Annotated in this window: 64 protein-coding genes (1 of these 64 running past the window's edge); 53 read left to right on the forward strand and 11 right to left on the reverse strand. The window is 68.8% G+C overall.

Annotated elements, in window-relative coordinates:
* Positions 1-70 precede the first annotated feature (70 nt).
* A complete protein-coding gene (locus tag UK23_RS02155; protein ID WP_045309637.1) occupies positions 71-628 on the forward strand; it encodes a YbaK/EbsC family protein in 558 nt (185 codons plus the stop codon).
* Here UK23_RS02155 and UK23_RS02160 read toward each other — a convergent pair.
* Entirely contained in the window at positions 605-1672 is a 1068-nt protein-coding gene (locus UK23_RS02160) for an LOG family protein (RefSeq protein WP_045309638.1), read from the reverse strand. The genes UK23_RS02155 and UK23_RS02160 overlap by 24 nt on opposite strands.
* 129 nt (positions 1673-1801) lie before the next feature.
* On the opposite strand from UK23_RS02160, the gene UK23_RS02165 reads away from it, so the two are divergent.
* From UK23_RS02165 to UK23_RS02200, 8 genes are all read left to right on the forward strand, one after another.
* Positions 1802-2776 carry an aminotransferase class III-fold pyridoxal phosphate-dependent enzyme gene (locus UK23_RS02165; RefSeq protein WP_045309639.1) on the forward strand — a complete coding sequence of 325 codons (975 nt, stop codon included), beginning with the start codon at positions 1802-1804 and terminating at the stop codon, positions 2774-2776.
* 55 nt (positions 2777-2831) lie between these two features.
* Positions 2832-3263, forward strand: coding sequence for a hypothetical protein (locus tag UK23_RS02170; protein WP_156212674.1), 432 nt, complete (start codon positions 2832-2834; stop codon positions 3261-3263).
* The gene (locus UK23_RS02175; protein WP_156212676.1) at positions 3260-3667 is read left to right on the forward strand and encodes a hypothetical protein; all 408 of its coding nucleotides are present in this window, start codon (positions 3260-3262) and stop codon (positions 3665-3667) included. The genes UK23_RS02170 and UK23_RS02175 overlap by 4 nt, the downstream gene beginning before the upstream one ends.
* Before the next feature lie 85 nt (positions 3668-3752).
* Positions 3753-4271 (forward strand): putative T7SS-secreted protein, encoded by a 519-nt coding sequence (locus UK23_RS02180; protein ID WP_052684298.1) that lies wholly within the window; start codon positions 3753-3755, stop codon positions 4269-4271.
* Positions 4268-5065: a hypothetical protein gene (locus tag UK23_RS02185; protein ID WP_052684299.1), complete on the forward strand. Its 798-nt coding sequence runs from the start codon at positions 4268-4270 to the stop codon at positions 5063-5065. Before UK23_RS02180 ends, UK23_RS02185 begins: the two co-directional genes overlap by 4 nt.
* Positions 5062-6414: a lipase family protein gene (locus tag UK23_RS02190; protein WP_045309643.1), complete on the forward strand. Its 1353-nt coding sequence runs from the start codon at positions 5062-5064 to the stop codon at positions 6412-6414. Before UK23_RS02185 ends, UK23_RS02190 begins: the two co-directional genes overlap by 4 nt.
* A complete protein-coding gene (locus UK23_RS02195) occupies positions 6411-6872 on the forward strand; it encodes a hypothetical protein (RefSeq protein WP_045309644.1) in 462 nt (153 codons plus the stop codon). Before UK23_RS02190 ends, UK23_RS02195 begins: the two co-directional genes overlap by 4 nt.
* 8 nt (positions 6873-6880) lie before the next feature.
* The gene (locus UK23_RS02200) at positions 6881-7282 is read left to right on the forward strand and encodes a YbaB/EbfC family nucleoid-associated protein (RefSeq protein WP_196777585.1); all 402 of its coding nucleotides are present in this window, start codon (positions 6881-6883) and stop codon (positions 7280-7282) included.
* A 1-nt stretch (position 7283) separates the two neighbouring features.
* Here the strand turns inward: UK23_RS02200 and purU are convergent, their stop codons facing one another.
* The 4 genes from purU to UK23_RS02220 are packed head-to-tail and all read right to left on the reverse strand — an operon-like array spanning position 7284 to position 10181.
* Positions 7284-8135 carry a formyltetrahydrofolate deformylase gene (gene purU / locus UK23_RS02205; protein ID WP_330769809.1) on the reverse strand — a complete coding sequence of 284 codons (852 nt, stop codon included), beginning with the start codon at positions 8133-8135 and terminating at the stop codon, positions 7284-7286.
* A gap of 36 nt (positions 8136-8171) precedes the next feature.
* Complete coding sequence (locus UK23_RS02210) at positions 8172-8897, reverse strand: maleylpyruvate isomerase N-terminal domain-containing protein (RefSeq protein ID WP_231114345.1); 726 nt, start codon at positions 8895-8897, stop codon at positions 8172-8174.
* A 10-nt stretch (positions 8898-8907) separates the two neighbouring features.
* Entirely contained in the window at positions 8908-9714 is an 807-nt protein-coding gene (locus UK23_RS02215) for a hypothetical protein (protein ID WP_045309646.1), read from the reverse strand.
* On the reverse strand, positions 9693-10181 hold the full coding sequence (locus UK23_RS02220) for a DUF2505 domain-containing protein (protein ID WP_045309647.1): 489 nt from the start codon (positions 10179-10181) through the stop codon (positions 9693-9695). The genes UK23_RS02215 and UK23_RS02220 overlap by 22 nt, the downstream gene beginning before the upstream one ends.
* Here UK23_RS02220 and UK23_RS02225 point away from each other — a divergent pair.
* Together UK23_RS02225 and UK23_RS02230 are read left to right on the forward strand one after the other, a co-directional pair.
* A complete protein-coding gene (locus UK23_RS02225) occupies positions 10180-11280 on the forward strand; it encodes a UDP-N-acetylmuramate dehydrogenase (RefSeq protein WP_045309648.1) in 1101 nt (366 codons plus the stop codon). The genes UK23_RS02220 and UK23_RS02225 overlap by 2 nt on opposite strands.
* Positions 11281-11358: 78 nt before the next feature.
* A complete protein-coding gene (locus tag UK23_RS02230) occupies positions 11359-12372 on the forward strand; it encodes a hypothetical protein (protein ID WP_045309649.1) in 1014 nt (337 codons plus the stop codon).
* Here UK23_RS02230 and UK23_RS02235 read toward each other — a convergent pair.
* Entirely contained in the window at positions 12326-13057 is a 732-nt protein-coding gene (locus tag UK23_RS02235; RefSeq protein ID WP_045309650.1) for an SDR family NAD(P)-dependent oxidoreductase, read from the reverse strand. The two genes, UK23_RS02230 and UK23_RS02235, sit on opposite strands and share 47 nt — an antisense overlap.
* A gap of 93 nt (positions 13058-13150) precedes the next feature.
* On the opposite strand from UK23_RS02235, the gene UK23_RS02240 reads away from it, so the two are divergent.
* The 20 genes from UK23_RS02240 to UK23_RS02330 all read left to right on the forward strand — a co-directional run bounded on the left by UK23_RS02240 (position 13151) and on the right by UK23_RS02330 (position 31339).
* Positions 13151-14290, forward strand: a complete 1140-nt coding sequence (locus UK23_RS02240) for a L,D-transpeptidase (protein ID WP_045309651.1) — start codon at positions 13151-13153, stop codon at positions 14288-14290.
* A gap of 43 nt (positions 14291-14333) precedes the next feature.
* A complete protein-coding gene (locus tag UK23_RS02245; RefSeq protein ID WP_045309652.1) occupies positions 14334-15098 on the forward strand; it encodes an alpha/beta fold hydrolase in 765 nt (254 codons plus the stop codon).
* Positions 15095-16342, forward strand: a complete 1248-nt coding sequence (mshA, locus tag UK23_RS02250; protein ID WP_082114352.1) for a D-inositol-3-phosphate glycosyltransferase — start codon at positions 15095-15097, stop codon at positions 16340-16342. The genes UK23_RS02245 and mshA overlap by 4 nt, the downstream gene beginning before the upstream one ends.
* Positions 16339-16818 carry a YbjN domain-containing protein gene (locus tag UK23_RS02255; RefSeq protein ID WP_045309654.1) on the forward strand — a complete coding sequence of 160 codons (480 nt, stop codon included), beginning with the start codon at positions 16339-16341 and terminating at the stop codon, positions 16816-16818. Before mshA ends, UK23_RS02255 begins: the two co-directional genes overlap by 4 nt.
* Positions 16819-16867: 49 nt before the next feature.
* Positions 16868-17731, forward strand: a complete 864-nt coding sequence (locus UK23_RS02260) for a DUF4349 domain-containing protein (protein WP_045309655.1) — start codon at positions 16868-16870, stop codon at positions 17729-17731.
* Between the two features lie 399 nt (positions 17732-18130).
* A complete protein-coding gene (locus UK23_RS02265) occupies positions 18131-19696 on the forward strand; it encodes a 4-coumarate--CoA ligase family protein (protein ID WP_045309656.1) in 1566 nt (521 codons plus the stop codon).
* Positions 19697-19900: 204 nt separating this feature from the next.
* Entirely contained in the window at positions 19901-20047 is a 147-nt protein-coding gene (locus tag UK23_RS51200) for a hypothetical protein (RefSeq protein WP_156212678.1), read from the forward strand.
* A gap of 5 nt (positions 20048-20052) precedes the next feature.
* A complete protein-coding gene (locus UK23_RS02275; RefSeq protein WP_045309658.1) occupies positions 20053-20799 on the forward strand; it encodes a phosphoglyceromutase in 747 nt (248 codons plus the stop codon).
* A gap of 186 nt (positions 20800-20985) precedes the next feature.
* Positions 20986-22155, forward strand: a complete 1170-nt coding sequence (locus UK23_RS02280) for a sensor histidine kinase (protein ID WP_045309659.1) — start codon at positions 20986-20988, stop codon at positions 22153-22155.
* Positions 22152-22832 carry a response regulator transcription factor gene (locus tag UK23_RS02285; RefSeq protein ID WP_030477953.1) on the forward strand — a complete coding sequence of 227 codons (681 nt, stop codon included), beginning with the start codon at positions 22152-22154 and terminating at the stop codon, positions 22830-22832. Before UK23_RS02280 ends, UK23_RS02285 begins: the two co-directional genes overlap by 4 nt.
* A gap of 27 nt (positions 22833-22859) precedes the next feature.
* On the forward strand, positions 22860-23840 hold the full coding sequence (locus UK23_RS02290) for a Ppx/GppA phosphatase family protein (protein ID WP_045309660.1): 981 nt from the start codon (positions 22860-22862) through the stop codon (positions 23838-23840).
* Complete coding sequence (locus UK23_RS53550; RefSeq protein WP_052684302.1) at positions 23840-25138, forward strand: hypothetical protein; 1299 nt, start codon at positions 23840-23842, stop codon at positions 25136-25138. Before UK23_RS02290 ends, UK23_RS53550 begins: the two co-directional genes overlap by 1 nt.
* Positions 25135-25980 (forward strand): sugar phosphate isomerase/epimerase family protein, encoded by an 846-nt coding sequence (locus tag UK23_RS02300; RefSeq protein ID WP_045309661.1) that lies wholly within the window; start codon positions 25135-25137, stop codon positions 25978-25980. Before UK23_RS53550 ends, UK23_RS02300 begins: the two co-directional genes overlap by 4 nt.
* A gap of 21 nt (positions 25981-26001) precedes the next feature.
* Entirely contained in the window at positions 26002-26898 is an 897-nt protein-coding gene (locus UK23_RS02305; RefSeq protein WP_045309662.1) for a proline dehydrogenase family protein, read from the forward strand.
* On the forward strand, positions 26895-27677 hold the full coding sequence (locus UK23_RS02310) for a thioesterase family protein (RefSeq protein ID WP_045309663.1): 783 nt from the start codon (positions 26895-26897) through the stop codon (positions 27675-27677). Before UK23_RS02305 ends, UK23_RS02310 begins: the two co-directional genes overlap by 4 nt.
* Positions 27678-27687: 10 nt before the next feature.
* Positions 27688-28497, forward strand: coding sequence for a pyrroline-5-carboxylate reductase (proC, locus tag UK23_RS02315; protein ID WP_045309664.1), 810 nt, complete (start codon positions 27688-27690; stop codon positions 28495-28497).
* Positions 28498-28626: 129 nt separating this feature from the next.
* The gene (locus UK23_RS02320) at positions 28627-28839 is read left to right on the forward strand and encodes a helix-turn-helix domain-containing protein (RefSeq protein WP_030477960.1); all 213 of its coding nucleotides are present in this window, start codon (positions 28627-28629) and stop codon (positions 28837-28839) included.
* Between the two features lie 130 nt (positions 28840-28969).
* Entirely contained in the window at positions 28970-29071 is a 102-nt protein-coding gene (locus UK23_RS49930) for a 30S ribosomal protein bS22 (protein ID WP_015105422.1), read from the forward strand.
* A gap of 253 nt (positions 29072-29324) precedes the next feature.
* A complete protein-coding gene (locus UK23_RS02325; RefSeq protein WP_045309665.1) occupies positions 29325-30362 on the forward strand; it encodes an NAD-dependent epimerase/dehydratase family protein in 1038 nt (345 codons plus the stop codon).
* A gap of 17 nt (positions 30363-30379) precedes the next feature.
* On the forward strand, positions 30380-31339 hold the full coding sequence (locus tag UK23_RS02330; RefSeq protein WP_045309666.1) for a lysophospholipid acyltransferase family protein: 960 nt from the start codon (positions 30380-30382) through the stop codon (positions 31337-31339).
* Here the strand turns inward: UK23_RS02330 and UK23_RS02335 are convergent.
* Positions 31308-32573, reverse strand: coding sequence for an isocitrate lyase/PEP mutase family protein (locus UK23_RS02335; protein WP_045309667.1), 1266 nt, complete (start codon positions 32571-32573; stop codon positions 31308-31310). The genes UK23_RS02330 and UK23_RS02335 overlap by 32 nt on opposite strands.
* A 66-nt stretch (positions 32574-32639) precedes the next feature.
* Between UK23_RS02335 and UK23_RS02340 the strand changes: the two genes are divergently transcribed.
* Positions 32640-33293, forward strand: a complete 654-nt coding sequence (locus UK23_RS02340) for an ArsR/SmtB family transcription factor (protein WP_045309777.1) — start codon at positions 32640-32642, stop codon at positions 33291-33293.
* Here the strand turns inward: UK23_RS02340 and UK23_RS02345 are convergent.
* The 3 genes from UK23_RS02345 to UK23_RS02355 form a co-directional block, all read right to left on the reverse strand.
* Entirely contained in the window at positions 33290-33784 is a 495-nt protein-coding gene (locus UK23_RS02345) for a DUF4232 domain-containing protein (RefSeq protein ID WP_082114353.1), read from the reverse strand. The two genes, UK23_RS02340 and UK23_RS02345, sit on opposite strands and share 4 nt — an antisense overlap.
* A gap of 87 nt (positions 33785-33871) precedes the next feature.
* The gene (locus UK23_RS02350) at positions 33872-34108 is read right to left on the reverse strand and encodes a glutaredoxin family protein (protein WP_045309668.1); all 237 of its coding nucleotides are present in this window, start codon (positions 34106-34108) and stop codon (positions 33872-33874) included.
* A complete protein-coding gene (locus UK23_RS02355) occupies positions 34108-35583 on the reverse strand; it encodes an AMP-binding protein (protein WP_045309669.1) in 1476 nt (491 codons plus the stop codon). Before UK23_RS02355 ends, UK23_RS02350 begins: the two co-directional genes overlap by 1 nt.
* A 166-nt stretch (positions 35584-35749) precedes the next feature.
* On the opposite strand from UK23_RS02355, the gene UK23_RS02360 reads away from it, so the two are divergent.
* The 18 genes from UK23_RS02360 (at position 35750) to UK23_RS02445 (ending at position 51097) form a co-directional block, all read left to right on the forward strand.
* Positions 35750-36370, forward strand: coding sequence for a sigma-70 family RNA polymerase sigma factor (locus UK23_RS02360; protein WP_045309670.1), 621 nt, complete (start codon positions 35750-35752; stop codon positions 36368-36370).
* Between the two features lie 54 nt (positions 36371-36424).
* On the forward strand, positions 36425-37504 hold the full coding sequence (locus tag UK23_RS02365) for a DUF5667 domain-containing protein (protein WP_045309671.1): 1080 nt from the start codon (positions 36425-36427) through the stop codon (positions 37502-37504).
* A 41-nt stretch (positions 37505-37545) separates the two neighbouring features.
* Positions 37546-38439, forward strand: a complete 894-nt coding sequence (locus UK23_RS02370) for an HAD family hydrolase (protein ID WP_045309672.1) — start codon at positions 37546-37548, stop codon at positions 38437-38439.
* Positions 38440-38539: 100 nt separating this feature from the next.
* Entirely contained in the window at positions 38540-40009 is a 1470-nt protein-coding gene (locus tag UK23_RS02375) for a molybdopterin-dependent oxidoreductase (protein ID WP_045309673.1), read from the forward strand.
* A gap of 204 nt (positions 40010-40213) precedes the next feature.
* Positions 40214-40969 carry a redox-sensing transcriptional repressor Rex gene (locus UK23_RS02380; RefSeq protein WP_045309674.1) on the forward strand — a complete coding sequence of 252 codons (756 nt, stop codon included), beginning with the start codon at positions 40214-40216 and terminating at the stop codon, positions 40967-40969.
* Positions 40970-41006: 37 nt separating this feature from the next.
* A complete protein-coding gene (locus UK23_RS02385) occupies positions 41007-42323 on the forward strand; it encodes a glutamyl-tRNA reductase (RefSeq protein ID WP_045309675.1) in 1317 nt (438 codons plus the stop codon).
* A complete protein-coding gene (gene hemC, locus UK23_RS02390; protein WP_045309676.1) occupies positions 42320-43255 on the forward strand; it encodes a hydroxymethylbilane synthase in 936 nt (311 codons plus the stop codon). The genes UK23_RS02385 and hemC overlap by 4 nt, the downstream gene beginning before the upstream one ends.
* 18 nt (positions 43256-43273) lie before the next feature.
* Complete coding sequence (locus UK23_RS02395; protein WP_045309677.1) at positions 43274-44806, forward strand: uroporphyrinogen-III synthase; 1533 nt, start codon at positions 43274-43276, stop codon at positions 44804-44806.
* Between the two features lie 74 nt (positions 44807-44880).
* Positions 44881-45855, forward strand: coding sequence for a porphobilinogen synthase (gene hemB / locus UK23_RS02400; RefSeq protein ID WP_045309678.1), 975 nt, complete (start codon positions 44881-44883; stop codon positions 45853-45855).
* On the forward strand, positions 45840-46352 hold the full coding sequence (locus UK23_RS02405; protein WP_052684305.1) for a hypothetical protein: 513 nt from the start codon (positions 45840-45842) through the stop codon (positions 46350-46352). The genes hemB and UK23_RS02405 overlap by 16 nt, the downstream gene beginning before the upstream one ends.
* A gap of 9 nt (positions 46353-46361) precedes the next feature.
* A complete protein-coding gene (locus UK23_RS02410) occupies positions 46362-46805 on the forward strand; it encodes a hypothetical protein (protein WP_045309679.1) in 444 nt (147 codons plus the stop codon).
* The gene (locus UK23_RS02415) at positions 46802-47200 is read left to right on the forward strand and encodes a hypothetical protein (protein WP_045309680.1); all 399 of its coding nucleotides are present in this window, start codon (positions 46802-46804) and stop codon (positions 47198-47200) included. Before UK23_RS02410 ends, UK23_RS02415 begins: the two co-directional genes overlap by 4 nt.
* Complete coding sequence (locus UK23_RS02420; protein WP_045309681.1) at positions 47197-47835, forward strand: hypothetical protein; 639 nt, start codon at positions 47197-47199, stop codon at positions 47833-47835. Before UK23_RS02415 ends, UK23_RS02420 begins: the two co-directional genes overlap by 4 nt.
* Positions 47835-48257 carry a DUF3093 family protein gene (locus UK23_RS02425; RefSeq protein WP_045309682.1) on the forward strand — a complete coding sequence of 141 codons (423 nt, stop codon included), beginning with the start codon at positions 47835-47837 and terminating at the stop codon, positions 48255-48257. Before UK23_RS02420 ends, UK23_RS02425 begins: the two co-directional genes overlap by 1 nt.
* Before the next feature lie 5 nt (positions 48258-48262).
* On the forward strand, positions 48263-48610 hold the full coding sequence (locus UK23_RS02430) for a hypothetical protein (protein WP_156212680.1): 348 nt from the start codon (positions 48263-48265) through the stop codon (positions 48608-48610).
* A gap of 11 nt (positions 48611-48621) precedes the next feature.
* Positions 48622-49917 carry a glutamate-1-semialdehyde 2,1-aminomutase gene (gene hemL, locus UK23_RS02435; RefSeq protein WP_045309683.1) on the forward strand — a complete coding sequence of 432 codons (1296 nt, stop codon included), beginning with the start codon at positions 48622-48624 and terminating at the stop codon, positions 49915-49917.
* The gene (locus UK23_RS02440) at positions 49914-50543 is read left to right on the forward strand and encodes a histidine phosphatase family protein (RefSeq protein WP_045309684.1); all 630 of its coding nucleotides are present in this window, start codon (positions 49914-49916) and stop codon (positions 50541-50543) included. The genes hemL and UK23_RS02440 overlap by 4 nt, the downstream gene beginning before the upstream one ends.
* Positions 50540-51097, forward strand: a complete 558-nt coding sequence (locus tag UK23_RS02445; RefSeq protein WP_045309685.1) for a TlpA family protein disulfide reductase — start codon at positions 50540-50542, stop codon at positions 51095-51097. The genes UK23_RS02440 and UK23_RS02445 overlap by 4 nt, the downstream gene beginning before the upstream one ends.
* A 46-nt stretch (positions 51098-51143) precedes the next feature.
* Here UK23_RS02445 and UK23_RS02450 read toward each other — a convergent pair whose 3' ends face one another.
* Positions 51144-52124, reverse strand: a complete 981-nt coding sequence (locus UK23_RS02450; RefSeq protein WP_052684307.1) for a M64 family metallopeptidase — start codon at positions 52122-52124, stop codon at positions 51144-51146.
* Positions 52125-52253: 129 nt separating this feature from the next.
* On the opposite strand from UK23_RS02450, the gene UK23_RS02455 reads away from it, so the two are divergent.
* The 3 genes in view from UK23_RS02455 to ccsB are tightly spaced (at most 41 nt apart) and all read left to right on the forward strand, a layout consistent with a single transcriptional unit that may run on beyond the window.
* Positions 52254-53030 carry a cytochrome c biogenesis CcdA family protein gene (locus UK23_RS02455; RefSeq protein WP_045309686.1) on the forward strand — a complete coding sequence of 259 codons (777 nt, stop codon included), beginning with the start codon at positions 52254-52256 and terminating at the stop codon, positions 53028-53030.
* Positions 53031-53071: 41 nt separating this feature from the next.
* Complete coding sequence (resB, locus tag UK23_RS02460; protein WP_052684315.1) at positions 53072-54547, forward strand: cytochrome c biogenesis protein ResB; 1476 nt, start codon at positions 53072-53074, stop codon at positions 54545-54547.
* Positions 54547-55004: the beginning of a c-type cytochrome biogenesis protein CcsB gene (gene ccsB, locus UK23_RS02465; protein ID WP_045309688.1), read on the forward strand. The gene runs 478 nt beyond the window's last position; the window shows 458 of its 936 coding nt (coding positions 1-458); the start codon lies at positions 54547-54549; its stop codon lies off the right edge, out of view. Before resB ends, ccsB begins: the two co-directional genes overlap by 1 nt.

Raw genomic sequence — 55004 nt, forward strand, 5'->3', positions numbered from 1 at the left:
TCCGTACTCTCCTGGCGTACGCAAGCGCCCCGCGTGCGGCCGAGCGAGGCGGGGTGGCGCGGCTGGCAGGATGGTCGGTGTGTGGACCATTGCTGGATCGTTGGAACCTTTTCCTGTGCTCTCGCGCCTCGACCTGGTGCCGGCACCGGTTGAGGCCGCGTTGAAGAACTTGGACGGCGCGGACCGTGTCGCCGTCTCGCCGATCGACGCTTCGTTGGCGGACACGGCCGAGTTCTGCGCGCACTACGGTTCGCCGCTGGAAGCATCGGCGAACTGCGTGGTCGTCGCGGGCAAACGGGGCAGCGAGATCCGTTATGCGGCCTGCATGGTGCTGGCGACCATGCGCGCGGACGTGAACGGCGTGATCCGCAAGCGCCTCAACGCGCGCAAGGCGTCGTTCGCGCCGATGGACGAGGCCGTGGCGTTGACGGGCATGGAGTACGGCGGCATCACGCCCATCGGCGTGCCCGCGGACTGGCCGATCCTGGTGTCGCCGGAGGTGGCCGCCGCCCCCGAACTGGTCGTGGGCAGCGGCATCAGGGCAAGCAAGATCCTCATCCCCGGCGACGTGCTGATGAAGCTGCCCGGCGCCGAGGTCCTGGACCTAGCTCGCGTACTTGACCAGTAGCTCGATCGCCTCGTCGACGTCGTCGGTCACGAGGATCCACTGTTCGGCTTCGCGGCCCTGCGCGAGCTTCTGCACGAGCGGCGCGGCCGGCACCTCGTCGGTCCAGAAGGCCTTGCCCAGGAACACCATGGGCGCGGCCGGGCCGACGCTGCCGTAGTAGTTCTGCGTGAAGTCCTGGAAGACCTCCTGGACGGTGCCCGCCTTGCCCGGCGTGTAGATGATTCCGCCGGTCGCGACGGTCAGCAGGCCCTCCTCGCGCACCGAGTTCGCGAAGTACTTGGCGTGCAGCTCGCAGGCCGGGTTGGGCGGCTCGTGGCCGTAGAACCAGGTCGGGATGCCGATCGTGCGCGGCGTCTCGAAGCTCGGAACCTCGGGGAACGCCGCGAGCCACCTGCCGATCGACTCGTCGTCGTGGCCGAACGACGGCGCTTGGGCGAGTGTGTTGAGCACGTCTTTGTCGGCTTCGCCGAGGCGGACACCCAGCGGCACGGCCTCCATCGCGCCCGGACCACCGCCGGTGAGCACGGTGAAGCCCGATCTGCCCAGCGCGGCACCGAGTTCGACGGCGTTGCGGTAGCCGTCCGAGCCGCGGGCCAGCGCGTGGCCGCCCATGACCGCGATCGGCGAGCCCGTCAGCGTCTCGTCGAGGGCCTCGGTGATCGAGTGGTCGTGCAGCCGTTCGGCCAGCGCGTGCAACGGGTCCGGGTGGTGGCCCTGCTGCTTGCTGTGCTTGTAGATCACCGCGTCCGGGGTGTCGGCGTACGACTTCGGGTTCGCCGGGTCGAAGCCCGCGAAGAGCTCCCGCGGCGTGTAGAGCTTCGACCGGTACACCTCGTAGGGCAAGTCCGGGATGACCGGGAAGATCAACGCTCCCGCCGCGTCGGCCCGTCGCTGCATCGTCTCGCTCAGCGTGCAGCCGAGCAGCAGTGCCCCGTCGATCGGCACCCGCACGTCCTCGCGAGTCAGGTCCAGCCCGATGATGACGGCTTTGCGCAGGTCAGGCTCTGCCCGCAGCTGCTCGAGGTCGGTGATTTCGATCCGCACGAGAAAAAGCCTATGCCTCGGGCGAACCAACGTGCCGTGGAATCCGAATGAGTAGTGGGAACTACAGGTCCGCTCGCCACCCCCGACGAGCGGCCTCGGGCCGCGCTGCCCAGGAAAGGTTCCCCCGCAATGGCTACCGAACTGCTGACCGGCTGCGCCGCCCGTGGTGCCCGAGTGGTGGATCCCCACCGCGTCGAGTACCTGGACTGCGGCGGCTACGGAGTTCCCCTGCTCGGCCACGCCCACCCGGCCGTGGTGCAGGCGGTGGTCGGCCAGGTGCGCCGGCCGTCACTGCTGGACCGCCTCATGCTCGACCTGGTCACCCCCAACGGCCTCGACCACATTCACACCTTCCCGTCAGCTTCCGAAGCCGCCCAGTTCGCCGTGGCTCTCGCACAGGCCAACGGCCGCCCGCGAGTGTTGACGACAGGTGAAGTCCCGTACGGCGGCATCGACTCGTTGCGCGCCGTCCTGGCCTCCGGACCTCCAGCGTGCGTGCTCGTCGAACCCGTCCGCGGCGTGTCCTTCCCGCCGGACGGCTACCTGCGCGCGATCTCCGAAGTCTGCCGCGAGCAGAACGCTTTGATGATCCTCGACGAAACGCGCACGGGCCTCGGGCGCCTCGGCGTCTGGTGGGGCTGTGACATCGATGGCGTGACCCCGGACATCCTGCTGGTCGGCGAAGGCCTGTCCGGCGGCGTGCTCCCGATCGCTGCCGTCGTGGCCACGGCCGACGTCGAGGTGCCGTTGTGGCGCGGCCCGGAAGAGGTCTCACCGCTTGCCTCGGCCGCCGTCAACGCCTGCCTGCGCGTCACCGCCTCCGAAGGCCTGGTCGAACGCGCTTCGTTGCTGGGCGACGAACTGCTGTACGGCTTCCGGGCAGTCGTGGCGGGCAAGGCGCACGCAACCGGACGCGGTCTGCTGCTCGGCGTCGAACTGCCGGACAAGCGCGCGGCCGACATCTTCACCGGCGAGCTGCTGCGTTCCCGTGTGCTGGCCGACTTCCGGGGCCGGACGGTGAGCTTCACGCCTCCTGCCGTCATGTCGGCCGCGGACGCCGGGTGGCTGGTCGAGGCCGTGGGCAGGGCCGCGGCCAAGATCTGACGTTCGCCCGGCACGCGCCGCGGCCTCCTGCCAAGATTCACGCAGGGGGTGCGCGGTGCGTCTTGTCGTCCTAGTCCTGGCAGTGCTGCTGATGTCTGGCTGCAACCTGTTCGAGGCCTACGACCCGGCGATCAACGCGACCGGCAAGCAGGTCGTCGCCGAGTGGAAGCAGCGTCCGGAGGTCGCCGCGGCGCAGTTCGAGTACAGGCACGGCCTCGACGCCGGTGGCCATCTTCGTCTCGAGGTCATGCTGAAGGCGGAAGCGATCACCGACGCGGTCCTCGACGAGATCGTGGAGATCGCCCGCAAGGACTGCTGGCTCGGCACCCCGTACGACTGCTATGCGACCTACGTCATTTACACGACCGATGACCCGCCCTACGCGGACAAGCCGGGAACCGGCAAATGGGTGCGTCAGGGCGAGGTCGAGCTGACGGCCGACATGGAGGCCAGCTACGGCCCGCGCCCGGCGAGGCCGACCAAATGAGGCGCCTCGCGGTGGTCCTGCTCGCGTTCGTCCTGGCCGGCTGCGGGACGAGCGACGACACGGTCGAGGACCTGGGCGATCGCATCGAGTCCGATCTGCAGGCCGAGGACGGCGTCTCCGCCGTGGTGGTGGAGTACAGGTCCGATCTGGACTACCGCCAGCACCTGAGCGTGACCGCCACCGCCCGAGACCAGGACGTGGTGTCCAGGGCGCTGGAGATCGTGAAGCGCGACTACTGGACCGGAACCGGCCGCCGGGTCGAGTTCACCATCGACTTCACCTCCCGGAGCGCTGGTGGCTCGGTGCGCAAGAACGAGATCAGGTTCGAGCTCGGGGACGTCGTGGAGATGGAGCGCAAGTACGGGCCGCGTTCGGAAGCCGGTGAGCTCGAACCGGGCCGCTGAGTAGTTCCGCTCATCTTGTCCGGTTCGCTGTGCGGGCCGTCTCCCCGTCGTGGTTTGCTCTTGCGCGACTGAACGGGGGCTGAGGGTGTACGGGAATCCGGACGAGCTGGACCGCATCGCGGGCGAGATCGAGAAGCGCGCCGAGTCGGTCCGCACGCACGGCACGGACATGAACGACCGCGCGCGTGCCATGCAGTGGAAGTCGGTGGCGGCGGACCGCTGTCGCGACACCGTCGACGGAGACAAGCGCAAGCTGTTCGAGGCCGCGGAAGGCCTGGACACAGCCGCGGCCGTGCTGCGGCAGCACGCGCAGCAGGTCCGCGAGATGATCGCGGCGATCAAGCGGATCGCGGAGGCCGTCGTTGGCTGGTTCAACAGTGCGATCGACACCTTCAACCGCGCTGTCGACGCGTTCAACAACGCCGTGAAGGACATCGCGAACGGCGTCGCCGACGCGCTCGGTTTCGGTGGTGGAAACCCGCCGCAGCCGCCCCAGCCACCGTGGAACGGCTGGAAGTGGGGGCCGGACAACCTGCCTCCACACGGCGACAAGGCGTGGCTCGAGGTCGGCGACTACCTGCGCGGCCAGGGAGTGCCCGCGTGACCCCGGCACCGCACCGGCTGATCCTGTCCGCCGGAGAATTCGCTTACCTGGTCGAGAAAACGGGCGTCGACCTGCCGCCGGACTGGATGCCCGCGGACGACGTCCAGATCGGACCCGCCGAGGCGGGCCTCACCAAGAAGCGGGTCGTGACCGGCGTGGGTGACGAGGCCGAGGTCCACCCGTCGGTCGAGCGCAACCTCCAGATCCTTGCCGGGCCAACGGTTCTGCTCGACACCATCGCGTCCATCGGTGACAAGAGCTCGCACAGCGTCCACGCCGTCAACGGCCCGTTGGGCGCTTCGCTGTTCGCGTTGGGCGAAGGTGCGGTCGAACTGTCCATGTTCGCCTCCGTCGACCTGGGCAAGGAACTGATCCGCGCCGTCCCTGCCGCAGACCCCGCCGGCGCAAGCCTGGAGTCGCGGCTCGGTGGAGGCTCGGCGCAGCCGCTCGAAGGCCGTTTGCCACTGGAGGCATTGCAGGAGATGGGCGCGGCCAGGCTGTTCCGCGCCGCCGACCCGGAAGCCCCGGCAGCCGTGGTCGACGCGCTGAAGCTCACCGGCGACGAGGCAGCGCTGGCGCGCGACGTCGCCGAGCAGGCCGACGGCGCCCTGCGCTGCCTGGTCATCTGGGCCAGCGGAACGTCCCAGGTCAACTGGCTGCACACGGCGGGAGGCTGGAGCGGCCTCGACCCGGACCCGGACGGCTCCGACCGTCGCATGGTGCGCGTCGAACCGGCCGCACGTGAAGATCTGGGCACCTGGGTGGCGCCCGCAGTGGCGGGAGCACTCGGATGACGGTCAAGAACATCGAGGTCTCGGGCGGTGCCGGCGGCTTCGACGCCAAGTACGAGGACCTCGCCAAGATGGGCGACCTCACCGCCGACGTCGCCGGCGACACCCTCAAGACCGCCGCCGCGGGCCACAAGTTCCTGGTCGAACCGGACGTGCTGGCCTCCTCACTGCTCAACCCCGGTGGCGTGGTGAAGTTCGAGGCGGCCATGGCGGTCGCGCTCGACGGCCCGAACGGCCTCAGCGCCACCTCGGCCGGCATCGGGCTGCGCGGCGAAGCTTTGAAAGCCACCCGCATCGCCTACGAGATGGCCGACGAGCTGGCCGCGAAGGGCCTGGACGCGGGCCGGTGGTTCGCGGGCCTCGCGGTGGCCACGAACCCGCTGGGTGCCGCTGTGATCGGCGGTGGGGCGATCGCGACCGACGTCTACCTGAACTACGACGGCGACTGGGAGAAGTGGCTGGTCAATCACCCGGGCATGGTGGACAACCTGGTCGGCATGACGCCAGGGATGCTCAGCGCGCTGGGTATCCCGATGGACCTCGCCACCAGCTTGGACCTCCTGGCGGCAACGTACCCGGACAGCGACGCCAAGGTGAGTGACTCGCGGATCTCGAACCCGGACGAACCGAAGAACCTGGGTGACCTCCTGGACGGCTTGGCCAGGCGCAACGACTCCAAGGCGCATGAAAGTGGCCAGGACCCCGATCCGGCCAACCTCGACGTCCAGATCATCCGGGACGCGAACGGCAAGGTGACCGGTTACGTGGTCGACGTCCCCGGCACCAAAGAGTGGAACGCGCCGTTCACGACGAACGGTGCGAATGACCTCGGTACCAACGTCGACGCGATGGCGGGTAACAACACCGTGCTGCAGAAGGGCATCGAGGAAGCGCTGCGCAGAGCAGGGGCGCAGGACACCGGTGCGCCAGTCATGCTCGTCGGCCACAGCCAGGGAGGCATCGTCGCCGCACAGTCGACTACTGACCTCGTCGCTCATGGATACAACGTGACGCACGTGCTCACCGCTGGATCTCCGGTCGGCCGGATCGACGTCCCCGGCAACGTGCAGGTGCTGTCGCTGGAAAACCGCAACGACATCGTTCCGCGCCTCGACGCGTCCGAGAACCCCGACACCCCGAACCGCACCACGGTTCAGTTCGACAACCAGCAGAACTCGGTCGCTGGAAACCACAAGATCGAGGGCAACTACGCGGGCGTCGCTCACGAGCTCGACAACGGTGGAAACCCGTCGGTTCAGCGGTACAAGGACGGTCTGGGTGCCTTCACGGGTGGCAGCTCGTCCGAGATGCACACCTATCGCGTTGATCGTGAAGGCGAGACGAAGAAATGACCCGGTTGCGCGCAGTGGTCGCGTTGTACGCGCTCGTCCTGCTGGCGGGATGCCAGAGGGGGCCAACCGAGACGGAAAAGCTCGACAGCACCAACAACGAGCTGGGCAAGAAGATCGTCGCGGACTGGCAGGCGGTGTCGGGGGTTGCTGCCGCCAAGTACGACTACCACCGCACGGTCAGCACCATGGGCCTTGGTTTTGATGCAGCGTTGAAGCCGGAGTCGGCGTCGGACACGCTGGTTCAGGAACTCGTCGAGATCGCCAAACGCGATTACTGGCAAAGCACTGCGGACATCCCACTCGCAGCGGCGATTTTCCGTTCCGGCGAGCTTCCTGAAACTCCGGTCAAAGATAAGTCGATCATCATGTTCGACGGTCCGATCAAGATTGACATGTACGACAAGGCGCAGGTGGCCGAGATGAACGCGAAGTACGGTCCGAAGCCGGAGAAGAAATGAGCAGCTCGATGACCCCCGACGAATGGCTCGCCGACTTCGAGGCCAAGACGGCCGAGCTCCAGCGCAACGCCGCCAAGTTCCGCCGCAACCTCGAGTCCGCGGGCACGACCGTGACGAGCGAGGACAAGGCCGTCACCGTCACGGTCGCCTCGAACGGCGCGCTGCTCGACCTGAAGATCGAGGGCAACACCGAGCTGTCCGCGAAGATCATGGAGCTCACCAGGACCGCGCGCGAGCAGGCCGCGTCGAACGTGCTCGGCGAGTTCCGCCAGGTCGTCGGCAGCCACGCGAACGAGCTGGACGCGGACGTGTCGGTGCCCGCACCACCCGCACCCGAGCAGCAGAAGAAGGCCGTGCAGCCGGAAGAGGACTTCAGCGAGACGGCTGTCTACCGCAAGGACGGCTGGTAGCTCAGAAGATCACCGTCTGGTTGCCGTGCACGAGCACGCGGTCCTCCAGGTGCCACCGCAGACCGCGTGCGAGCACCACCTTCTCGATGTCCCGGCCCTTGCGCACCATGTCCGCCACCGAGTCGCCGTGGTGCACGCGCAGCACGTCCTGCTCGATGATCGGGCCCGCGTCGAGGTCGGCCGTCACGTAGTGGCACGTGGCGCCGACGAGCTTCACGCCGCGCCGGTGCGCCTGGTGGTACGGGCGGGCGCCGATGAACGACGGCAGGAAGCTGTGGTGGATGTTGATCGTGCGGCCGGACCACGCGGCGCACAGCTCCGGCGGCAGGATCTGCATGAAGCGCGCCAGCACCACGGCGTGCGGGTCGTGCTTGTCGACCAGCTGACGCAACTGGGCGAACGCGGCCTGCTTGCCCTCCGGGTCGTTCACCGGGAACGGCACGTGGTGGAACGGGATGCCGTGGGCGCGCGTGATGTCGCCGAGCTCCGGATGGTTCGCGATCACGGCCGACACCTCGACGTCCAGTTCGCCCGTCGAGACGCGGGCGAGCAGGTCGTAGAGGCAGTGGCCCTCACGAGACGCCAGGATCACCACGCGCTTGCGGACGCCCGTGTCGGTCACCGTCCACGTCGACTGCGCGCCCAGACCTGAAGCGACCTCCGCGAACTGCGTGCGCAGCTCGTCCACACCGAACGGCAGGGAGTCCGCGCGGACTTCCTGGCGCGTGAAGAACCAGCCCGTCTCCGGGTCGGTGTGGTAGGCGGCCTCGACGATCCAGCCGCCGTTGTCCGCGAGGAACGAGGAGATCCTCGCGATGATGCCGGTGCGGTCCGGGCAGCCGAAGGTGATCACATAGCGACGCTCAGGCGATGACACCGGCTGAAGTATTCACGGCCTGGGCAGCGCCGCCAACAGGGACTCGTCCCCTGAGACGATCGCGTGGTTCGGACGCGCGTAGACGGCTCGGTAGACCGCGTCCGCCCCGCCCGCGAGTGTGGCGTCGGCGTCGAATGCCGAGTCGTGCACGTCGGTGACGACCAGCGGCTTGCCCTCGGCCAGCGTGACGTCCCACGCGCGGCCCGCGTCGGCGGCGTGCACCAGGATCCGCCCGGTTGCCGAGACTGGAGCACCCAGCTCGATCCGGCGCGCCACCAGCACGGTCAGGTACTCGTCGATGCCGTCCGCCGCGAACTCGGGGTCGAACACCAGTGCCGGCAGCTCGTGACCGATCGCGAGCTCGGCGTCCAGGCGGTGGATCGACGTCTCGTGCGCCTGCCTGCGTGACCAGAAGGCGGCGCGGGAGGAGTGGTCGAACGTCCACGCGGGACGATCGGCAGGAGTCTCGCGCAACCGCTCCAGCAGCAACGAAAGGCCGGTGTCCCACCAGGAAAGGGCCTCGTCGAAGTCACGTGGGGCCTTCACCCACTCCGGCCGGCCGGCCTCGGGCGCGGTGACGACGGCCTGCGCCGCCCACGTGTGCACCTCGGCCATGTGCCGCACCAGCTTCAGCACTGTCCACTCAGGACAGGAAGGAACCGGTGCGTCCGCGCCTGCCTTGAGGGCGGCCGAACGCATCAACGAAGCCTGGGTCTCGATCTGCGCGACGTAGTCCACAGACTCAACACTAGGGCGCGACGGCCGCCCATTCGAGCGAGATTTCACCGAGCCGCCAACGACGACGGTCGTCCACGACCGGCCAGCCGCGTTCGGTGAGCAGCCGCGCCGACTCCACCCACCGCGCACGAGGCCCGAACGGGGCGAACGGCGCCGCGGTGGCCCAGCACGCGTCCAGCTCTGCCAGCAGTGCGTGCACCCGTTCGCCCGGCACGTTCTTGTGGATCAACGCCTTGGGCAGCCTCTCCGCGAGATCGGAAGGCACCTCGATCCCGGACGGCTTGCACGCCAGCGTGAACGTCTGCGGCCCGTCCGAGTTCAACGTGACCCACGTGCATCGACGGCCGATCTCGTCACACGTGCCCTCGATCACGAGCCCGCCGGGAGCCATCCGCGAGAGCATCGTGTCCCACGCCTCGAACGACTGCTCCTCGGTGTACTGCCGCAGCACGTTGAAGGCGCGCAACAACACCGGCCGCGCACCGGCCAGTTCGAACCCACCGCGCCGGAAGTCCAGCCAGGGCGGATCGGCGACCGCCTTGCCCGCGTCGACCCGCTCCTGATCGATCTCCAGCCCGAGCACGCGCACATCAGGCCGCACGGCACGCAGCCGCGCGGCCATCTCGACGGTGGTGATCGGCGTGGCCCCGTACCCGAGGTCGACCACGAGCGGGTCGGCCGCGTCCAGCAGGAACGACGACAGCGTTCCGGTCATCCACCGGTCGACCCGGCGCAGGCGGTTCGGGTTGGTCGTGCCGCGCGTCGGCAGGCCGAGCGCGCGGGCCCGGCCGGCCGCTAGCCGCGGTTTGCGAGCCATTCCGACGTGAACTCGCTCTCCTTGTTCAGCAGCACCACGACCTGCTCGGCGATCAGCTTCTCGAGCTTGCCGCCCATGAGCGGGATGCTGACCTTGACCTCCCCCACGAGGGTGGTCTTGGAGCCGGCGCCGTTGTCCGTGATGGTGAACGAACCGTCCAGCCGGCCGGGCACGCCGTTGATCGTCACCTCGACCGTGCCGGCGCCCGCCGCCCAGTTCTCGACCCGCTGGATCACCAGGTCGCCGCCGAGCAGCGACTTGGCGATCGACGGCAGGTGCTCCGCTGGCACGCCCTGCTTGAGCTGGTACGACGTCTTGCCGTTCGCGCTGGAGAACGTCATGAGCTCGGCGTCGTTGCCCCCGATCGAGGCCAGCCGGTCGCGCAGATAGGTCTCGTCGACCAACGCGCCGAAGACCTTCTCCGCCGAATGGGGTGACGTGGTGTGGTGCTCGATGCGGCGTGCCATGTCGCGGAGGCTACCGTTGACGCCTGTGACCACCACGCAGTCCGTACCTCTGGCCGAGCGCACCACGCTCCGACTCGGTGGCCCGGCCGCGCGGTTCGTCCACGCCACGACCGCCGCTGAGCTGGTCGAAGCCGTGCGAACAGCCGACGCCGCCGCCGACGAGAAGGTCCTCGTGCTCGGCGGCGGGTCGAACCTCGTGATCTCCGACGGCGGCTTCGACGGCACCGTCGTGCAGGTCGGCACCAAGGGTTTCCGGCTCGACCCGCTGGGCGGCGGGATCGTCCAGTTCACCGTCGAGGCAGGCGAGGAGTGGGACGCGGTCGTCGCCGAGGCGGTCGCGCAGGGCCTCGGCGGGCTCGAGTGCCTGTCCGGCATCCCCGGCCTCAACGGCGCCACGCCGGTGCAGAACGTCGGCGCGTACGGCGTCGAGATCTCCCAGGTGCTGCAGTCGGTGGATCTTCTGGACCGGCGCAGCGGCAAGGTGCACCAGGTGCCCGCAGCCAAGCTGGGCCTCGACTACCGCACCTCCGTGCTCAAGGGCACGGACAGCGCGGTCGTGCTGCGCACCAGGTTCTCGCTGACCGCCGGCGGCATGTCCGCGCCGATCCGCTACGCCGAGCTGGCACGTGTTCTCGGTGTGCAGCAAGGTGATCGCGTTCCTGCCGACGAGGCCCGCAAGGCCGTGCTGGAGCTGCGCCGCGGTAAGGGCATGGTGCTCGACGCCACGGACCACGACACGTGGAGCGCCGGCTCGTTCTTCACCAACCCGATCATCGACGACGCGACGTTCACGAGCGTGCTGATCCGCATCGCCGAACGCCTCGGCCACGACGTGAACGTGCCGACCTACCCCGCGGGCAACGGCCAGAAGAAGCTCTCCGCCGCCTGGCTGATCGAACGGGCAGGCTTCCACAAGGGCCATCAGGGGCCCGGTGGCCGGGTGTCGTTGTCCAGCAAGCACACCCTGGCCCTGACGAACCGCGGCGGCGCCTCCACCGAGGACCTGCTCGACCTGGCGCGCGAGGTGCGCGACGGCGTAAGGGCGGCCTTCGGAGTCGAACTGCACCCGGAACCGGTCTTCGTAGGCGTTCAGCTGTAGGTCTGTCCGGGTGACTCCATGTGACGAACCGTGACGCGGCGTGTTTCATGGATGTATAGGGGCGGAACGGAGGTCGCCATGAGCTACCTCGACGAAGCCGCGCTGGCGGTCATCAGGCCGATCAAGCGCATGGTCGAAGACGAGTTCCTCACCCGGCCGGGCGTGATCGGCGTCGACATCGGCGAGAAGTACACCGCCGGACGCCCGACCGGTAAGGCCGCGATCGTGGTCTACGTGTGCGCCAAGGGGCCGCAGCACCCGCAGCAGATCCCCGCGGAGGTCGGCGGCGTCCCGACCGACGTCGTCGCCGAGTCGATCGTGCTGCACCGCGCACGGATCACCCGCGCGTCGGACGAGCAACCCGTTGTGGCGGAACGGCATCCGATCCTGCGCGGCGGCATCGGCATCGGCCCGGCGCGGTCGTTCCGGGTCGTGCCGCCCGAGGTCGAGAAGGCGGGCGAGTACGTGATCGCCGGCACGCTCGGCGCGTTCGTGATCACCAGGACCGACCCCCGCAAAGTGCTGGGGCTCACCACTTTCCACGTCGGCTGCGTCGACGACTCGTGGGCGGTGGGCGACGAGTTCGTGCATCCGTCCAGAGTGGACGGTGGTGTGCCGGGCGCCGACGAGATCGCGGTCCTGGACCGCGCGGCACTCGCCGGATCGGTCAGTGCGGCCGGCCTGAAGATGGGCGCGAGGCCGTTCCGCGCGGAGGTCGTGGACGTCGGTGCGATCACCGGCGCCGCGCAGGCCACCATCGGCTCGACAGTGCGCAAGCGCGGCCGCACCACCGGGCTCACCTACGGCGTGATCGTCTCGACGGACGCGACGCTGCGACTCGACTTCGGCGACGGGATCGGAGTGCGGACGTTGCGCGACCAGATCCGCGTGCACTCGTCGGAACGCTTCGGCGACCACGGGGACAGCGGCGCGGTGCTCGTCGACGCCGACAACCGCGTCGTGGGCCTGTACGTCGCCGGATCGGGCTCAACGGGATTCGCGAACCCCATCGAGCCCGTCCTGCGTCAGCTGGACGTGGAGCTGCTCACCCGCGGTGTGCCCGAGTCGCGGAGGCCTGAGCCCGCGGCTTGAGCACGATCGTGTCCAGGTTCACGTGCGACGGCCGGGTGACCGCGAACGCGATCACGTCCGCCACGTCGTCGGCGACCAACGGCGTGATGTTCTCGTAGACCTTGGCCGCGCGCTCGGTGTCGCCGCCGAACCGGTTGGCGGAGAAGTCCGTCTCGACCATGCCCGGCTGGATCTCGGTGATCCGCACCGGCTGACCCAGCAGCTCGCCCCTCAGCGTGCGGTGGAGCGCCGACTGGGCGTGCTTGGCGCTCGTGTACCCGGAGCCGTTGTCGTAGGCCTCGTACGCGGCGATGGACGTCACGGAGACGATGTGCCCGTCGCCGGACGCGATCAGCTTCGGGATGAACGCCTTGGTCACCAGCAGGGTGCCGAGGACGTTCGCCTCCCACATCCAGCGCCACTCGGCCGGATCACCCTCGGCCACGGTCGACAGCCCGCGCGCACCGCCCGCGTTGTTCACGAGGACGTGAGCTTCGGGTACCCCGTCCGCGAACGCCGCGACGGAGGCCTCGTCGGTGACGTCCAACTCCAGGGCCGTCCCGTCGATCTCCTTCGCGATAACGTGGAGACGGTCCAGGCGACGTGCGCCGAGCACGACGTGGAACCCCTCGGAGGCGAGTCTCCGGGCGGTGGCCTCGCCGATGCCCGCGCTGGCTCCGGTCACTACTGCGACAGGTCGATTCACGACCCTGATCGTAGGCGGCCGAATCGGGTGTGACCGACGTCACTCGCACCCGAGGGTCCTGCTGCACGTCCACCATGGTGGGAGGTCGAAACCGTGAAGAGAACACTTGTCGCGCTGGTCGCCGGACTGACGCTGCTGACCGGATGCTCGAGTGTCGAGGCGGGGTCACCGAAGGCGGACAGCTCGCTGCCGTCCGCGAAGGTCACCCTGACCCCGGTTGATGGCACCAAGGACGTGCAGGTCACGACGCAGGCCCAGGTGGCCGTGGTGGACGGCAAGATCGAGTCCGTCGCGCTGAAGTCGCCAGAGGGCAAGGACGTCAAGGGCACGCTCACCGAGGACAAGTCGGGCTGGACCAGTGCCGAGCCGCTGGGTTACGGCAAGACGTACACGTACTCCGGCAAGGCGATCGGCACCGACGGCAAGCCGGTCGAGCTCAAGGGCTCGTTCACCACGGTCGCGCCCGGTTCGCAGACCCGCGCGACGCTCTGGCCGGGCGACGGCCAGACGGTCGGCGTCGCGGCGCCGATCATGGTCAAGTTCGAGGCTCCGGTCGAGGACAAGGCCACCGTCGAGAAGGCCCTCAAGGTCACCAACTCGGCGAACATCACCGGCACGTGGGCCTGGCTCAACGCCCAGGAAGTGCACTACCGGCCGGAGAAGTACTGGCCCGCGAACACCACGATCAAGGTCGAGGCCAAGCTCTACGGCGTGAACTACGGCGGCGGCGCGTTCGGCAAGGCCGACGTGACCAGCGATTTCACCATCGGCCGCAACCAGGTCGTGAAGATCGACAACCCGACGCACCAGCTCGTGGTCATGCGTGACGGCCAGCAGGTCGCCTCGTACCCGGCGTCGTTCGGCCTGGACAACGACGCGGAGCGCACCACGCCCAACGGCACGTTCGTGGTCATGTCGAAGAACGACACGTTCTCGTTCGACAACCCCCGCTACGGCTACACCAACGTCGTGAAGAAGTGGGCCGTCCGGTTCTCGAACCACGGCGAGTTCATCCACGAGAACAACGACAACGCGGGCAACATCGGCAAGAACAACACCTCGCACGGCTGCGCGAACCTGCTGGAAGCCGACGCCAAGGCCTACTACGACTCGGCGATGATCGGTGACCCGGTCGAGGTGACCGGCTCCATCACGACGCTGCCGGCGCAGTACGACTGGTACGACTGGCAGATCCCGTGGGACCAGTGGAAGAGCAAGTCCGCGGCGAAGTAGGACCAACGGGAATTCGTCCCCCGACCAGGTCGTTTGCACGTGTGTGCACTTGACACACGTGACGGCGGCCGGCGGGGGACGACTGGCCGTCCGTGAGGCAGGACCGCCAGACGCGCCGCCGGTGGTGCTCATCCACGGCTGGGCGCAGACGGGTGCGGTCTGGGACCTGCCCGGTTTCCGGACTTACGCCGTCGACCTGCGAGGACACGGCGAGTCCGACGACTTCGGCGACTACCGCGATTCCGCCGGCTGGGCCGCGGACCTCGACGCCGTTCTTGATCACACCGGGCCCGCGACCGTCGTCGGATGGTCCTACGGCGGGCTCGTCATCGCCGACCACCTCCGCTTCCACGGCACCGCGAAGATCAACGCGCTGGTGTTCGTGAGCGCGATCACCGAGATCGGCCGCGGCCGCCCGGGAGGCGCCACCGGCCCCGTGATGCGCGCCGCACTGCCCGCCGCCATCTCCGACGACGAGGCGATGGCCGACTTCTGCCGGGCCATGGCACCCGCTCTACCTGCTGAGACGGTCGCCGAACTCACAGCCTCTGCGACGTCCGTGAGCCATAAAGTGCGAGGTGAGCTGTTCCGCAGGGATGTGGGCAGCGCTGACGTGTTGACCGCTGTCGACGTGCCGACCCTCGTAGTGCACGGAACTCAAGACGAGGTGGTGGCCCCTGCCGCCGCCGAGTACTCCGCCGCCCTGATCCCCGGAGCCGAGTTGAGCCTGTACCCCGACACCGCGCACGCGCCCTTCCTGGAGCGGCCCGCGCAGTTCCTCTCCGACCTGAAGCGGGTGGTCCGGTGAAGCGAGTAGCGGTGCTCTCGGTCCACACCTCGCCGCTGGAGCAGCCGGGGACCGGGGACGCGGGCGGCATGAACGTCTACATCGTGCAGACGGCCACGCGGATGGCTCAGCGGGGCGTCGAGGTGGAGATCTTCACCCGTGCCACGTCGTCGGAGCTGCCGCCGGTCGCCGAGCTGGCGCCGGGCGTGCGCGTCCGGCACATCGCGGCCGGGCCGTTCGAGGGCCTGGGCAAGGAGGAGCTGCCCGGTCAGCTCTGCGCGTTCACGGCGGGTGTCTTACGCGCCGAGGCACGCCACGAGCCCGGCTACTACGACGCGATCCACTCGCACTACTGGCTGTCCGGGCAGGTGGGCTGGCTCGCGCGGGAACGCTGGGGCGTGCCGTTGGTGCACACCGCGCACACGCTGGCCAAGGTCAAGAACCTGGCGCTGGCCGAGGGGGACGCGCCGGAGCCGCGGATGCGCGTGATCGGCGAGGAGCAGGTGGTCAACGAGTCGGACCGGCTCGTCGCCAACACCGACATCGAGGCCAGCGAGCTGATCAAGCTCTACGACGCTGAACCGTCCAAGGTCGCCGTGGTGCCTCCCGGTGTCGACCTGGACAGGTTCACGCCAGGAGACCGCGCGAAGGCACGGCAGTGGTTCGGGATTCCGCAGGACGCGACCGTGCTGGCGTTCGTCGGCCGGATCCAGCCGCTGAAGGCTCCTGATGTGCTGCTGCGCGCGGCCGCCGAGATGCTGGTGCGCGATCCGGGGCTGCGCTCGAAGCTGGTCGTGCTGATCGTCGGCGGGCCCTCGGGATCCGGCACCGAACGCCCGAAAGCGCTCGAAGAACTGGCCGTGCAGCTGGGGATCACGGACGTGGTCCGGTTCCTGCCGCCGCAGCCGGGACCGACACTGGCCGAGGTCTACCGGGCCGCAGACCTGGTGGCGGTGCCGAGCTACAACGAGTCGTTCGGGCTGGTCGCGCTGGAGGCCCAGGCGTGCGGAACGCCGGTGATCGCGGCAGCCGTCGGCGGGTTGCCGGTGGCGGTCAACGACGGGGTGTCCGGGGTTCTTGTGCACGGGCACGAACCGGACGCGTGGGCTGCTGCGATCGGCTCAGTGGCACTGCCGCAGAGGGAGCACCTGGCGAGCAACGCCGTGGGGCATGCGCGACGCTTCTCGTGGGACCGCACGACTGACGCCCTGCTGGCGGGGTATCAAGAGGCGGCAGAGGTGTTCCGCCGGGAGGTTTTCATTTGAGTCTGGACAGCGTGATCAAGTCCTTTTTGGACGAACGTGAGCTGAAGTACGACCGTCGTGAGCCCGGCAAGTTCTTCGTGACGCTGCCGGGGACCAAGAAGCTGCAGACCAACGTCTGGCTGATGGAGACGGCGCACGCGCTGGTCGTCGAGGCGTTCGTGTGCCGGCGTCCCGACCAGTCGTTCGAGGACGTCTACCGGTTCCTGTTGCGGCGCAACGCCCGGCTCTACGGCGTGCACTACACGATCGACGCCGAGGGTGACATCTACCTGGTCGGACGGGTCGGCAAGCACGCCGTGACCGCGGACGAGCTGGACCGCTTGCTCGGCCAGGTGCTGGAGGCGGCCGACGGCGACTTCAACCCGTTGCTGGAGATCGGGTTCGCGGACGCGATCCGGCGGGAGTGGGCGTGGCGGGTGTCGCGCGGTGAGTCGCTCGCGAACCTGCAGGCCTTCCAACATCTCGTTTCGGACTAGTTCGGATCTCGTCGGCAACCCCTGGTCTGCCCGGAGCCGTCTGATCGGCATGGGCAGACCAGTGCTGTGGGTGGGAGTCGCGTTGCTGGCCCTGGTGACCGCTGGGTGCAGCAACTCGAAGGAATCGAGCGGGTCGGCGGCGTACGACGCCGCCACGCCGCAGGTGGCGAAGGAGAACGTCGCGCCACAGAAGCCGGGGCAGGAGAACGCACCTGCACCGGCGGCCGTGCAGCCGGTGCAGCAGCAGGAACGTCAGCTGGTGCGCACGGCCACCGTCGACCTGGTCAGCGACAACGTGCTGAAGGCCATCGGCGAGGTGAAGGACCGGGCGCAGGCCGTTGGCGGGTTCGCGGGGCAGGAGAACTCGACCGAGCAGCGCGGGTCGGTGACCGTGCGCGTGCCGTCGGCCGACCTGGATCGGATCGTGGGGGACCTCAAGCGCATCGGGAAGGTGACGCGCAGCGAGGTGCGCAGTGAGGACGTCACCGACCAGCTGGTCGACACCGAGGCCCGCATCGCGACGCAGAAGGCCAGCGTGGAGCGGCTGCGGGTGCTGTTCGACCGTGCCGGGACGACGGCGGAGATCGCGCAGATCGAAAGCGAGCTGACCAAGCGGCAGGCCGAGCTCGAGTCGATGCAGCGACGCGCGGAGTCGTTGAAGGGCAAGGTGGCTCTGGCGACACTGACGGTGCAGGTCAGCACCACTCCGATCGCTCCGCCGGAACCGGAGAAGGCCGGATTCGCCGGTGCGTTCCTCGGCGGGTGGGACGCGCTCGTCGAGGTGCTCAGGGGGATCACCGTGGTGATCGGCGCGCTGCTGCCGTTCCTGCTGGTGCTCGCGCTGCCCGTGGCGGGAGTGATCTACGTGCTGCGGCGCCGGAAGCGTGTCACCCGAACGAACGAAGCAGCCTGATCAAGATCTACTCAGAGTGGTCCTTTGTGATGCGCGGAACGGCTCGGGAGAGAGGGGGAGTCGCATCGAGCCGTCCCGCGTCAAAGGTCCCCGCTGCAGTGGATCCGTGGACGGGGGGAGCCTGCGGATCCCAAGCGGGCCACGCGATTCGACGGGGGATGACGAACCGCGCTCGGTGCCTCGCGCTCGTCCAGTAAGCGTGGGAGCCGACTCGCGGAGGCGGTATCAACTTCTCAGATACATCATTGCGTTCACAAGTGCTTGTATTACTCCATTCGAGTGTATTTAGGCGCGCTAAGTAACGTATCTGTAGCGATCGAGCGGTCCTTGACCTGTTCAGTGGGCTGGCTCACGATGAGCCCACAGGCTGGGTGTACAGCGAGTGAATGAGGTCGCCGCATGGTCTTTCGCAGTCCGTTCCCCGACGTCGAGATCCCTGACGTGTCGCTGCACCAGCTGTTGTTCGGCGACATCGCCGACCGTGCGGACCGGGTTGCGCTGATCGACGGCATGTCCGGCGCGTCGCTCACGTACGGGCAGCTCGCCGGGGCCATCGACCGCATGGCCGCCGCACTCGCGGCGCGCGGCATCGGCAAGGGCGACGTGGTCGGCATCCTCAGCCCGAACACGCCGTACTACGCCGTTGTCTTCCACGGCATCCTGCGCGCGGGCGCCACGGCGACCACGATCAACGCGCTCTACACGCCCGACGAGGTCGCGCACCAGTTGCACGACGCGGGCGCGAAGATGCTGTTCACGGTGTCCGTGCTGCTGCCGAACGCCGCCCCGGGCGCCGCGAAGGCCGGCGTCACGGACGTCGTCGTGCTGGACGGCGCCGAGGGTTACCCGTCGCTGGGCGAGCTGCTGGCGAACGACCACCCGGTGCCGGAGGTGTCGATCAATCCGGCCGAGGACATCGCCGTGCTGCCGTACTCGTCCGGCACGACCGCGCTGCCCAAGGGTGTGATGCTGACGCACCGCAACCTCGTCGCGAATCTCGTGCAATGCGGCCCAATTCTTTCGGATGTGGGTCCGCACACGCGAATTCTTGCGGTTCTGCCGTTCTTCCACATTTACGGCATGCAGGTCCTGATGAACAACGGCCTGTACATCGGCGGTGTGGTCGTGACGCTGCCGAAGTTCGAGCTGCCCGAGTTCCTCCGCGTGATCGCCGAGCACAAGACCGACCGCGTCTACATCGCGCCGCCGGTCGCCGTCGCGTTGGCCAAGCACCCGATCGTCGACAAGTACGACCTGTCCGCGATGAAGATGCTCTTCTCCGGCGCGGCGCCGCTGGACGAGGACCTGGCCGACGCCGTGAAGAAGCGCATCGGCTGCAAGATCGCGCAGGGCTACGGCATGACCGAGATGTCGCCGGTCAGCCACGCCATCCCGGACGGCCGCGAGGACATCTCGATCGGCACCGTCGGCGTGATCATCCCCAACCTGGAGTGCCGCCTGGTCGACCCCGCCACGGGCGAGGACGTCGGCGTGGGCGAGCGCGGCGAGCTCTGGTGCAAGGGCCCGAACATCATGAAGGGCTACCTGAACAACGCCGAGGCCACCGCCGCCACCATCGACGACGACGGCTGGCTGCACACCGGCGACGTGGCGGTCATCGACGCCGACGGCGTCGTCTCGATCGTCGACCGCGTCAAGGAACTGATCAAGTACAAGGGCTACCAGGTCCCGCCGGCCGAGCTCGAAGCCGTGCTGCTGACCCACGCCGAGATCGCCGACGCGGCGGTCATCGGCGTGCGCGACGCGGACGGCGAGGAGGTCCCGAAGGCGTTCGTGGTGCGGCAGGCCGACTCGTCCCTGGACGCCGACGCGGTGATGGCGTTCGTGGCCGCGCACGTGGCGCCGCACAAGAAGGTCCGCGTGGTGGAGTTCATCGAGGCGATCCCGAAGTCGGCCGCCGGCAAGATCCTCCGGAAGGACCTCAGGGCACGCGAACAGGCCTGAGCAGCGAAGCTCGGAGTGTGCTGGCCAGCCAGTCGCGACAGCGATCGGCTGGCCAGCCGATCATCTGCAACACGTGCGGCGAGAGCGTGGTCGTTAGCACGTCCGCCACACGGTCGGCGTCGAGCTCCTCACGCACCTCGCTCGTTCCAACCAGTGCCTCCGCGAGCGTCAGGCAGTTGGCGCGCATGGCCTGCTCGCCCTCGGGTGACCGACCTCGACCGCAGCATCGGCTGGCTGCTTGTCCTCAACGACCCGGACGGCATGGAGATCCACGTCTGCGCCGACCAGGAACATGGCGTGGATCACGGTGACCGGCCGGGGTACGGCAGGAGGGTCGGCATGGCAGGCTAGCTGCCATGTCTGTCGGAACCTTGGTGCTGCTCCGCCACGGCGAGAGCACGTGGAACGCGGAGAACCTGTTCACCGGATGGGTGGACGTTCCCCTGTCGGAGAAGGGCGAGCGGGAGGCCCGCCGCGGCGGCCAGCTGCTGCGCGAAGCCGGTGTGCTGCCGGAGATCCTGCACACCAGCCTGATGCGCCGGGCGATCATGACTGCCAACCTGGCGCTCGACGCCGCCGACCGGCACTGGATCCCGGTCCGCCGCGACTGGCGCCTCAACGAGCGTCACTACGGCGCGTTGCAGGGCAAGAACAAGAAGCAGACGCTGGAGGAGTTCGGCGAGGAGCAGTTCATGCTCTGGCGCCGGTCCTACGACACCCCGCCGCCGCCCATCGAGCCCGGCAGCGAGTACTCCCAGGACACCGACCCGCGCTACGCGGACCTCGGCCCCGACCTGCCGCTGACCGAGTGCCTGCTCGACGTCGTGAAGCGCATGCTCCCGTACTGGGACGAGGCGATCGTGCCGGACCTGCGCACCGGCAAGACCGTGCTCGTGGCCGCGCACGGCAACTCGCTGCGCGCGCTCGTGAAGCACCTCGACGGCATCTCGGACGAGGCCATCGCGGGCCTGAACATCCCCACCGGCATCCCGCTGCGCTACGACCTCGACGAGGACCTCAAGCCGCTCAAGCCGGGCGGCGAATACCTCGACCCGGACGCCGCCAAGGACGCCATCGCGGCCGTCGCGAACCAGGGTCGCTGAACGTCACGCGGGGGCCTTTCGTTTGGCTGAAGCAAACGAAAGGCCCCCGCGTGCAATAGAAGCATCACGGTTGGGTGAACAGGGTCTGACCAGGGCGGGAACAACCGTCCACTCAGGTGTCGCGGGCGTCACGGTTCACGCTCACGTACTAGGCCAGGACACCGGAGAGATGCTTACCATTCGCCCGTGACCACAACGGGTTACCTCGCTGTGTCGATCGGCCTCGCGCTCATCGGCGTGATCGCCGCTTTCTTCGTTGGCAGGTTCACCGCTCCCCGCCGCCCGAAGGCCCCCGAGGGGCTGACGGTCGCGGACCTCATGCAGCGGATCGTCCAGGACTCCCACGACGGCATCGTGGTGCTGAACCACTTCGGTGACGTCGTGCTGCACAACCCGAGAGCAGAAGAGCTCGGGGTCGTCCGCAACAACCGCGTCGACGACCGCGCGCGCAAGGCCGCGGAGGCCGTCCGCAACAGCAACGAGGTCGTCTACGTCGACGTCTCGCCGCCGGAGGGCACCAAGGGCCGCCAGCCCGCCGCGGTGCACGCCGAAGTCCGGTTGCTCACCGAGGGCTTCACGGTCGTGGACGCGAGCGACGAGTCCGAGGCCGTGCGGCTGGAGAAGACGCGCCGCGACTTCGTGGCCAACGTCAGCCACGAGCTCAAGACCCCGGTCGGCGCCCTCGCACTGCTCGCGGAGGCCGTGCTGGACGCGAGCGACGACCAGGACGAGGTCCGGCGGTTCAGCGCGAAGATCATGCAGGAGGCGACCCGCCTCGGCGTGCTCGTCACCGAGCTGATCGCGCTGTCCCGTCTGCAGGGCGCGGAGAAGCTGCCAGAGCTGTCCGACACCGAGATCGACGTCGTGATCAACGAGGCGCTGTCGCGGTCCAAGCTCGCCGCCGAGTCGGTCAACATCTCGATCACCACCGACGAGCCGAGCGGCTTCGTCGTGCCAGGTGACCGGTCGTTGCTGGTCACGGCGCTGACGAACCTCCTGGACAACGCTGTGGCGTACTCGCCGCCCGGCAGTCCGGTGAGCGTGAGCCGCCGCCTGGTGGACGGGCACGTCGAGATCGCCGTCACCGACCGCGGCATCGGCATCGCCGAAGACCAGCAGGGCCGGGTTTTCGAGCGGTTCTACCGCGTGGACAAGGCTCGATCGCGCGCGACCGGAGGCACCGGTCTCGGGCTCGCGATCGTCAAGCACGTCGCCGCCAACCACGGCGGCGAGGTGAAGCTGTGGAGCCTGCCAGGAACGGGTTCCACCTTCACGCTGCGGCTGCCGGCCGCGGCGACCGAGCCCAACCCGACTCTCGTGCCGACTGGTGCGGGTGACTCAGGAGGAGAGCTGTGACCAGGGTGCTCATCGTGGAGGACGAGGAGTCCTTCGCCGATCCGCTCGCCTTCCTGCTGCGCAAGGAGGGGTTCACCGCGGCGCTCGCGGCCACCGGCCAGGAGGCGCTGGAGGAGTTCGACCGCAACGGCGCCGACATCGTGCTGCTCGACCTCATGCTCCCCGGCATGAGCGGCACGGACGTCTGCAAGCAGCTGCGGCAGCGCTCCGCCGTCCCCGTGATCATGGTGACGGCGCGCGACAGCGAGATCGACAAGGTCGTGGGCCTCGAACTCGGCGCCGACGACTACGTCACCAAGCCGTACTCGGCCCGTGAGCTCATCGCCCGCATCCGCGCGGTGCTGCGCCGCGGCGGCGAGTCCGAGGACCTGCTCCCGCAGATCCTCGAGGCCGGTCCGGTGCGGATGGACGTGGAACGCCACGTCGTCACCGTCGCAGGTCAGGACATCAGCCTGCCGCTCAAGGAGTTCGACCTCCTCGAGTACCTGCTGCGCAACGTCGGCCGGGTGCTCACCCGCGGTCAGCTGATCGACCGGGTGTGGGGCGCGGACTACGTCGGTGACACGAAGACGCTGGACGTGCACGTCAAGCGGCTGCGCTCGAAGATCGAACCGGACCCGTCGGCTCCGCGGCACCTGGTGACCGTGAGGGGTCTCGGTTACAAGTTCGAGTCCTGACGGACACGACCAGGTACCGTTTCCGGCGTGCGCCTGGGCGTTCTCGACGTGGGTTCCAACACCGTCCACCTCTTGGTGGTGGACGCGCATCGTGGTGCCCACCCGATTCCGATGACGTCCGAGAAGACGATCCTGCGTCTGGCAGAGCAGCTGGACGAGAAGGGGCAGCTCTCCAAGGCAGGTGCTGACCAGCTGGTTCGAGCCGTGGCCGCCGCGAAGGCGTCGGCCAAGCGGTCCGGTTGCGAGGACCTGATGGCGTTCGCGACCTCGGCGGTGCGCGAGGCGGGCAACTCCTCGGAGGTGCTCGACCGGGTGCGCACCGAGACCGGGGTCGAGCTCAAGGTCCTGTCCGGAGAGGACGAGGCGAAGTACACCTTCCTCGCGGTCCGCCGCTGGTACGGCTGGTCCGCGGGCAAGCTGCTCAGCCTGGACATCGGCGGCGGCTCGCTGGAGCTCGCCGTCGGTCGTGACGAGAACCCCGATCTGGCCTTCTCCGTGCCTCTGGGTGCGGGCCGGTTGACGCGAACCCGGTTCAAGAAGGACCCGCCCCGGCGCTCGGAGGTCCGCGAGACCACCGAATGGCTCGCCGAGCAGCTCGCGCCCGTCGCGCGGAAGCTGAAACGCGCGGGTGAACCCGATCGGGTGGTTGCGACCTCAAAAACCTTCCGAACACTGGCGCGGCTCACCGGGGCCGCGCCATCGTCTGCCGGGCCCAGGGCACGCCGCGTACTCACCGACGCGGGCCTGCGGCAGCTGATCGCGTTCATTTCCCGGATGTCGGCCCACGACCTGGCCGAGCTGGAAGGTGTGAGCACGTCTCGCGCGCATCAGCTCGTCGCGGGTGCGTTGGTCGCGGAGGCCACGATGCGAGCCCTGTCACTCACGCAGCTGGAGATTTGCCCCTGGGCACTCCGGGAGGGTGTCATCCTTCGGCGGCTGGACCACACTGATGGAACAGACCCGAGCGATACTGGACGTCACGGTCAGACCGGGGCACGGTGGAGTTGATGAGTCGAGAGAGCGGATCGGACCAGACGCAGCGCACTGTCGCTGAGCTGCTCGCCCAGTACGGGGGCAGCGCAGAGAGTGCGCCACGTCGGCGACGCCGCCGGGCGGCTGACGACGAGGACGACGTCCAGCAGCCGGAGACCGCGCCCCAGACGATCATCGAGCGGGTGCTGTCCGACAGCGGCCGGCTGATGGCGATCCGCGACGACGACCAGGCACCGACCGGCCGTCGAGCGGCTCCCGAACCTCCGGCTCCTCCGGTCGCGAAGCCTCCCGCCGCGCAGCCTCCCGCTGCCGAGCGCACCGCCTACCAGCCGAAACCGGTGGTGCCGCCCGCCCAGCCGCCGCAGGTGCGCAGACCTGGTCCTCCCGCGGCACCCGTCGCACCACCCCAGGCCGCCGCCGAGCAGACCCGGCAGGTTCCGCAGGTTCGCGACCAGCCGTCGCGTGCCGACCTGCCCCGTCCGGAGGCCGCCCGTCCCGAGGCGCCGTCGCGCTCGGACATGCCGCGCCCCGACGTGAGCTCGCGCCTGGACGCCGGTGCTCCGCCGGCGCCCCCGTCGCGCACGAACATCACCCGGCCGCCCAAGCCGGTGCCGCCGTCGGTGCAGATGCCGGCGCCGGTCCACAAGCCGGGTCCGCAGGGCCCGCCGCCGCGTGAGGCGATGACGGAGCAGCTGCCGCGCATCCCGGCCAAGGCGCCGGTGGACCAGATCGCCGCACTCGAGACCGAGTCCGTGCTGATCGTGCCGCCCGCCCCGCCGAAGCTGCCGGAGCCGTTGCCGGGCAACCAGCCCGACGCCTGGTTCGCCGATGACGAGATGGACGTCAAGACGGACCTGTCCATGCCGCCGATGGAGTCGACCGCGGCCCACGCAGGCCCGTACGTGGACGACGACGACTCGCAGGAGTACGCCGTCTACCGCGCCGAGGACGACTACCTCTCGGACGACGAAGAGGACGAGGACGAGGGTCCGGCCGGTCTCGACGACGCCGACGAGGTCTCGGAAGAGCCGGAGGAGGAGCCGGACCGCTCGCCCGGCAAGGAATGGCTGATCATGATCGGCCAGCTCGCCGTCGGCGTGCTCGGCGGCGCTGCCCTGTGGCTCGCCTTCAACTTCCTGTGGCGCTCCGCACCCGCGGCCGCACTCGTCGTGGCGCTTGCGGTTACCGTGGGTCTGGTGTTGCTGGTTCGCAAGATCCGCCGAGCGGACGACCTCCAAACCACCGTCCTGGCCGTGCTCGTGGGCCTCATCGTGACCGTCTCACCAGCGGCGATGCTGCTGGTGAAGAGTTGACCGCCCGCATCCCGGTCGGGCTTTCCACGGCGTCGGTCTACCCGCAGCCCGCCGGAGCGGCGTTCGAGATCGCGTCCGAACTGGGCTACGACGGCGTCGAGCTGATGGTGTGGGCCGACCCGGTGTCGCAGGACATCCGCGCGGTCGACCGCCTGTCGTCCCGATGGGGCATGCCGGTGCTCGCCGTGCACGCGCCCTGCCTGCTGATCTCGCAACGGGTCTGGTCGCCGGACCCGGCCGAGCGCCTGCGCAAGTCCGTGAAGGCCGCGCAGGACCTGGGCGCGCCGACAGTCGTGCTGCACCCGCCGTTCCGGTGGCAGCGCAAGTACGCGGACGGGTTCGCCGAGCTCGTGTCGTCCCTGGAGGACGAGAGCGGGATCGCGATCGCGGTCGAGAATATGTTCCCCGTGCGCCGGCCGTTGGGGCGTGGGCGTTCGGTGGAGATGACGGCGTTCAAACCGTCCGTCGACCCGACCGACGTGGGACACCGCAACTACACCCTGGACCTGTCGCACTCGGCCGCCGCGCACATGGACGCGCTGGAGCTGGCGAAGCGGATGGGCGACGGACTGCGGCACATCCACCTCGCCGACGGGTCCGGTGCGCCGAAGGACGAGCACATGGTGCCGGGACGCGGGACGCAGCCGTGCGCGGAGCTGTGCGAGATGCTGGCGCGCGGCGGGTTCGACGGGCAGGTCGTGCTCGAGGTGAACACCCGGCGGGCGGCGACTCCGGCGGCGCGCAGGGAGATGCTGGCCGAGTCGTTGCTGTTCGCGCGGCTGCACCTGGACTGGCCGACCGAGGGCGGTTCCGGCAAGGGTCGTTCGGCACTGCCGCGGTGAGTCCGGGTTAGGGTTCGTGGTGTGAACCCGCTGCGAGCGTTGATCATGGCCGCGTCTCGCAACGAGACTGTCCGCCACCTCGTCGCCAACGCGCCCATCAGCCGAGATGTGGTCAAAAGATTCGTCGCGGGCGAGACCACGGCCGACGCCGTCGAGGTGGTGCGGGGCCTCGGCCTGCCGGTGACGCTCGACTACCTGGGCGAGGACACCAAAGACAAGGCGCAGGCCGAGAAGACCGTCCAGGCGTACCTGGAGCTGCTCGACGCGCTGCACGCCGCTGGGCTGTCCAACGATGCCGAAGTCAGCGTCAAGTTGTCCGCAGTTGGACAGTCGCTCGACGAGTCGCTCGCCCTGACGAATGCCAGCCGGATCTGTGCCGCGGCCGAGCAGTGCGGGACGACTGTGACGCTCGACATGGAGGACCACACCACCACGGATTCGACGCTGCGGGTGCTGCACGAGCTGCGGCGCAGCTGGCCGTGGGTGGGCGCGGTGCTGCAGACGTACCTGCACCGGACGCTCGACGACTGCAAGCAGCTCGCGGGGCCCGGCAGCAGGGTGCGGCTGGTCAAGGGGGCCTACGCGGAGCCGCCGGAGGTGGCGATCCAGGACCCCCACGAGGTCGATCTGAACTACGTGCGGTGCCTCAACGTTCTCCTCGCTGGAGAGGGTTATCCGATGTTCGCCACGCACGACCCGCGGCTGATCGAGATCATCGGCGAGCGGGCGCGCTGGTATGACAAAACTGACTTCGAGTACCAGATGCTCTACGGCATCCGGCCCGAGGAGCAGCGGCGTCTGGGCACTCGGGTTTATGTCCCCTACGGCGAGCAGTGGTACGGATATCTCATGCGGCGACTAGCAGAACGGCCTGCCAACGTGACTTTCTTCTTGCGGTCGCTGGCCAGCCGCTCATGACCTTCACCAAGTCCAGCGCGGTCCGGTCGCTCGGTGACGGAACGTTCACGGCGTCCCTGCCCGCCGAGTGGACCGTCGGCCCGAAACCCCACGGCGGCTTCCTCCTCGCGGTGATGACGCGCGCGGCCTCCCAGGTCGCGGACGGCGATCCGCTCGCGGTCTCCGCGCAGTTCCTCCGCGCGCCCGAGGTCGGGCCGGTGCTGGTCAGGACCGACATTCGCAAAGCGGGGCGGACGGCCACGGTCGTCGCGGTGACCCTGGAACAACGCGGCCAGGTGTGCGTCGAGGCCTCGGTGACCACGGGACGGATCCCCGAGCACCGCGCCGACTACGTGAACCTGCCGCCGATCCCCGCCACGCCGCCGCCCGGCTCGGTGGAGCTGGCGACGTTCCCGACCGGTGGCATCTACAAGGTCGGCAGCCTGTGCGACCTGCGGGTGGACCGGGAGTCAGCGAGCTTCCTCGACCGGCGCACGGACGGTCCGCTCACGCTGAAGCTGTGGGCACGGCCGATCGACGAGCAGCCGGACCCGTACTTCGCGCTGCTCGCGGGCGACCTGTCGATGCCGGTGACGTTCAACCTCGGCCGCTTCGGGTGGTCGCCGACGGTGCAGCTGACGGCGTTGCTGCGCGCACGGCCGGCGCCGGGCTGGCTGCGCATCCACGTGACCTGCCAGGCGGTGCACGGGCAGTGGTTCGACGAGGACGCCACGGTCATCGACTCGGCGGGCCGGCTGGTGTGCCAGGCACGGCAGTTGGCACTGACGCCTGCTGTGTGAGACTTGACCGATGACGAAGATCGCGGTGCTCGGCGCGGGCAAGATCGGTGAGGCGCTGCTGTCCGGGCTTCTGCAGGGTGGCCGGTCGGCCGCCGATCTGATGTTCACGGAGAAGCACGAGGCCCGTGCGCGCTCGCTCACCGAGCAGTACGGGTTCGAGGCCGTGACGGTCGCCGGCGCGGCCGAGAAGGCCGACGTGCTGATCGTCGCGGTCAAGCCGCAGGACATCGAGCCGTTGCTCACCGAGCTCAGGCCGGTGCTGCGCGCCGGCACGCTGATCGTCTCGCTGTGCGCGGGGCTGCCGACGTCGTTGTACGAGCGCAGGCTGCCCGCCGGTACGCCGGTCGTGCGGGTCATGCCGAACACGCCGATGGTCGTCGGCGAGGCCATGAGCGCGGTCTCCGGCGGCTCCAACGCCACGCCCGAGCATCTCAAGGTCGTCGAGGAGCTCCTCTCGACCGTGGGCAAGGTCGCAGTCGTGCCGGAGTCGCAGCAGGACGCGGTGACGGCCCTGTCCGGCTCGGGTCCTGCCTACTTCTTCTTCCTGGTCGAGGCGATGATCGACGCGGGCATCCTGCTCGGCATCCCGCGCGACCTGGCCTCCACGTTGATCATCCAGTCCGCGGTGGGCGCCGCGACGATGCTCAACGAGGGCTCGTCGCACCCGGTCATCCTGCGGGAGGCAGTCACCTCACCTGCGGGAACGACCATCATGGCGATCCGGGAGCTGGAGAAGCACGGCGTCCGCGCTGCCCTGCTGGCCGCCATCGAATCGGCGCGCGATCGCTCGGTCGAGCTGGGCCGTCAGCACGAAGACTGACAGAAGCTCACCTCGCTTGGACGTCGCAGGAGTCACACCAGTCCCGCTACTCTCAAGAGAGCACGTGCGTGTCGAACCGTCGGTGGGGAAGACCGACGGCACGACACGTGTCGAAGGATGCGGTGATACATGCCTGCGAAGGAGAACGAACGAACAGGTCTCGCTCAGGTCCAGTTCCTGACCGTGGCTGAAGTGGCCTCGATGATGCGGGTCTCGAAGATGACCGTGTACCGCTTGGTGCACTCCGGTGAGCTGCCCGCCGTGCGGGTCGGCAAGTCGTTCCGGGTGCCCGAGAAGGCGGTCCACGCCTACCTCGAGAACGCGTACTTCGACGCTGGCTGACGGCGGCTGAAGACTGGCGAACCCCAGCGGGTAGACTGGTAGGCCGATCGTGCTTACCGGCGCGCCGTGCTTGACACGGCCAAGGCTGGGGCGCGCCAGTCAAAGCAACGTCTAGAGCTAAGGATCCCGCATGGGCTCGGTCATCAAGAAGCGCCGCAAGCGCATGTCGAAGAAGAAGCACCGCAAGCTGCTGCGCAAGACCAGGGTTCAGCGCAGGAAGCGCGGCAAGTAAGCCCCGCATGCGCTCTCACCGCCGCTGGTTCCCTCAGGGGGACCAGCGGCGGTTGCGTTTTCCGGGTGCTTGCGTCGGCACGAATATCACCCAGTGAGACGAGCGGTGGGAAACACGGGAACGGTCGCCGCCGATCGGGTGATTAGCCGGTAAAGCCTGCGTGACCTGCGTCAAGACGGCGTTCCGGCCCCCTCCGGTTTCACATCTGGTCTGTAGCATCGACCAATCGCAACGCCCTTCTGCTTGGAGTCGCATGACGCCCAAGGTCGTCCTCGTCACCGGAGTCAGCCGCTTCCTCGGCGGCCATCTCGCCGCGCGGTTCGCCGCCAACCCGGACATCGAGCGCGTGCTCGGTGTGGACACCGAGCCGCCGCCACGTGATCTCCTGCGCAGGATGGGCAGGGCGGAGTTCGTCCGGGCGGACATCCGCAACCCGCTGATCAGCAAGGTCATCTCCACCGCGAACGTGGACACGGTCGTCCACGCCTCGGTCACCGCCAGCCCGGCCGGGCCCACCGGCCGCACGGTGATGAAGGAGATGAACGTCATCGGCACCATGCAGCTGCTGGCCGCGTGCCAGAAGTCGCCCAAGGTGCAGAAGCTCGTCGTGAAGTCCACCAGCGCCGTCTACGGGTCCAGCAGCCGCGACCCTGCGGTGTTCACCGAGGACATGGGCCCGAAGGATCTGCCGTCGTCCGGTTACGCCAAGGACGCCGTCGAGGTCGAGGGGTACGTGCGCGGGTTCGGCCGCCGCAGGCCGGACGTGAACGTCACCACGCTGCGCTTCACGAACTTCATCGGGCCGCGCATCGACACGGTGCTGACGCGTTACTTCGCGCTCCCGGTGGTACCCACGGTGCTGGGTTACGACGCTCGCGTACAGCTGCTGCACTCCGAGGACGCCCTCGCTGTCCTCGAACGCGCGACGCTGCACGACCTGCCCGGTGTGTTCAACGTGGGCGGTGACGGCGTGCTGCTGCTGTCGCAGGCCATCCGCCGGGCGGGCAGGCTGAACCTGCCGGTGCCCAGCGCGGCCGTGCCCACGGTCGGCGGCTTCTTCCGGAGCGCCCGGCTCGTCGACTTCTCGCCAGACCAGATGAGGTTCCTCAACTGGGGGCGTGTGGTCGACACCACCCTGCTGCGCAAGGAGTTCGGGTTCACGCCGCGGTGGACCACCCAGCAGGCGTTCGACGACTACGTGAGCGGCCGAGGCCTGAAGCCGTTCATCGACCCGGAGACGATTGCATCTGCGGAACGGGGAATCCTCGACGCAGCCGCTCGTTTCCGCTGATCTTTGCCTTTGAGGAGATGAACGCAGTGGCAGGAGCACGCGTTATCCCGCTGCACGACCCAGAGCGCGACGCCGCGCGCAGATCGCGCCACGTCGAGGTGGTCCCCGAGCCCGCGCAGCAGCAGTCCGAGACACCGGACTGGGAACGCAGGCTGGCCGATCTCCTGTCGTTCGCGCGCAGGCGGATCGCGGGCGACTACCAGATCGACGAGTTCGGTTTCGACCGCGACCTCACCGAGAACGTCTTGATGCCCCCGCTCAAGCCGCTCTACGAGAAGTGGTTCCGGGTCGAGACGATCGGGCTGTCCAACATCCCGACGGCCGGCGGCGCGCTGATCGTGGCGAACCACTCCGGCACGTTGCCGCTCGACGCCCTGATGACGTCCTACGGCATCGCGGCCGAGCACCCGGCGCAGCGCCACATGCGCATGCTGGGCGCGGATCTGGTGTTCCGAACCCCGTTGCTGGGTGCGCTGGCCCGCAAGTCCGGTCAGACCCTGGCCTGCAACCCGGACGCCGAGCGCCTGTTGTCGTCCGGTGAGCTCGTCGGCGTGTGGCCGGAGGGTTTCAAGGGCATCGGCAAGCCGTTCAAGGACCGCTACAAGCTGCAGCGCTTCGGCCGCGGCGGCTTCGTGGCGGCGGCGCTGAAGACCGGCACGCCGATCATCCCGTGCTCGATCGTGGGCGCCGAGGAGATCTACCCGATGATCGGCGACATCAAGGCTCTCGCGCGGTTGTTCGGCTTCCCGTACTTCCCGGTGACGCCGTTCTTCCCGCTGCTGGGTCCGCTGGGCGCGATCCCGCTGCCGTCGAAGTGGTACATCGAGTTCGGCGAGCCGATCCGCACGGACGTGTTCGGCGAGAACGCGGCCGACGACCCGATGCTGGTCTTCAACCTCACCGACCAGGTCCGCGAGACGATCCAGCAGACCCTCTACCGGCTGCTCACCCAGCGTCGGAACGTGTTCCTGGGCTGACCAGGGCCTGCACCTCGGCATAGCTGAACGCCTCCGGCACACCACCGTCGCGAACGGCCCTCGCGGTCGCGACGGTGTGCTGGAGCGCGGCGCGGAACAGCAGCGACCCGGTGCTGATCCTCCTGACGCCCAGGTTCCCGAGCTCCTTCGGCGTGCGCTGCTGGGCGAGCACGTTGAGCGGCGCCAGGGTCGCGAGCTTCTCGATGTCACGCGGCTCGGTCAGGCCGGGCACGAAGATCCCGTCGGCGCCCGCGTCCACGTAGGCCCTGGCGCGTGCCTCGGTCTCGGCCAGGGCGACGCCTTGCCAGTGGGTGTCGATGCGGGCGTTGAGGAAGACGCCCGGCGCGCGTTCCTTCACCTTGCTGATGAGCGCGGCCTGGTCCTGCACCGAAGCGAGGCCGTGGGGGCGCCCGTCCTCGAGGTTCACGCCGGCCGCGTCCAGCCCCGCGACGAGTTCGGCGGCGTCCATCCCGAACCCGGACTCCAGGTCGACGCTGACCGGGCAGGGCAGGTCCTTCAGGAGCGCAGCGAGTGCGACCGCTTGCTGTCCGGCCAGCCCCATGCCGTCCGGAATGCCGTGCGCGGCCGCGACTCCGAGGCTGGTGGTACCGATGGCCCGGAAGCCCGCCGCGTGCAGGGCGGCGGCGGAGGTGTAGTCCCACGCGTTCGGTAGCACCAGCGGTTCGTCCTGGTGGTGCATGGCCAGGAACGCCATGTTCTTGGCGATCTTCGTCGCCAGTGCCCGTCCAGGACAGGCATGTGCCCCGTGCCCGAACGGATGCCCTTCGAGACTCACCTCGATCACGCCGCCCTCGGCGATCCTGCGCGTGATCGGAACGGGCGGCCCTGGGTTCCCGGCGCGGAGGTGCTCGGCGAGTGCGTTCGTGGCTGCCCAGGCCTGCACCAGGAGCCCGATCCGCGCGGCCGTCTCCTCGTCGTGGCTGCCCGCGAGGCGTTCGGTGGCCGCGTCCGCCTCGGCCGTGATGGCCTCGTGCGGCTGGTAGCTCGGCGCGATCAACGCGATGTCCTCGAGCGCCCCGGGCAACCCCAGCCCGTTCGCCAGTTCGTCGAGAGTCGTCGCGTGGACGTTCTCGATGAGCTTGGTCGTGAGCGCGCGCCTGCGTTCGTGCTCACTGCCGTTGCTGAAACGGACGACGTTCGCGCGCAGCCACGCCACTCCGCGGTCAGCGGCGGGGACGCTCGGCACGGGAAGGCTCAGCAGCTCTTCGGTCATGGCGTCGACGCTAGGGCGCCGACGTTTCGGCGCGGGCCGAAGCGTCCGGCCCGCAGAATGGTCGGCATGGAGGCACTGGCCCAGGTAGCCGCACTGCTGGCGGACAAGACGCGAGCGGCGTTCTGCGGGGCCCTGCTGGACGGCAGAGCGTGGACCGCCACCGAACTGGCCACCCACGCCCGCGTCGCCCCGTCAACGGCCAGCGAGCACCTGACCCGCCTGATCGAGGGCGGTCTGCTCGTCGAGCACCGCCAGGGCCGTCACCGCTACGTCTCTCTCGCAGGCCCGCACGTGGCCGAACTGCTCGAAACCATGACGGCGTTCGCGGGACCGGACCCGAAGCCGCGCGGCCTCAGGGCCACGTCAGCCTCGGAAGCCATGGCTCGCGGCCGCACCTGCTACGACCACCTGGCCGGAAAGCTGGGCATCGCGCTGAAGACCGGCCTGCTGGACCTGGGCGTGGTGACCGACGAGTTGGCGATCACCCCACCAGGCCTGGTCTGGCTGGAGGAACTGGGCTTCGAGCCATCGAAACGCCAGGTCAGCCGGGCCTGCCTGGACTGGACCGAACGAGTCCCGCACCTCGCGGGCGCGGCCGGTGCGCACCTCTGCCAGGTCTTCTTCGAACGCGGCTGGACCAAGCGCATCGGCACCACCCGAGCGGTGGCGCTCACGCCAGCCGGTGAACAGGGCTGGCGTGAGCTGGGCCTGACCGCCTAACTCGGGTAGACCGCCGTGGTGTGGAGCTGGTTCACCGCCCCCGCACACCCGATCTCGTCGATGAACCCGATGTAGAGCGGCACGAACTCGTCCGGCGGGTACACGCGGACGCCCCAGACGGGCTGCGGCCGGCAGTCCTGCGGGTCGTAGTTCTGCCAGTTGGCGAACCCGACGTCGGCCGAGACCGACGCGCCGTAGGCCAAGGTGATCAGGTCGCCGGCCGGCCCAACGTGGTAGGCCGCGTTGCCCACCTGTGCACCGGCCCTGTCGACGTAGGACACCCCGGGAAAGCCCTTGAGCACGCACGCGCCCAACGAGCGCATGGTGAACTTGATCTCCCGGTAGAACGTCCCGGCCGCGCTCCCGGTGCGGCCGACCGAGATGTCCAGGTCGACCGACTTGCAGGTGGGCAACGGCGCCGCGCTCGCCGCGACGGTTCCGCCCGCCACGAACGTGATCACCAGCAGCAATGTTCCGATGAGTCTCCTCATGTCGTCTCCCCCGAGACGTTGGAGTCAGTACATGGAGGAGACGCCCGTCACATCGGATGCGTTGCCGGGCCAAAACGTGCCGAAAGGTCAGGCGAGGGCCGCCCGCAGGCGGTCCTCCTCGACCTTCCAGTAGCCGTGCTCGACGCCGTCGACCAGGAACACCGGCACCCGGTCCCCGTACTCGGCCCGCAGTTCCGGATCGGCGTCCACGTCCTCGACGGACCAGGTGGCGCCGACCTCGCCGCAGATCCGTTCGATCTCGGCCTCGGCGACGTGGCACGAGTGGCACGTCTCGCGGCTCATCACCGTCACGTGGTGCGTCATCAGGCCCCCAGCGGCTTCCGCAGCACACGGCGGGCCAGCTTGCCGGTGGGCGAGTGCGGCAACGCCGGCGCGAACTCCACCGACGTCGGCACCTTGAACTTCGCCAGCCGGGTCGAGCAGTGCGCCACGACGTCCTCAGCCGACACCGAAGTCCCGTCCCGCAGCACCACGACGACCTTCACGGACTCACCGGTCCTGTCATCCGGCACCCCCACGGCCGCGGCTTCCACGACGTCGGGCATCTCGCCGATGACCTGTTCGACCTCGTGCGGGTAGACGTTGAACCCGTTCACGATGATCAGGTCGCCGGCGCGGTCGACCAGGTGCAGGTCGCCGTCCGAGTCGATGAACCCGACATCCCCTGTCCGGAACCACCCGGAGGCGTCCGGCCCATGAGCCCCGTCCGGCCAGTAGCCGCTGAACAGGTTGTCGCCCTTGGCGGACACCAGCCCGGTGCCGGGCTCGTCCTCGTCGATGTCGAGCACCGACCCGTCCGTGTCCACGAGGCGGATCTCCACGCCGGGCAGTGCCTGACCGACAGACCCTGGCTTCGGCACGCCGCCCACCAGCGTCGACGTCAGCACGGGGCCGGTCTCGGTGAGGCCGTAGCCCTCGAAGACGGGGATGCCGATGGCGGTGCGCATCTCGTTGATGACCCCCGCCGGAAGCGGCGCGGCACCGGACGTGAAGAGTCGGACCGTGGCCAGCTTCTCGCGCAGCACCTCGATCGGGTTCGCCAGCAGCGCCCGGTACATGGGCGGCACGCCGACCATCGTGGTGACGCGGTGCTGCTCGATGACGTCCAGCGCGTTGGAGGGCTCGAACCGCTCCAGCAGCACTGCGGTCGCGCCGGCCCCTGCCACCTGCAACAACCCCGGACCAAGGCCGTAGACGTGGAACAGCGGCAGCGCGAGCAGCACCCGGTCTCCCGCCGTCACCGGCGCGGGCCGCAGCGACGCACACTGGGCAACGTTCGCGAGCAGCGCGCGGTGGGACAGCATCGCGCCGCGCGGCACCCCGGACGTGCCAGAGGTGTAGCCGAGCACGGCCAGGTCCTCACCCCCGCGCACGGCCTCGAACGGCTCGGCGGTGGCGTTGACGTCCGGAACGTCCACGACCTGCGCGTCGGAACCCTCGCCGTCGCCGACCAGCAGCGTGGCGCCGGAGTCGGCGAGGATGCGCTGGAGCTCACGCGACGGGTTGCCGGGTCCGGTGGGCACCACGACGCCGCCCGCGCGGAAGATTCCGAACACCGCGACGACGAACTCGGGCGACGTGGGCAGCCGTACCGCCACTCGGTCGCCCGGTTCGAGACCGGAATCGGCCAAACGGCGGGCGAAAGCATCGACCGCACCGTCGATGGTTTCCCAGGTGAGGCTCACACCGCTCGCGACGTCGACGAGTGCGACGTGGCTCGGCCCCCGCTGTGCCGAAGCACGGACGAGATCTGCGACATTGCGAGCGGAAGTCAACATGGCCTCCTCATGAACAACTGAACGCTTCGAGCAGTCTTCCACGCGTGACGAGCGTCATGAAGCCGTGGTTCGTACGTCTCCACTTCGCAACCCCGCCAGCTACCTACTACGGAGTAACAACACGTATGCTGCCGCCACGGCGACTCTGTGGAGGTGCCGCCAGCCGATGACCGCGCGGGCACGACCGAACACGATCAGGACCACCCGGACCATGACGGGAGGTCAGCACGACGACACCGCCGACGAGCCGTGGCAGCTCGTCAAGGCCGCCCAGGAGGGTGACACCGAGGCGTTCGGCGTGCTCTACGACAAGTACGTCGACATGGTCTTCCGCTATGTCCTTTTCCGGGTGGGCGGCGATCGCGCGTTCGCGGAGGACGTGACCAGTGAGACGTTCTTGCGCGCGCTGCGGAGCATCGGTTCGGTCAGCTACCAGGGCAGGGACGTGGGCGCGTGGTTCGTCACGATCGCCCGCAACATCGTGTTCGACCACGTGAAGTCGAGTCGCTACCGGCTCGAGGTCACGACGGCGGAGCTCCAGGACAACCGCGAGGAGACCAGCGGTCCCGAGCAGGAAGTGATGACCGAGGCGACCAACGCGGAGCTGCTCCGGTGCGTTTCCCAGTTGGGGGACGACCAGCGGGAGTGCATCGTGCTGAGGTTCATCGAGGGCAAGTCGGTCTCCGAGGTCGCCCAGCTCATGGACCGCAACGAGGGCGCCGTGAAGGCCCTGCAACACAGGGCCGTTCGGCGGCTCGCGCAGATTCTTCCGTCCTGGTTGCGGTGATCACGACGACAAACGCGTAACCCAAAGCAGATCAACTTCGTTACTCGGGCTGAGATGGACGGTAAGGGAAGCACACCGCGGTGGCGGCACACGGAGCACGAGCGATTCGCCCGTGCGGTGGAAGGCGGTCCGCAGCCGGTCGGTGGCGAGGACTTCGCTGACGACCTGGCGATCGTCGAGATGCTCAGGGCCATGGACGTCGGCCCCGACGCCGAGACTCGCGCGCGCATGAAACAGCGCATCCTCACCGCACCGCCACCCGAGAAGCCGCTGGTCCTCTCGTCGGTAAGACGCGTGGGAGCGCGCGCACGGTTAGCAGTAGCGGCGGCCGCCGTGCTCTGCCTGCTGATGTCGCTCGCCGGTATGAGTGTGCTGCTCAGCCGTGACGCGCTCCCGGGAGACCCGCTCTACGGCGTCAAACGCACAGCGGAAGGCGCCTCGCTCGGCCTGACCTTCGACGACGAGTCCCGCGCGCTCAAGCACCTGGAGTTCGCCGCGTCCCGCGTCACCGAGATGGAGACGCTGGCCGACCGCGCCTCCGGCGAGTCCGCTCAGCTGACCGCCCTGTCCGACCTGAACGCGGACGCCATCGAGGGCTCCCGCCAGCTCACGACCTATGCCACCTCGTCCGACGAGAAGGCGCTCCCGGCACTGCGCGACTGGGCCCTGGCCCAGTACGTGAAGGTCGGCACGCTGCGCCCCCGCCTCCCCGGCGAGGCAGGCGCCCACGCCGACACCACGATGTGGCTGCTCGCGAGCATCGCCCAACGAGCCCACGACCTGGCCGCCCGAGCCGGTTGCGCCGCCGTGATCAGCGGTTCCTCCGACACGCTCGGCCCACTCCCGTCCAAGGACGAGTGCGCCACCGTCGTGACCGACCCGAACACCTCACCGAACCGCGACCAGCCCTCTACCCAGCCGACGCACTCGGGCCAGCCGCTTCCGTCGGGCTCGGCCACGCCGTCGACCCAGCCCTCCCAGCCGTTGCTCCCGGGCACCTCGACCCAGCCGTCGTCCGGCAAGCCGGGCACGACCACGCCACCGACCTCCGGCAAGCCGGGAATCACGATTCCCCTGCCCCTCCCGCTGCCCAGCATCTCGCTTCCGCTGCTCCCCGGCATCAGCTTCGGCTGAGTCGAGGGTTTCCGGCCGGACCTGATCGCTAGGCTTGGGACATGGGCAAGCGTGACGTGGAGAGCGACCGGCTGGCCGAACTAGCCGGCGAGGCATCGGCCGAAGCGGCCATCAAGGCTGCCGCAGCGGCCCCAGAGCTCGAAGCGTCGCTCGCGGTGCCCACAGACCTGACCGCCGCAGCCTTCTTCGACGTGGACAACACGATGATGATGGGCGCCTCGATCTTCCACTTCGCCCGCGGCCTGGCCGCGCGCAAGTACTTCTCCTCGTCCGACCTCGCAGGCTTCGTCTGGCAACAGTTGAAGTTCCGCGTAGGCGGCCGCGAAGACCCGGAGTCGGTCAAAGCCAGCCGCGAACAGGCCCTCTCCTTCGTGGCGGGCCGCAGCGTCGCCGAACTGGTCTCCCTGGGCGAGGAGATCTACGACGAACTGATGGCCGACCGCATCTGGAAGGGCACCCAGGCCCTGGCCCAAATGCACCTCGACGCAGGCCAGCGCGTCTGGCTGGTCACCGCCACCCCGGTGGAACTGGCCCAGATCATCGCCCGCCGCCTGGGCCTCACGGGCGCCCTGGGCACCGTCTCCGAATCGGCAGACGGCGTCTACACGGGCCGCCTCGTGGGCGACCTGCTGCACGGCAAGGCCAAGGCCCAGGCCGTCCGCTCCCTGGCCGCCAAGGAAGGCCTGGACCTGCGCCGCTGCACCGCCTACTCCGACTCCTCGAACGACGTCCCGATGCTCTCGGTGGTCGGTACGGCCGTGGCCGTGAACCCGGACTCGCAACTCCGCGAAATCTCCCGCCGCAAGGGCTGGGAAATCCGCGACTTCAGAACGGGCCGCAAAGCGGCCAAGATCGGCGTCCCGTCCGTCCTCGGCGCAGGTGCACTGGCAGGCGCAGTAGCAGCGACCCTGGCGTACCGGCGCCGAGTGAAATAGCCCGCGTCTGGAACGGCGCCCGCCAACCGGGCATTACCGAGCTCTTACAGCTGCCGCCAGCTGATGCGAACCGACACCGAATCGGTGTCGAATAAGACCCATGAAGCCCGCCAAGGCCGCGCTGACCGGACTGCTCGCGATCATCGCCGCCCTGGCGGCAGGTCACCTGGTAGCAGCCTTCGTAGGCCTGAGCGCTTCCCCGTACCTCGCCGTGGGCAATGCGGCGATCGACCTGACCCCGTCCTGGCTGAAGGACTTCGCGGTCAGCACGTTCGGCACGAACGACAAGCTGGTGCTGCTGACCGGCATGGTGATCGTCATCGCGGGCATCGGCGTCGCGGCCGGCCTGGCCAGCCGCACCAGCCCCACCCCGGGAACCGTCGTGGCGGTGGTCCTCGGCGTCGTGGGCATCGCGGCCGTCCTCAGTCGGCCGGACATCGGCCAGCTCAGCGTGCTGGCTCCACTAGCCAGCCTCGCGACAGGCGCCTACGTCTTCCGCTACCTGCACAAAGAGGTCCAGCAGGACGAGTCGCGACGCGGTTTCCTGATCACGGCAGGGCTCGCCGTCGCAGCAGGGGTGACAGGCCAAGTCCTGGGCAGCCGGACCGACGTCGAGGGCTCCAGGCGGGCCATCGGCGACCTCACTCCGAAGACGAAAGCCCCCGAGATCCCGGTCAACGCCGACTTCGCCAAGGACGGCACGCCGAGCTTCATCACCAGCGGCGAGGACTTCTACCGCATCGACACGGCGCTGAGCGTCCCCAGGATCCGCGCCGAGGAGTGGACCCTGAGAGTCCACGGCATGGTCGACCGCCCGATGGTCCTGACCTTCGACGAGATCCGCCAGAGGGACCTCGTCGAGGAAACCGTCACCCTGACCTGCGTCTCCAACGAGGTGGGCGGCCCGTACATCAGCAACGCGAACTTCGTCGGCATCAAGATCGGCGACGTCCTCAGGGAAGCGGGCGTGAAGTCAGGCGCCGACCAGCTCTTCAGCACCAGCGACGACGGCTTCACCGCGGGTAGCCCCCTCGACTACGTGCTCGAACGGGGCCTGATCGCCATCGGCATGAACGGCGAACCCCTGCCCGCGGAGCACGGATTCCCGGCAAGGCTCGTGGTCCCGGGCCTGTACGGGTACGTATCAGCCACCAAATGGGTGACCGACCTCAACGTCACCACGTTCGCGAAAGAGCAGGGCTACTGGATCCCACGAGGCTGGGCCGCCAGAGCTCCCATCAAAACAATGTCTCGGATCGACCGCCCGAAGGGCTTCGGCAAGATCCAGGGCAGGACCGTGGTCGCCGGCACTGCCTGGGCCCAGCCGAAGGGCGTGGCCAAGGTCGAGGTCCGGGCGGACGGTGGTCCCTGGCAGGAAGCCGAACTGGGCGCGGACGTCAGCGACAGCACGTGGCGCATGTGGCGCCTGGAGCTCGACTTGAAGCCCGGCGCGCACACCGTCGAATGCCGGGCGACCGACAAAAGCGGTTACACCCAGGATCAGGCGCGGCTGGACCCCGTTCCGGACGGTGCCACCGGATGGCATTCGATTTCCTTCACCGTCCAGTAGTAGAACGCCACCGTGATCGGCGAGGCGCTCACCCCGTAGTGATCAAGAACCGATCCAGCGCTGGTCACACCCTGTGACCAGCGCTGTCACTGTTCCTGAGGGTGTGAACCGCCGACTTTGTGCATGCGTTCACAAGCGGTACGGTGTGACTATCACCAACGCCGCGGGGTCCCTGCGGTGAAGCACACCCGGAGGTCGGAGAGCGTGGCATCACAGCGGGGCGAAGGTGAGACGACCACCACCCCTGCGGAGCCTGCCGACAGGGAGCGCGCCCGCGCGATCCCCGAGGCGGCGGTGGCCAGGCTCGCCGTGTACCTCCGCGTGCTGTCCGGCATGGCCGACCAGGGTGTCACGGCCGTCTCCAGCGAGGAGCTCAGCCAGGCCGCGGGCGTCAACGCGGCGAAGCTCCGCAAGGATCTGAGCTACATCGGCAGTTACGGCACGAGGGGCGTCGGCTACGACGTCGAGGTCCTCGTGAGCCACATCGAGCGCATCCTCGGCCTCACCCGCAACCATTCCGTCGCGGTCGTGGGCATCGGTAACCTTGGTCACGCTCTGGCCAACTACGGCGGGTTTCCCGGCCGCGGTTTCCCGGTCACCGCTCTGTTCGACGTGGACGAGGATCTCGTAGGAATCCCTGTTGGGGGCATTCCCGTCAGCCACATCGACGACATCACCGCGGTCTGCCTGGAACGCGAGGTCTCGATCGGCGTGATCGCGACGCCGCCGCCCGCCGCTCAGTCGGTTTGCGACCGTTTGGTATCTGCGGGCGTCCAGTGCATTCTGAACTTTGCACCAGTTGTCCTTCAGGTTCCAGACAACGTCGAGGTGCGCAAGGTTGACTTGGCGGTCGAGATGCAGATCCTGTCGTTCCACGTCGCTCGACGTGCGGACGAAGCTGCCAGCGTCTCGGTCGGCAACAACGGACTCGGTGTGGACGGGATGGTGATTCGCCCGTGAGCGTGAGCCAGACGGCTCCGGCAGACGTGGTGAGTGCATGAGTGTGCTCGTAGTCGGTCTGTCGCACCGCACCGCCCCAGTCCCGGTCCTCGAACGCGTCACCGTGGCCGAGCCGAACCTGCCCAAGGTGCTCGGCCAGCTGCTCGCCGCCCCCAGCGTCTCCGAGGCGATGGTCCTGTCGACCTGCAACAGGGTCGAGGTCTACGCCGTCGTCGAGTCGTTCCACGGCGGTATGTCCGAGGTCGTCGACGTGCTCGCGCAGCACGCCCAGGTCGACCCGCAGTCGCTCTACGAACACTTTTACGTGCATTACGCCGCCGCTGCCGTCGAGCACCTGTTCTCCGTCGCGGCCGGCCTCGACTCGATGGTCGTCGGCGAGTCCCAGATCCTCGGCCAGCTGCGCGGTGCGTACGCGGCGGCGGACGAGGCTGGCACCGTCGGCAAGACCGTCCACGAGCTCACTCAGAACGCGCTGCGCGTCGGCAAGCGCGTGCACACCGAGACCGGTATCGACCACGCGGGTGCGTCGGTCGTGTCCGAGGCCCTCGGCGACGCGGAGGCCGCGCTCGGCACCCTCGTGGGCAAGCGCGCGCTGCTCGTCGGCGCCGGAGCGATGGGCGGCCTGGCCGCCGCGCACCTGCGCAGGGCGGGCGTCGGCGAGGTCGTCATCGCCAACCGGACGCAGGCCAACGGTGTGCGTTTGGCCACGTCACTGAGGTCGGAGGGCGTCCCCGCGACGGCTGTCGACCTCGCCCAGCTGGCGGCCGAACTGGATCTCGCGGACATCGTCTTCGCGTGCACCGGCTCGGTCGACACGGTCGTCCGCGCGGACATGATCAGCGCGCGCACCCGGCCGCTCGTCGTGTGTGACCTCGGCCTGCCCAAGGACGTCGACCCGGCCGCGGCCGAGCTGCCGAACGTTCGTGTGGTGGACCTGGAAACGCTGCAGCGCCGCCTCTCGGACGCGCCCGCGGGCCAGGACGCGCGGATGGCGGCCCAGCTGGTCGCCGACGAGGTGAAGGCGTACCTCGCGAGCCAGCGCTCCGCCGAGGTCACCCCGACCGTCACGGCGCTGCGCAAGCGGGCCGCCGAGGTGGTCGACGCCGAGCTGCTCCGTCTTGATTCGCGACTTCCCGAACTGGACCCCGCGACACGCGGTGAATTGGCCAAGACGGTACGCCGCGTTGTAGACAAGCTCCTGCACACGCCGACCGTCAGGGTGAAGGAGCTCGCCTCCTCGCCCGGTGGTACGGGCTACGCGGAGGCTCTCCGCGAACTGTTCGGGCTCGACCCTCAGGCTCCTGAGGCTGTCAGCCAGACCAAGAAGTCTTCTGTGGATGGTGAAACGCGGTGACCCGCACCCTACGGATCGGTACCCGAGGCAGCGCACTGGCGCTCGCGCAGACGGGGACCGTTGCCGAGGCGCTCAAGGCTGCCGGAGCACAGGTCGAGATCGTCGTCATCAAGACGCCGGGCGACCTCTCCGACGCGCCCATCGCCCAGATCGGCATCGGCGTGTTCACGTCGGCTCTTCGTGACGCGCTCGCGAACGACGAGATCGACGTCGCCGTCCACTCCTACAAGGACCTCCCGACCGCGCCGGACAAACGTCTGGTGCTCGCGGCGGTGCCCCAGCGCGAAGACCCGCGCGACGCCCTCGTGGCGCGCGACGGCCTCACGCTCGGCGAGCTGCCGCCGGGGTCCACTGTGGGCACCGGTTCCCCGCGCCGTGCGGCCCAGCTGGAGGCCCTCGGTCTCGGGCTGAACATCGTTCCGTTGCGCGGCAACGTGGACACGCGGATCGGCAAGGTGCGCAACGGCGAGCTCGACGCCGTGGTGCTGGCCCGTGCCGGCATCGCGCGCCTCGGCCGCACGAGCGAGATCACCGAGAACCTGGAGCCCATCCAGATGCTTCCCGCACCCGCGCAGGGTGCGTTGGCAGTCGAGTGCCGGATCGACGACGTCGATGCCGAGCACCTGATCCAGTCCACTTTGGACGATTCGGCCAGCCGGGCCGCTGTGACCGCGGAGCGCGCCATGCTGGCCGCGCTCGAAGCGGGCTGCAGCGCGCCGGTCGGCGCGCTGGCCGATGTGGTGGAAGACCTCGACGACGAGGGCAAGGTCGTGTACCGACTTTCCCTGCGCGGGGTCGCAGCGACGCCGGAGAACGATCTCCTCCGCGCGTCCGCCACCGGTGACTTGACCGAAGCTGAGGGACTCGGCCGGGCGCTGGCCGCCGAGTTGCTCGACCTCGGGGCCGCGGTTCTCAGCGGTCCAGAGGCGTAATCGATGGGGAGTGCCCTGATGACCCGCGCACGCAAGACCCCCGGACGCATCGCCTTCGTGGGCTCCGGCCCAGGCGACACCGGGCTGCTCACGGTCCGGGCCCACGACTTGCTCACCAGGGCTGAACTCGTGGTGACCGACCCGGACGTCCCCTCGGACGTCCTCGCGACCGTGGCCGAGGGAGTCGAGGTCCGCCCCGCTGTCGGCGAGTCCGCCGACGTGGCCAAGGACCTGGTGAACGAGGCGCGCAACGGCGCGACAGTCGTCCGCCTCGTCGCGGGCGACCCGCTGACGCTCGACTCTGTCGTGAAGGAGGCACAGGCGGTCGCGAAGTCGACGATCCCGTTCGACGTCGTGCCCGGCGTGCCTTCCGGTACCGCGGTCCCGGCCTACGCCGGTGTCGCGCTCGGTGGTGTGCACACCGAGGTCGACGTGCGCGCGGTGAGCGACTGGGCAGGCCTCGCCGGCTCGCCCGGCACGCTCGTCCTGCACGCGACGGGCTCGCACCTCGCCGAGGCCGCGTCCAACCTGGTCGAGAACGGCCTGGCGTCCCAGACGCCGGTCGCCGTGACCGCCGAGGGCACCGGCTTCCAGCAGCGCACCATCGACACGACGCTGGCCTCGCTGGCCGCCGACGCCGGTGAGCTGAGCGGTCCGCTGGTCGTCACGGTCGGTGCTGCGGCTGCCGCGCGTTCGAAGCTCTCCTGGTGGGAGTCGCGGGCGCTGTACGGCTGGCGCGTGCTGGTCCCGCGGACCAAGGAGCAGGCCGGCGCGATGAGCGAGCGGCTGCACTCGCACGGCGCGATCGCCGTCGAGGTGCCGACGATCTCCGTCGAGCCGCCCCGCAGCCCCGCGCAGATGGAGCGTTCGGTCAAGGGTCTGGTCGACGGCCGCTACCAGTGGGTCGTCTTCACCTCGACCAACGCCGTGCGCGCCGTGTGGGAGAAGTTCCGCGAGTTCGGCCTGGACGCCCGTGCGTTCTCCGGCGTGAAGATCGCCTGCGTAGGCGAGGCCACGGCCGCGAAGGTGCGCTCGTTCGGCATCATCCCCGAGCTCGTGCCGTCCGGTGAGCAGTCGTCCGAGGGTCTCCTCAACGACTTCCCGCCCTACGACGACATCCTCGACCCGGTCGACCGCGTGCTGCTGCCGCGGGCCGACATCGCCACCGAGACGCTGGCCGCGGGCCTGCGCGAGCGTGGCTGGGAGATCGACGACGTGACGGCGTACCGCACCGTGCGTGCGGCCCCGCCGCCCGCCGACACCCGCGAGATGATCAAGTCCGGTGGCTTCGACGCGGTGTGCTTCACCTCGTCGTCGACCGTGCGGAACCTGGTCGGCATCGCGGGCAAGCCGCACGCCCGCACGCTCGTCGCGTGCATCGGCCCGCAGACCGCCGAGACGGCGCGGGAGTTCGGCCTCCGGGTCGACGTGCAGCCGGAGGAGGCGAACGTGCCCGCGCTGGTCGACGCGCTGGCCGCCCACGCCGCCCGGTTGCGCGCCGAGGGAGCGCTGCCTCCTCCGCGCAAGACCAAGCGTCTGCGCCGCAGCTAAGAGACAGAAAGCCGTCGGGGCCACTCAAGTAGTCTTTGAGTGGCCCCTTCGACTCTCTCCACAGGGAGTCCGACATGTACCCACTGCATCGCCCGAGGCGTCTGCGCACGACGCCCGCCATGCGCCGCCTGGTCAGCGAGACCGAGGTGCGCCCGAGGCAGCTCGTGCTGCCGATGTTCGTCAAGGAAGGCCTGGCCGAGCCCGCGGAGATCGCGAGCATGCCTGGCGTCCTGCAGCACACCCGTGACTCGTTGCGGAAGGCCGCGGTCGAGGCGGTGCAGGCCGGTGTCGGCGGCATCATGCTGTTCGGTGTTCCCGCCGAGCGCGACGCCGTCGGTTCCGGTGCGACCGATCCGGACGGCATCCTCAACGCCGCACTGGGCGACCTCCGCGCGGAGCTGGGCGACAGCACCGTGCTGATGTCCGACTGCTGCCTCGACGAGTTCACCGACCACGGCCACTGCGGCGTGCTCGCCGCCGACGGCACGGTCGACAACGACGCGACCCTCGAGGTCTACGGCGAGATGGCCGTGGCCCAGGCTCGCGCCGGTGCTCACGTCGTCGGTCCCAGCGGCATGATGGACGGCCAGATCGGCTTCATCCGTGGCGCTCTGGACCAGGCGGGCCTGCAGGACACCGGGATCCTCGCCTACTCGGCCAAGTACGCGTCGGCGTTCTACGGCCCGTTCCGCGACGCCGTCGAGTCGCAGCTGTCCGGCGACCGCAAGACCTACCAGCAGGACCCCGCGAACGGCCGTGAGGCGCTGCGCGAGGTGCAGCTGGACCTCGCAGAGGGCGCGGACATGGTCATGGTCAAGCCGGCGCTGCTGTACCTGGACGTGCTGCGGTCCGTCGCCGAGATCTCGGACGTTCCCGTTGCGGCGTACCAGATCTCCGGCGAGTACGCGATGATCGAGGCCGCCGCGCAGAACGGCTGGATCGACCGCGAGCGCTCGATTCTCGAGTCGCTGACGTCGATTCGTCGTGCGGGTGCGGACATCGTGCTGACGTACTGGGCCGTGGAAGCGGCGCGGTGGCTGGACAGGTAGGTCCCGCTCCCGTTCCGAAGCTGATCAACATCTCGCGCTGGCTGTGGATCGCCAGCGCGGGCATCGGGATGGTCAGGTTCGTCGCGCAGCTCTTCGACCGCGAGACGCTCATCGCCGAGGCGCGCCGGCAGAACCCGGCGCTCGGTCAGGACCAGATCGACGCCGGCGTGAACGGCGGGATCATGTTCGGGCTGCTGATCGCCGTCGCGATGCTCGTCGCGTACACGCGGCTGGCGAACACGATGGCGCGCGGGCGGAACTGGGCCCGTGTCGTGCTCACGGTGCTGGGTGCGGCGTCTGTCGCGTTCGGACTGTTCCGGCTGGTCGCGTTCGGCAGCGGAGTGGCCGCGTCCGTCGGCGTGGAGATGCGGCCGGTCGATCTCGGCGTCACGTTCGTCACGCTGGTCATGGACGCCACCGCGATCGTGCTGATGTACCGCGTGTCGGCGCACTTCAGGAAGCGCGTCACGGTGGACAGCGACTTCCTGCGGTCCTAAGTTCCGACCGTGACGTCTCCGAAGGAATCGGGCACTCCCGGCACGATCACCGCGGGCTACTGGCTCGTCGTGACAGGCACGGCGTTGAGTGTGCTGGCCGCGCTGTACGTGCTGCTCAACAAACAGCAGCTGATCGACGCCGCGGCCAAGATCAACCAGGATCCGAAGGTCACCCAGGACATGATCGTCTCGACGATCACCGGGCTGGTGGTCGTCTCGCTGGTGGTGACGGTCGTGCTGGCCGGGCTCGGGGTGTGGCTCGCGGGCAAGGTCCGCTCGGGTCTGAAGAAGAGCAGGACCGGCCTGATGATCACCCTGCTGATCGACCTGTTCTTCCAGATGATCACGAACACGCTCGCCATCGCGACCGTGCTGGTCGCCGTGGCGGGTCTGGTGCTCTTCTACTTCCGCCCGTCGACCGACTACCTGACCGCGCGCGAGCAGACGTCGTGAACGAAGCTCCGAGGCAGGTGCGGATCGCTGTGGGGGTGTGGCTCGCGACCGCCGTGTTCGTGCTGTTCACGGCTGCCGGCTTGTGGTTCCAGCGCGGTGAGATCGAGCAACTGAGCAAGAAGCCGCCCGGCGAGGTGACGACGTTCCTGGTCGCGCTGACCGTCATGGCGGTGATCTTCGCCGGTCTCTACGCGTGGCTGACGAGGCTGTTCCTCAAGCGCCGGAACTGGGCCCGGATCGCGTTGTCGCTCATCGCGATCGTGCACATGATGTGGTTGTTGCTGGTGGGGATCAGCCCGGCGAGCCTGGTCACGTTGCTGCTCATCTGCGTCGCGATCGTCTTCACGTGGCAGGCGCGTACGGCACAGTGGTTCGCGGAGGTGCGTGAGCAGTGACCGATCCGCAGGACCAAAGCCCGTGGGCGAACCCGGACAAACCGCACGGTGCCTACGAGGTGCAGGCGGTCGGCGACCTGGGTCCGCCGATGCCGCCCGCGCCCGAACTGGCCCCACCGCAGGCCGGGTACCAGGTGCACCCGGTCAACAACATGGGGTTTCCCATGCCGCCGCTCGCACCCCTGGCGCCCCAGGAACTCCCGGTGCAGCGTCCGGCGACGATCACGGCGGCGATGTGGATCTGGATCGCGGGTGCGGTGCTCTCCGTCGCGGTGTTCCCGGTGCTGTTCCTCACGAACACCGAGTTCTTCCTCGACCAGGGCCCGGAGTCGGACCGCGCGGCCGGTGAGTTCGGGGTGCGGGCGCTGGCGTTGATCTTCGGTTTCCTGATGCTCGTGGCCGCCGCGCCGTACGTGGCGTTCGCGATCGTGCTGCGCAACGGCCAGAACTGGGCGCGCGTCCTGCTCACGGTCCTCGGGGCGATCGGGTTCCTGTCGACGTTCGCGATCATGTTCTTCGCGCTGGCGGCGCAGGTGTGGCAGCCGGGCACCGCGATCTGCATCGTCGTGTTGGGACTGACCGTCGCGGCCGTGGTGCTGCAGTTCCTGCCGGCGTCGAACAGGTACGTGCGGTAGTGCCGCTGTACCGCGAGTCCGGCAGCAGCTGGTGGCCGCTCCTGTGGGGACCCGCGTTCGCGGTCGCCGGATATCTGGTCGAGATGGTCACCGGACCGGCCTCGGCGGGCCTGTGGACGATCGTGGGGCTCGGGCTGATGCTCGGCGCGGTGTTGTGGGTGTACGGCAGGATCAAGACCGGCAGCATCGCGCTGACGGACTCCGAGGCCCAGTTCGGCAGGGAGAAGCTGCCGGTCGCGATGATCGAGGCCTGCCGGGACGTCGGTGCGCCGACCGGTGCGCGGGTGCTCGGCGGCGGCTGGTCGGTGCCGAAGGGGACGACGGCGGTGCCGTTGCGCCTGCTCGACGGCACCGTGGTGCTGGCGTGGGCACGCGATCCGGAAGCCTTGCTCGCAGCCCTGCACCAGGTCGTGAGAGGGTGAGCAACGTGACAGAGGCCGTGACTGAGCAGGAGACCGTCGTGGAGGAGCCGGAAGCGGCACCGCCCGCCGGACCGAGCCTGCACCAGCCCAAGCGGTGGCTGATCGCCGCGGGCGAGGTCGTCGCGATCGTCCTGCTGGCGTGGCTCGCCGTGTGGTGCTGGAACCGCGGCGTGGTCAAGCTCTCGTACCCGATCGACGGCCACGACCTGATCTCCACGCGCTACCACGGCAACTGGCTCGGGACGGCCGTGGCGTCGCTCACGCTGGCCGTGATCCTGGCGCTCGACGCGGTGCGGCAGGTCGTGCTGGCCCTGCGCACCCGGCCGCAGAAAGCCGCCGACTCCGACATGTGAGACTGGGGTACGTGACTGCGAGTCGATCCCAGGCCCTGTTCGAGCGCGCCTCCGCGCTGACCCCCGGCGGGGTCAACTCCCCGGTGCGGGCGTTCCACTCCGTCGGCGGCACTCCGCGTTTCATGGTGCGTGGCGAGGGACCCCACCTGTGGGACGCGGACGGCAACCGGTACGTCGACCTGGTGTCCTCGTGGGGGCCGATGATCCTCGGGCACGCGCATCCGGACGTCGTGTCCGCCGTGCAGAAGGCGGCGTCGTTCGGGCTGTCGTTCGGCACACCGACCGAGGGTGAGATCGAGCTCGCGGCCGAGATCATCGACCGCGTGGAGCCTGTCCGGCAGGTCCGCCTGGTCAACTCGGGCACCGAGGCCACGATGAGCGCGATCCGGCTCGCGCGCGGCTTCACCGAGCGGCGCAAGGTCATCAAGTTCGCCGGCTGCTACCACGGTCACGTCGACGCGTTGCTGGCTCAGGCCGGTTCCGGCGTCGCGACGCTGGGCCTGCCTTCGTCGCCGGGTGTCACCGGTGCGCAGGCGGAAGACACGATCGTGCTGCCGTACAACGACATCGAGGCCGTGCGGGCGGCGTTCGCGGAGAACCCGGGCGAGATCGCGTGCGTGATCACCGAGGCGGCGGCGGGCAACATGGGTGCCGTCGCGCCTGGTCCTGACTTCAACGCCGCGTTGCGCTCGCTCTGCGACGCCGAGGGCGCGTTGCTGATCATGGACGAGGTCATGACCGGGTTCCGCGTCTCGCGGGCCGGCTGGTTCGGCCTGGAGCGCGTGCGCGGCGACCTCTACACGTTCGGCAAGGTCATGTCGGGTGGTCTGCCCGCGGCTGCCTTCGGTGGTCGCGCGGACGTGATGGCCCGGCTCGCGCCGTCCGGTCCCGTCTACCAGGCGGGCACGTTGTCCGGTAACCCCGTCGCGGTGGCGGCCGGGCTCGCGACTCTGCGTGCGGCTGACGACCAGGTGTACGCGGCGCTCAACCGCAACGCGACCCGGTTGGGTGCGCTGTTCACGGCCGCGCTGACCGAGGCCGGTGTCGAGCACCGCGTGCAGTTCGCCGGGAACCTGGTGAGCGTGTTCTTCGGTTCTTCCGAGGTGAAGGACTACGCGGGCGCGCAGGCTTGTGAGACGTGGCGCTTCCCGCCGTTCTTCCACGCTCTGCTGGAACGAGGCGTCTACGCGCCGCCGTCGGCGTTCGAGGCCTGGTTCGTGAACGCCGCCATGGGCGAAGAGGAGTTCGCTGTGATCGCTGACGCGTTGCCGATCGCGGCGCGCGCTGCCAAGGAGGCTCGCCAGTGACCCGCACCGTTGTCCACCTGCTCCGTCATGGTGAGGTCCACAACCCGACCGGGATCCTCTACGGACGGATTCCCGGGTTCCGGTTGTCGGAGCGCGGCGTGAAGCAGGCGCTGACCGTTGCCGAGTCGTTGGCGGAGAACGACATCGTGCACGTCGTCGCGTCGCCTTTGGAGCGTGCACAGCAGACTGCCGCACCTATCGCCGACTCGCATCGGCTGGAGTTGGCCACGGATGAGCGGTTGATCGAGGCCGACAACCAGTTCGAGGGGTTGAAGGTCGCGGTCGGGGACGGGGCGTTGAGATCGCCTCAGCACTGGCCCAAGTTGGTCAACCCGTTCAAGCCTTCGTGGGGTGAGCCCTACATCGAGATCGCTCATCGGATGTTCGGGGCCGTGCAGAAGGCTCGGGCTGAGGCTGAGGGGCATGAGGCTGTGTGCGTGTCGCATCAGTTGCCCATTTGGACTGTGCGGCGGTTTTTGGAGGGGAAGCGGATGTGGCACGACCCGCGGAAGCGGGAGTGTTCGCTGGCCTCCTTGACTTCGTTGATCTTCGAGGGTGAGCAGTTGGTTCGGATTGCCTACTCCGAGCCGGTTGGAGCTACCAATCCTCGGGTGACTGGGGCATGAAACGGCTTCTCGTTCTGCTGTTGCTGGTTTCGGGCTGCACTGTGGGCAAGGATGCCGCCCAGGTGGGTGCCGGAGACTTCTACCTGGTCGCTCCGGGCGGGCAGGTGAAGATTCGGTACACAGGTGCCGATCGCAAGCAGTTGAAGGGGCTTGAGGGTGAGTCCCTCATGGAGGACGGCAAGACCGTCAAGCTCTCCGATTACGCGGGTAAGCCCGTTGTCATCAACATCTGGGGTGCTTGGTGTGGTCCTTGCCGGACTGAGGCGCCCGAGATGCAGAAGATCTTCGATGCGGGGACCCAGGTTGTGGGGGTCGACGTCAAGGAGACCGCCAAGTCGCATCCGCAGGACTTCATGCGGGACCGGTCGCTGACGTATCCGTCCATCTACGACGGGTCGTCGCGGTCGTTCATCAACGTGTTCAAGGGGCTGCCGGCCAACACTGTGCCGTCCACGTTCGTGGTGGACAAGGACCACAAGGTCGCGGCTGTGTTTTTGGTCCCGGTGCTGGCTTCCGATGTCCAGCCCGTGCTGGACGAACTGGCCAGGGAATAGGTGAAGGCTCCGGCTCGCCAGCGCGCCGGAGCCTTTCGCGTCGGTTCTAGTTGGCCGGTGGTGCCGCGGTCAGGGATGGGATCTTGGCCTTGAAGGCCTTGACCATCGCGTCTCGGCCGATCGAGTTGAACTGCTTGCCCAGGGTTCGCATGATCGAGTTCGAGGTGGGGCGGTAGAGGCCCGTTTTGTAGTAGCGGGCGCCCTCTACTGGGGCGATCACGCCGCCGTCCGGGGACGGCTGGCCGAGGTATTCGCCCCACTTGGCGCCTGTGGGGTCCTTGGTCACGTTGATTTCGCGTGGTTCGGCGCCTGTGTAGGCGGCGTACGGGTAGTCGTACTCGTCGGCCAGACCGCCGATCGAGTGGCCCAGTTCGTGGATGGCGATTTGGCCTGCCTGGGCGTTGGAGCCTGCTGCGGTGGCCACGGAGCCGCCTGCGCCGCCGTACTTCGAGGTGTTGCCCAGGGCGATGACCTGGTCGGCCTGGGGGGCTGCGGCGGCGTACTCCTTGGCCTTGGTCTCGTTCACGCAGAGGAGGCGTTCGGTGTTCGGGTCGCGGCCCTGGCACCAGAAGCCCATGTCCAGCGCGGTGTCTTTGAAGAGGTCCTTGGTCGGGTCGTGGTCCACGCCGGACTCGTTGGAGATGACGTTGACCTGCCAGACGTTGAAGTAGTCCTTGTACTCCTTGAACGGTTCCACGGAGGAGAGCTCGTCCCACTTGCTCTGCACGTTGGCCGAGTAGGTGTCCAGGTCGGCTGCTGTGTAGCCGTCGCCTACGAAGACCAGGTCGAAGGCGTCGGCGGAGTCGCGGGTGCCCCAGATCTTGCTGACTTCGGCTGTGGCGAGGGTTTTGAAGCCCGTCGTCTTCTCGGCTGGGGCTTTCGGGGACAGGGCTTGGGTGATGGAGCCGTCCTCGTTGAAGACCTCGCGCCACTCCATTGCCGGGGCTGCGCCGCCGACCGGTGACTGGGCGAACAGGGCCAGCGCGGTCACGGTCAGCGCAGGGAGGAGCAGCCGGGAACGATGCATGCGCTGACGCTAAGCAACCGTGATGTCACCCACAAGGCGGCAATCGTCGGTACTTCGGAGCAGGTGTGGTGGCTGCAAAAGGTGATGCCGGTGGGTGGGTGATCTGGGCAACTACCTACTCTGAGGTGTGTGAACCCCACTCTGCTGGCGACGTCCGGGCCGTTGCTGCTGGCTGTCGGGGTGGCCTTGGTGGCGGGCTTCCTCTCGTTCGCCTCGCCCTGTGTTGTGCCGTTGGTGCCGGGGTACTTGGCGTACCTCGCCGGGCTCGTCGGGGCAGAGGCGCCTCGGGTCGAGGCGGACGAACCCGCCAAGGCCGGGCGGTGGCGGGTTGCCGGGGCCTCGTTGTTGTTCGTGCTGGGGTTCACGGTTGTTTTCGCGTTGGCCACGATGTTGGTGCTCGGGGTGTCGGACGCGCTGTTGCTGAACGCGGACCTGTTCCAGCGGATCGGTGGCGTTGTCACGATCCTGATGGGGTTGGTGTTCATCGGGTTGGTTCCGGCGCTGCAGAAGGACGTGCGGTTCCACGCGAAGCCGAAGGCCGGGGTGTGGGGGGCGCCGGTGCTCGGGGCGGTGTTCGCGCTCGGCTGGACGCCGTGCATGGGGCCGACGTTGTCCGGGGTGATGGCGGTGGCTCGCAGTACCGAGGTCGGGTCTGCCACGGCTCGGGGTGCGGTGCTGGTGCTCGCGTACTGCTTGGGGCTCGGGTTGCCGTTCGTGGTGCTGGCGCTCGGGGCGCGCTGGGCGCTCGGGGTGACGAAGTGGCTGCGTGCGCATGCGCGGCAGGTGCAGATCTTCGGTGGCGTGTTGCTGATCCTGGTGGGGATCGCGTTGGTCACCGGTCTCTGGGGTGAGTTCGTCGGGTGGCTGCGCTACTCGTTCGTCGACGTCGTGGAGTTGCCGCTCTAGTGATCGCCTTCCTGCGCAACACGTGGCGCGGCCTCACGTCGATGAGGACCGCGCTGACTCTGCTGTTCCTGCTGGCGCTCGCCGCCATGCCAGGGGCGTTGCTGCCGCAGCTGTCGTTGAACGCGGCCAAGGTCGACCAGTACATCGCCGAGCACGGCTGGTGGGGCGAGTTCCTGCAGAAGCTCGGGTTCTTCGAGGTGTACGCGACGCCGTGGTTCGCGGCGATCTACCTGTTGCTGTTCACGTCGCTCGTCGGGTGTCTGCTGCCGCGCTTGTGGGAGTACTTCAAGCAGATGCGCGCGCGGCCGGTGCTGACGCCGCGGAACCTCTCTCGCATGCCGCATCACGCGCAGGCCGTGCTCGACGTGACGCCGGAAGAGGCGGTCGGCAGGGCGAAGAAGGCCATGCGCGGCTGGCGGATGGACACCGGCGACGGCACGGTCAGCGCCGAGCGCGGGTACCTGCGCGAGACCGGGAACCTGGTGTTCCACTTCGCGTTGCTCGGGCTGCTGGTGTCGTTCGCGCTGGGCAAGATGTTCAGCTACGAGGGCCAGGTCATCGTCCAGGCCGACGGCGGCCAGTTCTGCAACGGCGGCATCTTCAACTACGACCAGTTCCGGCCGGGGCTGCGGGTGGACGGCACGGATCTCACGCCGTTCTGCGTGGAGATCGGCAAGTTCTCCGCCGACTACCTCGACAACGGGCAGCCCGTCGGCTTCAAGGCGGACATCAGGTACCAGTCGGGCGCGGACCTCGCGGCGAACAGCTGGGAGCCGTACACGCTGCAGGTCAACCACCCGCTGCGGACCGACGGCGACCGGCTCTACCTGCTGGGCCACGGGTACACGCCGACGTTCACGGTGACGTTCCCGAACGGCGAGAAGCGCACGCAGGGCATCCAGTGGCTGCCGACGGACCAGCTCACGTTGGCGTCCGAAGGTGCGACCAAGTTCGACCCGCCGGGCGTGACGGACTCCGACCAGCGGCGCAAGGGGCAGATCGCGGTGACGGGGCTGCTGGCGCCGACGCCGTTGCTGCACGGCAGCATCCTGAACTCGAAGTTCCCCGCGCTGAACAACCCGATGGTCGCGGTCGACGTGTACCGCGGCGACCTCGGGGTGGACGACGGCCGCGGCCAGTCGATCTTCTCGATCGACATGAAGATGGTCGACCAGGGCCGGTTGCAGAAGGTCGCGCGCAAGAACCTCGCGCTCGGCGAGGAGCTCACGCTCGACGACGGCACCAAGGTCCGGTTCGACTCCGTGAACGACTGGGTGTCGTTGCAGGTCTCGCACGATCCCACGCAGGGGTACGTGCTGGTGTTCGCCATCCTGATCGTCCTCGGCCTGGGGGTCTCGCTGACCGTCAAGCGCCGCCGGGTGTGGGTGCGTGCGACCCCTCAGGATGACGGGCGTACGTTGGTCGAGGTCGGCGGCCTGGCCCGCACTGACCAGGCTGGATACGGCGAGGAGTTCACGCGGCTGGCCCGCGCGGTGCTGAACGAGGAGAAGTCCTGATGCCGGTCAACGAGACCCTCGCGACCTACAGCGACTGGCTGTACCGCAGCGCGCTGGGCGTCTACCTCTTCGCGATCATGCTCTACGCGGTCGAGCAGGCGTTCGCGCGTGCCCCGCGCAAGAAGGCGGAGGCGCTGGTCGGAGCCGGTGCGCCGATCCCGGGCATCATCACCGACGAGCCGAAGCAGCCCAAGAGCGACCTGTCCCGGTCGGAGCGCATCGGCCGCATGGGTGCCGCGCTGACGGTGCTCGGCGCGCTGCTGCACCTCGGCTCGCTGGTCATGCGCGGTCTGTCCGCCGGGCGCGCGCCCTGGGGCAACATGTACGAGTACATGTCGCTGCTGTGCCTCGCCGCGGTCGTGACGTGGATCGTGCTGATGGCGAAGTTCCCGATCCGCCGCCTCGGTGCGTTCGTGCTGACGCCGATCCTGGTCCTGCTGTTCCTCGGCGGCACCGT

It is taken from the genome of Lentzea aerocolonigenes (genome assembly GCF_000955955.1).
Classification (GTDB): domain Bacteria; phylum Actinomycetota; class Actinomycetes; order Mycobacteriales; family Pseudonocardiaceae; genus Lentzea; species Lentzea aerocolonigenes_A.

What these genes read in the sequence shown, in the direction of transcription:
- UK23_RS02155 (WP_045309637.1), top strand. Translation starts at nt 71, where the DNA reads ATGGTCGGTGTGTGGACCATTGCTGGATCGTTGGAACCTTTTCCTGTG.
- UK23_RS02165 (WP_045309639.1), top strand. Translation starts at nt 1,802, where the DNA reads ATGGCTACCGAACTGCTGACCGGCTGCGCCGCCCGTGGTGCCCGAGTG.
- UK23_RS02175 (WP_156212676.1), top strand. Translation starts at nt 3,260, where the DNA reads ATGAGGCGCCTCGCGGTGGTCCTGCTCGCGTTCGTCCTGGCCGGCTGC.
- UK23_RS02190 (WP_045309643.1), top strand. Translation starts at nt 5,062, where the DNA reads ATGACGGTCAAGAACATCGAGGTCTCGGGCGGTGCCGGCGGCTTCGAC.
- UK23_RS02195 (WP_045309644.1), top strand. Translation starts at nt 6,411, where the DNA reads ATGACCCGGTTGCGCGCAGTGGTCGCGTTGTACGCGCTCGTCCTGCTG.
- UK23_RS02200 (WP_196777585.1), top strand. Translation starts at nt 6,881, where the DNA reads ATGACCCCCGACGAATGGCTCGCCGACTTCGAGGCCAAGACGGCCGAG.
- UK23_RS02215 (WP_045309646.1), bottom strand. Translation starts at nt 9,714, where the DNA reads ATGGCTCGCAAACCGCGGCTAGCGGCCGGCCGGGCCCGCGCGCTCGGC.
- UK23_RS02225 (WP_045309648.1), top strand. Translation starts at nt 10,180, where the DNA reads ATGTCGCGGAGGCTACCGTTGACGCCTGTGACCACCACGCAGTCCGTA.
- UK23_RS02220 (WP_045309647.1), bottom strand. Translation starts at nt 10,181, where the DNA reads ATGGCACGCCGCATCGAGCACCACACCACGTCACCCCATTCGGCGGAG.
- UK23_RS02230 (WP_045309649.1), top strand. Translation starts at nt 11,359, where the DNA reads ATGAGCTACCTCGACGAAGCCGCGCTGGCGGTCATCAGGCCGATCAAG.
- UK23_RS02260 (WP_045309655.1), top strand. Translation starts at nt 16,868, where the DNA reads ATGGGCAGACCAGTGCTGTGGGTGGGAGTCGCGTTGCTGGCCCTGGTG.
- UK23_RS02265 (WP_045309656.1), top strand. Translation starts at nt 18,131, where the DNA reads ATGGTCTTTCGCAGTCCGTTCCCCGACGTCGAGATCCCTGACGTGTCG.
- UK23_RS02275 (WP_045309658.1), top strand. Translation starts at nt 20,053, where the DNA reads ATGTCTGTCGGAACCTTGGTGCTGCTCCGCCACGGCGAGAGCACGTGG.
- UK23_RS53550 (WP_052684302.1), top strand. Translation starts at nt 23,840, where the DNA reads ATGAGTCGAGAGAGCGGATCGGACCAGACGCAGCGCACTGTCGCTGAG.
- UK23_RS02310 (WP_045309663.1), top strand. Translation starts at nt 26,895, where the DNA reads ATGACCTTCACCAAGTCCAGCGCGGTCCGGTCGCTCGGTGACGGAACG.
- proC (WP_045309664.1), top strand. Translation starts at nt 27,688, where the DNA reads ATGACGAAGATCGCGGTGCTCGGCGCGGGCAAGATCGGTGAGGCGCTG.
- UK23_RS02320 (WP_030477960.1), top strand. Translation starts at nt 28,627, where the DNA reads ATGCCTGCGAAGGAGAACGAACGAACAGGTCTCGCTCAGGTCCAGTTC.
- UK23_RS49930 (WP_015105422.1), top strand. Translation starts at nt 28,970, where the DNA reads ATGGGCTCGGTCATCAAGAAGCGCCGCAAGCGCATGTCGAAGAAGAAG.
- UK23_RS02325 (WP_045309665.1), top strand. Translation starts at nt 29,325, where the DNA reads ATGACGCCCAAGGTCGTCCTCGTCACCGGAGTCAGCCGCTTCCTCGGC.
- UK23_RS02330 (WP_045309666.1), top strand. Translation starts at nt 30,380, where the DNA reads ATGAACGCAGTGGCAGGAGCACGCGTTATCCCGCTGCACGACCCAGAG.
- UK23_RS02335 (WP_045309667.1), bottom strand. Translation starts at nt 32,573, where the DNA reads ATGACCGAAGAGCTGCTGAGCCTTCCCGTGCCGAGCGTCCCCGCCGCT.
- UK23_RS02340 (WP_045309777.1), top strand. Translation starts at nt 32,640, where the DNA reads ATGGAGGCACTGGCCCAGGTAGCCGCACTGCTGGCGGACAAGACGCGA.
- UK23_RS02345 (WP_082114353.1), bottom strand. Translation starts at nt 33,784, where the DNA reads ATGAGGAGACTCATCGGAACATTGCTGCTGGTGATCACGTTCGTGGCG.
- UK23_RS02350 (WP_045309668.1), bottom strand. Translation starts at nt 34,108, where the DNA reads ATGACGCACCACGTGACGGTGATGAGCCGCGAGACGTGCCACTCGTGC.
- UK23_RS02355 (WP_045309669.1), bottom strand. Translation starts at nt 35,583, where the DNA reads ATGTTGACTTCCGCTCGCAATGTCGCAGATCTCGTCCGTGCTTCGGCA.
- UK23_RS02360 (WP_045309670.1), top strand. Translation starts at nt 35,750, where the DNA reads ATGACCGCGCGGGCACGACCGAACACGATCAGGACCACCCGGACCATG.
- UK23_RS02365 (WP_045309671.1), top strand. Translation starts at nt 36,425, where the DNA reads ATGGACGGTAAGGGAAGCACACCGCGGTGGCGGCACACGGAGCACGAG.
- UK23_RS02370 (WP_045309672.1), top strand. Translation starts at nt 37,546, where the DNA reads ATGGGCAAGCGTGACGTGGAGAGCGACCGGCTGGCCGAACTAGCCGGC.
- UK23_RS02375 (WP_045309673.1), top strand. Translation starts at nt 38,540, where the DNA reads ATGAAGCCCGCCAAGGCCGCGCTGACCGGACTGCTCGCGATCATCGCC.
- UK23_RS02385 (WP_045309675.1), top strand. Translation starts at nt 41,007, where the DNA reads ATGAGTGTGCTCGTAGTCGGTCTGTCGCACCGCACCGCCCCAGTCCCG.
- UK23_RS02395 (WP_045309677.1), top strand. Translation starts at nt 43,274, where the DNA reads ATGACCCGCGCACGCAAGACCCCCGGACGCATCGCCTTCGTGGGCTCC.
- hemB (WP_045309678.1), top strand. Translation starts at nt 44,881, where the DNA reads ATGTACCCACTGCATCGCCCGAGGCGTCTGCGCACGACGCCCGCCATG.
- UK23_RS02445 (WP_045309685.1), top strand. Translation starts at nt 50,540, where the DNA reads ATGAAACGGCTTCTCGTTCTGCTGTTGCTGGTTTCGGGCTGCACTGTG.
- UK23_RS02450 (WP_052684307.1), bottom strand. Translation starts at nt 52,124, where the DNA reads ATGCATCGTTCCCGGCTGCTCCTCCCTGCGCTGACCGTGACCGCGCTG.
- resB (WP_052684315.1), top strand. Translation starts at nt 53,072, where the DNA reads ATGAGGACCGCGCTGACTCTGCTGTTCCTGCTGGCGCTCGCCGCCATG.